The organism is Bacteroides sp. HMSC067B03 (assembly GCF_001811315.1).
GTDB classification, from domain to species: Bacteria; Bacteroidota; Bacteroidia; order Bacteroidales; family Bacteroidaceae; genus Bacteroides; species Bacteroides faecis.
Map to the genome: position 1 here is coordinate 47,876 of NZ_KV804458.1, position 56,037 is coordinate 103,912.

The 56,037-nt window shown below is 42.1% G+C and carries 60 protein-coding genes, 1 tRNA gene and 2 pseudogenes (1 of these 63 running past the window's edge); 41 read left to right on the forward strand and 22 right to left on the reverse strand.

Translation table 11 applies throughout. The features are described 5' to 3' along the window. Positions 1-761, reverse strand: a pseudogene (locus tag HMPREF2794_RS22960) (hypothetical protein); the annotation flags it as partial. Between the two features lie 20 nt (positions 762-781). After that, complete coding sequence (locus tag HMPREF2794_RS22965; RefSeq protein ID WP_055270854.1) at positions 782-1,819, reverse strand: hypothetical protein; 1,038 nt, start codon at positions 1,817-1,819, stop codon at positions 782-784. A gap of 577 nt (positions 1,820-2,396) precedes the next feature. Here HMPREF2794_RS22965 and HMPREF2794_RS22970 point away from each other — a divergent pair. The 3 genes from HMPREF2794_RS22970 to HMPREF2794_RS22980 all read left to right on the forward strand — a co-directional run bounded on the left by HMPREF2794_RS22970 (position 2,397) and on the right by HMPREF2794_RS22980 (position 5,037). Beyond that, complete coding sequence (locus HMPREF2794_RS22970; protein WP_010538843.1) at positions 2,397-2,867, forward strand: hypothetical protein; 471 nt, start codon at positions 2,397-2,399, stop codon at positions 2,865-2,867. A 139-nt stretch (positions 2,868-3,006) separates the two neighbouring features. Beyond that, positions 3,007-3,759 (forward strand): GNAT family N-acetyltransferase, encoded by a 753-nt coding sequence (locus HMPREF2794_RS22975; RefSeq protein WP_010538842.1) that lies wholly within the window; start codon positions 3,007-3,009, stop codon positions 3,757-3,759. 390 nt (positions 3,760-4,149) lie between these two features. Further along, positions 4,150-5,037 (forward strand): DMT family transporter, encoded by an 888-nt coding sequence (locus tag HMPREF2794_RS22980; RefSeq protein ID WP_055270852.1) that lies wholly within the window; start codon positions 4,150-4,152, stop codon positions 5,035-5,037. A 35-nt stretch (positions 5,038-5,072) separates the two neighbouring features. Here HMPREF2794_RS22980 and HMPREF2794_RS22985 read toward each other — a convergent pair. Further along, positions 5,073-5,146, reverse strand: a tRNA-Thr gene (locus HMPREF2794_RS22985). Between the two features lie 102 nt (positions 5,147-5,248). Between HMPREF2794_RS22985 and HMPREF2794_RS22990 the strand changes: the two genes are divergently transcribed. Beyond that, entirely contained in the window at positions 5,249-5,851 is a 603-nt protein-coding gene (locus HMPREF2794_RS22990) for a TlpA family protein disulfide reductase (RefSeq protein WP_055270850.1), read from the forward strand. Positions 5,852-6,012: 161 nt separating this feature from the next. On the opposite strand, the gene HMPREF2794_RS22995 is transcribed toward HMPREF2794_RS22990, so the two are convergent. Continuing rightward, entirely contained in the window at positions 6,013-6,744 is a 732-nt protein-coding gene (locus HMPREF2794_RS22995; RefSeq protein ID WP_010538839.1) for a class I SAM-dependent methyltransferase, read from the reverse strand. 99 nt (positions 6,745-6,843) lie between these two features. Here HMPREF2794_RS22995 and HMPREF2794_RS23000 point away from each other — a divergent pair, with 99 nt between their 5' ends. Continuing rightward, the gene (locus HMPREF2794_RS23000; RefSeq protein WP_010538838.1) at positions 6,844-7,029 is read left to right on the forward strand and encodes a hypothetical protein; all 186 of its coding nucleotides are present in this window, start codon (positions 6,844-6,846) and stop codon (positions 7,027-7,029) included. Beyond that, on the forward strand, positions 7,030-7,497 hold the full coding sequence (locus tag HMPREF2794_RS23005) for a DUF3592 domain-containing protein (protein WP_010538837.1): 468 nt from the start codon (positions 7,030-7,032) through the stop codon (positions 7,495-7,497). A 59-nt stretch (positions 7,498-7,556) separates the two neighbouring features. Here the strand turns inward: HMPREF2794_RS23005 and HMPREF2794_RS23010 are convergent, their stop codons facing one another. The 6 genes from HMPREF2794_RS23010 to HMPREF2794_RS23035 all read right to left on the reverse strand — a co-directional run bounded on the left by HMPREF2794_RS23010 (position 7,557) and on the right by HMPREF2794_RS23035 (position 12,363). Continuing rightward, positions 7,557-7,937 carry a VOC family protein gene (locus HMPREF2794_RS23010; protein ID WP_070752816.1) on the reverse strand — a complete coding sequence of 127 codons (381 nt, stop codon included), beginning with the start codon at positions 7,935-7,937 and terminating at the stop codon, positions 7,557-7,559. 13 nt (positions 7,938-7,950) lie between these two features. After that, the gene (locus HMPREF2794_RS23015) at positions 7,951-9,084 is read right to left on the reverse strand and encodes a DUF4468 domain-containing protein (protein WP_010538835.1); all 1,134 of its coding nucleotides are present in this window, start codon (positions 9,082-9,084) and stop codon (positions 7,951-7,953) included. Positions 9,085-9,098: 14 nt separating this feature from the next. Then, positions 9,099-9,830, reverse strand: a complete 732-nt coding sequence (locus HMPREF2794_RS23020; protein ID WP_070752818.1) for an MBL fold metallo-hydrolase — start codon at positions 9,828-9,830, stop codon at positions 9,099-9,101. Positions 9,831-9,901: 71 nt separating this feature from the next. After that, positions 9,902-10,549: a pyridoxamine 5'-phosphate oxidase gene (pdxH, locus tag HMPREF2794_RS23025; protein WP_029425638.1), complete on the reverse strand. Its 648-nt coding sequence runs from the start codon at positions 10,547-10,549 to the stop codon at positions 9,902-9,904. 47 nt (positions 10,550-10,596) lie between these two features. Further along, positions 10,597-11,301, reverse strand: a complete 705-nt coding sequence (locus HMPREF2794_RS23030; RefSeq protein ID WP_070752820.1) for a pirin family protein — start codon at positions 11,299-11,301, stop codon at positions 10,597-10,599. Between the two features lie 60 nt (positions 11,302-11,361). Beyond that, entirely contained in the window at positions 11,362-12,363 is a 1,002-nt protein-coding gene (locus HMPREF2794_RS23035; RefSeq protein WP_010538831.1) for a 2-hydroxyacid dehydrogenase, read from the reverse strand. Between the two features lie 210 nt (positions 12,364-12,573). On the opposite strand from HMPREF2794_RS23035, the gene HMPREF2794_RS23040 reads away from it, so the two are divergent. Then, positions 12,574-13,899, forward strand: a complete 1,326-nt coding sequence (locus HMPREF2794_RS23040) for an OmpP1/FadL family transporter (RefSeq protein WP_055270840.1) — start codon at positions 12,574-12,576, stop codon at positions 13,897-13,899. A gap of 87 nt (positions 13,900-13,986) precedes the next feature. On the opposite strand, the gene HMPREF2794_RS23045 is transcribed toward HMPREF2794_RS23040, so the two are convergent. Further along, positions 13,987-15,276, reverse strand: a complete 1,290-nt coding sequence (locus HMPREF2794_RS23045; protein ID WP_070752822.1) for a DcaP family trimeric outer membrane transporter — start codon at positions 15,274-15,276, stop codon at positions 13,987-13,989. A 163-nt stretch (positions 15,277-15,439) separates the two neighbouring features. Here HMPREF2794_RS23045 and HMPREF2794_RS23050 point away from each other — a divergent pair, with 163 nt between their 5' ends. The 8 genes from HMPREF2794_RS23050 to queF all read left to right on the forward strand — a co-directional run bounded on the left by HMPREF2794_RS23050 (position 15,440) and on the right by queF (position 22,255). After that, positions 15,440-15,943: an RNA polymerase sigma factor gene (locus HMPREF2794_RS23050; RefSeq protein ID WP_022301923.1), complete on the forward strand. Its 504-nt coding sequence runs from the start codon at positions 15,440-15,442 to the stop codon at positions 15,941-15,943. A 246-nt stretch (positions 15,944-16,189) separates the two neighbouring features. Beyond that, a complete protein-coding gene (locus tag HMPREF2794_RS23055) occupies positions 16,190-16,564 on the forward strand; it encodes a DUF2141 domain-containing protein (protein ID WP_055270838.1) in 375 nt (124 codons plus the stop codon). Between the two features lie 4 nt (positions 16,565-16,568). Next, positions 16,569-18,746: an outer membrane beta-barrel protein gene (locus HMPREF2794_RS23060; RefSeq protein ID WP_070752845.1), complete on the forward strand. Its 2,178-nt coding sequence runs from the start codon at positions 16,569-16,571 to the stop codon at positions 18,744-18,746. Positions 18,747-18,805: 59 nt separating this feature from the next. After that, complete coding sequence (locus tag HMPREF2794_RS23065) at positions 18,806-19,396, forward strand: hypothetical protein (RefSeq protein ID WP_010538825.1); 591 nt, start codon at positions 18,806-18,808, stop codon at positions 19,394-19,396. Then, positions 19,381-19,668 carry a winged helix-turn-helix domain-containing protein gene (locus HMPREF2794_RS23070; RefSeq protein ID WP_010538824.1) on the forward strand — a complete coding sequence of 96 codons (288 nt, stop codon included), beginning with the start codon at positions 19,381-19,383 and terminating at the stop codon, positions 19,666-19,668. Before HMPREF2794_RS23065 ends, HMPREF2794_RS23070 begins: the two co-directional genes overlap by 16 nt. A 147-nt stretch (positions 19,669-19,815) precedes the next feature. Further along, positions 19,816-20,496 (forward strand): queuosine precursor transporter, encoded by a 681-nt coding sequence (locus HMPREF2794_RS23075; RefSeq protein WP_010538823.1) that lies wholly within the window; start codon positions 19,816-19,818, stop codon positions 20,494-20,496. 56 nt (positions 20,497-20,552) lie between these two features. Next, positions 20,553-21,212: a 7-cyano-7-deazaguanine synthase QueC gene (gene queC, locus HMPREF2794_RS23080; RefSeq protein ID WP_010538822.1), complete on the forward strand. Its 660-nt coding sequence runs from the start codon at positions 20,553-20,555 to the stop codon at positions 21,210-21,212. Positions 21,213-21,799: 587 nt separating this feature from the next. After that, complete coding sequence (gene queF / locus HMPREF2794_RS23085) at positions 21,800-22,255, forward strand: preQ(1) synthase (protein ID WP_008767949.1); 456 nt, start codon at positions 21,800-21,802, stop codon at positions 22,253-22,255. Between the two features lie 13 nt (positions 22,256-22,268). On the opposite strand, the gene HMPREF2794_RS23090 is transcribed toward queF, so the two are convergent. Further along, positions 22,269-22,670 carry a type II toxin-antitoxin system VapC family toxin gene (locus HMPREF2794_RS23090; protein WP_010538821.1) on the reverse strand — a complete coding sequence of 134 codons (402 nt, stop codon included), beginning with the start codon at positions 22,668-22,670 and terminating at the stop codon, positions 22,269-22,271. Then, positions 22,671-22,922: a hypothetical protein gene (locus tag HMPREF2794_RS23095; RefSeq protein ID WP_010538820.1), complete on the reverse strand. Its 252-nt coding sequence runs from the start codon at positions 22,920-22,922 to the stop codon at positions 22,671-22,673. 117 nt (positions 22,923-23,039) lie between these two features. On the opposite strand from HMPREF2794_RS23095, the gene HMPREF2794_RS23100 reads away from it, so the two are divergent. The 3 genes from HMPREF2794_RS23100 (at position 23,040) to HMPREF2794_RS23110 (ending at position 25,542) form a co-directional block, all read left to right on the forward strand. Further along, the gene (locus HMPREF2794_RS23100) at positions 23,040-23,687 is read left to right on the forward strand and encodes an HD domain-containing protein (RefSeq protein WP_010538819.1); all 648 of its coding nucleotides are present in this window, start codon (positions 23,040-23,042) and stop codon (positions 23,685-23,687) included. A gap of 531 nt (positions 23,688-24,218) precedes the next feature. Further along, positions 24,219-24,527 carry an NVEALA domain-containing protein gene (locus HMPREF2794_RS23105; RefSeq protein WP_070752824.1) on the forward strand — a complete coding sequence of 103 codons (309 nt, stop codon included), beginning with the start codon at positions 24,219-24,221 and terminating at the stop codon, positions 24,525-24,527. Positions 24,528-24,555: 28 nt separating this feature from the next. Beyond that, the gene (locus HMPREF2794_RS23110) at positions 24,556-25,542 is read left to right on the forward strand and encodes a TolB-like 6-bladed beta-propeller domain-containing protein (protein WP_022301926.1); all 987 of its coding nucleotides are present in this window, start codon (positions 24,556-24,558) and stop codon (positions 25,540-25,542) included. Between the two features lie 309 nt (positions 25,543-25,851). On the opposite strand, the gene HMPREF2794_RS23115 is transcribed toward HMPREF2794_RS23110, so the two are convergent. Next, complete coding sequence (locus HMPREF2794_RS23115) at positions 25,852-26,163, reverse strand: DUF6922 domain-containing protein (protein ID WP_010538816.1); 312 nt, start codon at positions 26,161-26,163, stop codon at positions 25,852-25,854. A gap of 97 nt (positions 26,164-26,260) precedes the next feature. Next, positions 26,261-26,734, reverse strand: coding sequence for a 23S rRNA (pseudouridine(1915)-N(3))-methyltransferase RlmH (rlmH, locus tag HMPREF2794_RS23120; RefSeq protein ID WP_010538815.1), 474 nt, complete (start codon positions 26,732-26,734; stop codon positions 26,261-26,263). Positions 26,735-26,861: 127 nt separating this feature from the next. On the opposite strand from rlmH, the gene HMPREF2794_RS23125 reads away from it, so the two are divergent. The 7 genes from HMPREF2794_RS23125 to HMPREF2794_RS23155 all read left to right on the forward strand — a co-directional run bounded on the left by HMPREF2794_RS23125 (position 26,862) and on the right by HMPREF2794_RS23155 (position 32,324). Next, positions 26,862-27,254, forward strand: a complete 393-nt coding sequence (locus tag HMPREF2794_RS23125; protein ID WP_070752826.1) for a DUF4783 domain-containing protein — start codon at positions 26,862-26,864, stop codon at positions 27,252-27,254. Further along, on the forward strand, positions 27,247-28,095 hold the full coding sequence (gene nadC / locus HMPREF2794_RS23130; protein ID WP_010538813.1) for a carboxylating nicotinate-nucleotide diphosphorylase: 849 nt from the start codon (positions 27,247-27,249) through the stop codon (positions 28,093-28,095). Before HMPREF2794_RS23125 ends, nadC begins: the two co-directional genes overlap by 8 nt. A gap of 197 nt (positions 28,096-28,292) precedes the next feature. Continuing rightward, complete coding sequence (locus HMPREF2794_RS23135) at positions 28,293-28,844, forward strand: RNA polymerase sigma factor (protein ID WP_022301930.1); 552 nt, start codon at positions 28,293-28,295, stop codon at positions 28,842-28,844. Then, positions 28,828-29,880: a porin family protein gene (locus tag HMPREF2794_RS23140; protein WP_010538811.1), complete on the forward strand. Its 1,053-nt coding sequence runs from the start codon at positions 28,828-28,830 to the stop codon at positions 29,878-29,880. The genes HMPREF2794_RS23135 and HMPREF2794_RS23140 overlap by 17 nt, the downstream gene beginning before the upstream one ends. A gap of 11 nt (positions 29,881-29,891) precedes the next feature. Further along, entirely contained in the window at positions 29,892-30,419 is a 528-nt protein-coding gene (locus HMPREF2794_RS23145; protein WP_022301931.1) for a DUF4943 family protein, read from the forward strand. A 167-nt stretch (positions 30,420-30,586) separates the two neighbouring features. After that, positions 30,587-31,315: a DUF4858 domain-containing protein gene (locus HMPREF2794_RS23150; protein WP_010538809.1), complete on the forward strand. Its 729-nt coding sequence runs from the start codon at positions 30,587-30,589 to the stop codon at positions 31,313-31,315. A gap of 73 nt (positions 31,316-31,388) precedes the next feature. Then, positions 31,389-32,324: an NAD(P)H-dependent flavin oxidoreductase gene (locus tag HMPREF2794_RS23155; protein WP_010538808.1), complete on the forward strand. Its 936-nt coding sequence runs from the start codon at positions 31,389-31,391 to the stop codon at positions 32,322-32,324. An 81-nt stretch (positions 32,325-32,405) separates the two neighbouring features. Here HMPREF2794_RS23155 and ald read toward each other — a convergent pair whose 3' ends face one another. After that, entirely contained in the window at positions 32,406-33,509 is a 1,104-nt protein-coding gene (gene ald, locus HMPREF2794_RS23160; protein WP_010538807.1) for an alanine dehydrogenase, read from the reverse strand. Between the two features lie 187 nt (positions 33,510-33,696). Here ald and HMPREF2794_RS23165 point away from each other — a divergent pair, with 187 nt between their 5' ends. The 16 genes from HMPREF2794_RS23165 to HMPREF2794_RS23240 all read left to right on the forward strand — a co-directional run bounded on the left by HMPREF2794_RS23165 (position 33,697) and on the right by HMPREF2794_RS23240 (position 50,281). Beyond that, complete coding sequence (locus HMPREF2794_RS23165) at positions 33,697-35,349, forward strand: M23 family metallopeptidase (RefSeq protein WP_070752827.1); 1,653 nt, start codon at positions 33,697-33,699, stop codon at positions 35,347-35,349. A 20-nt stretch (positions 35,350-35,369) separates the two neighbouring features. Further along, positions 35,370-37,004, forward strand: a complete 1,635-nt coding sequence (locus tag HMPREF2794_RS23170; protein WP_070752829.1) for a C69 family dipeptidase — start codon at positions 35,370-35,372, stop codon at positions 37,002-37,004. A 196-nt stretch (positions 37,005-37,200) separates the two neighbouring features. Continuing rightward, the gene (locus HMPREF2794_RS23175) at positions 37,201-38,946 is read left to right on the forward strand and encodes a phospho-sugar mutase (RefSeq protein ID WP_070752831.1); all 1,746 of its coding nucleotides are present in this window, start codon (positions 37,201-37,203) and stop codon (positions 38,944-38,946) included. A 1,038-nt stretch (positions 38,947-39,984) separates the two neighbouring features. After that, the gene (locus HMPREF2794_RS23180) at positions 39,985-42,639 is read left to right on the forward strand and encodes a hybrid sensor histidine kinase/response regulator transcription factor (protein WP_240053008.1); all 2,655 of its coding nucleotides are present in this window, start codon (positions 39,985-39,987) and stop codon (positions 42,637-42,639) included. Between the two features lie 278 nt (positions 42,640-42,917). Further along, positions 42,918-43,151 carry a hypothetical protein gene (locus HMPREF2794_RS23185; RefSeq protein ID WP_010538802.1) on the forward strand — a complete coding sequence of 78 codons (234 nt, stop codon included), beginning with the start codon at positions 42,918-42,920 and terminating at the stop codon, positions 43,149-43,151. 16 nt (positions 43,152-43,167) lie between these two features. Continuing rightward, positions 43,168-43,659, forward strand: a complete 492-nt coding sequence (locus HMPREF2794_RS23190) for a helix-turn-helix domain-containing protein (RefSeq protein WP_010538801.1) — start codon at positions 43,168-43,170, stop codon at positions 43,657-43,659. A gap of 34 nt (positions 43,660-43,693) precedes the next feature. Next, on the forward strand, positions 43,694-45,010 hold the full coding sequence (locus HMPREF2794_RS23195; RefSeq protein ID WP_055270868.1) for an OmpA family protein: 1,317 nt from the start codon (positions 43,694-43,696) through the stop codon (positions 45,008-45,010). A gap of 151 nt (positions 45,011-45,161) precedes the next feature. Beyond that, a complete protein-coding gene (locus HMPREF2794_RS23200; protein ID WP_010538799.1) occupies positions 45,162-45,482 on the forward strand; it encodes a type II toxin-antitoxin system RelE/ParE family toxin in 321 nt (106 codons plus the stop codon). Positions 45,483-45,486: 4 nt separating this feature from the next. Then, positions 45,487-45,831, forward strand: coding sequence for a HigA family addiction module antitoxin (locus tag HMPREF2794_RS23205; protein WP_010538798.1), 345 nt, complete (start codon positions 45,487-45,489; stop codon positions 45,829-45,831). 119 nt (positions 45,832-45,950) lie between these two features. Then, positions 45,951-46,532 carry a L,D-transpeptidase gene (locus HMPREF2794_RS23210; RefSeq protein ID WP_022301936.1) on the forward strand — a complete coding sequence of 194 codons (582 nt, stop codon included), beginning with the start codon at positions 45,951-45,953 and terminating at the stop codon, positions 46,530-46,532. Positions 46,533-46,721: 189 nt separating this feature from the next. Then, positions 46,722-47,210 (forward strand): HU family DNA-binding protein, encoded by a 489-nt coding sequence (locus HMPREF2794_RS23215; RefSeq protein WP_010538796.1) that lies wholly within the window; start codon positions 46,722-46,724, stop codon positions 47,208-47,210. A gap of 85 nt (positions 47,211-47,295) precedes the next feature. Next, positions 47,296-47,727, forward strand: a complete 432-nt coding sequence (locus HMPREF2794_RS23220; RefSeq protein WP_010538795.1) for a hypothetical protein — start codon at positions 47,296-47,298, stop codon at positions 47,725-47,727. Between the two features lie 97 nt (positions 47,728-47,824). Continuing rightward, a complete protein-coding gene (locus HMPREF2794_RS23225; protein ID WP_022301937.1) occupies positions 47,825-48,340 on the forward strand; it encodes a porin family protein in 516 nt (171 codons plus the stop codon). A gap of 348 nt (positions 48,341-48,688) precedes the next feature. Next, positions 48,689-49,180: a hypothetical protein gene (locus HMPREF2794_RS23230; protein WP_022301938.1), complete on the forward strand. Its 492-nt coding sequence runs from the start codon at positions 48,689-48,691 to the stop codon at positions 49,178-49,180. An 89-nt stretch (positions 49,181-49,269) separates the two neighbouring features. Continuing rightward, the gene (locus HMPREF2794_RS23235) at positions 49,270-49,731 is read left to right on the forward strand and encodes a zinc-ribbon domain-containing protein (RefSeq protein ID WP_010538792.1); all 462 of its coding nucleotides are present in this window, start codon (positions 49,270-49,272) and stop codon (positions 49,729-49,731) included. 85 nt (positions 49,732-49,816) lie between these two features. Next, positions 49,817-50,281 carry a DUF4870 domain-containing protein gene (locus HMPREF2794_RS23240; protein ID WP_010538791.1) on the forward strand — a complete coding sequence of 155 codons (465 nt, stop codon included), beginning with the start codon at positions 49,817-49,819 and terminating at the stop codon, positions 50,279-50,281. A gap of 169 nt (positions 50,282-50,450) precedes the next feature. Here the strand turns inward: HMPREF2794_RS23240 and HMPREF2794_RS23245 are convergent, their stop codons facing one another. The 6 genes and pseudogenes from HMPREF2794_RS23245 to HMPREF2794_RS23265 all read right to left on the reverse strand — a co-directional run. Next, positions 50,451-51,626, reverse strand: a complete 1,176-nt coding sequence (locus HMPREF2794_RS23245) for a DUF418 domain-containing protein (RefSeq protein WP_010538790.1) — start codon at positions 51,624-51,626, stop codon at positions 50,451-50,453. Beyond that, a pseudogene (locus tag HMPREF2794_RS29710) lies at positions 51,595-51,759 on the reverse strand (acyltransferase); the annotation flags it as partial. The gene HMPREF2794_RS23245 and the pseudogene HMPREF2794_RS29710, both read right to left, overlap by 32 nt. A gap of 6 nt (positions 51,760-51,765) precedes the next feature. Then, complete coding sequence (gene nudC, locus HMPREF2794_RS23250; RefSeq protein WP_255324031.1) at positions 51,766-52,659, reverse strand: NAD(+) diphosphatase; 894 nt, start codon at positions 52,657-52,659, stop codon at positions 51,766-51,768. Then, positions 52,604-54,244, reverse strand: coding sequence for an ABC-F family ATP-binding cassette domain-containing protein (locus tag HMPREF2794_RS23255; protein WP_010538787.1), 1,641 nt, complete (start codon positions 54,242-54,244; stop codon positions 52,604-52,606). The genes nudC and HMPREF2794_RS23255 overlap by 56 nt, the downstream gene beginning before the upstream one ends. Before the next feature lie 295 nt (positions 54,245-54,539). Then, positions 54,540-55,913 (reverse strand): FAD-dependent oxidoreductase, encoded by a 1,374-nt coding sequence (locus HMPREF2794_RS23260; protein ID WP_070752834.1) that lies wholly within the window; start codon positions 55,911-55,913, stop codon positions 54,540-54,542. 101 nt (positions 55,914-56,014) lie between these two features. Next, positions 56,015-56,037, reverse strand: partial view of a DUF417 family protein gene (locus HMPREF2794_RS23265; RefSeq protein ID WP_010538785.1) — the end only. 559 nt of this gene lie beyond the right edge of the window; 23 of the gene's 582 nt are visible here — the last part of the coding sequence; its start codon lies beyond the right edge, outside the window; the stop codon is at positions 56,015-56,017.

Below are 56,037 nucleotides of genomic sequence, written 5' to 3' on the forward strand. Positions count from 1 at the left end.
TTATAAACAACTTTTGCTACTGCCGGTTTTTCTTCGGGTGTATAAGCGAATATTCCCATTCCATCATGTAGGGTTTTAATTTCCGTCAGCTTTTCCCCGTCTTTCGTATAAATGGCACCTTCAAGAATAACATTACCTTCTTCTCTACTTTCAGCTTTAAATGCCACACGAGAAGAGATGCCTTTCACGAGTGTTCCTCCTTCAGGAAAGAACTGGATAGCAAGTTTATCTGTCACATTTTTCGGTCGCTGTTTCATGGAAGGATTCAGATTATAGGTAGAAATCTTCCGTTCAGGTCTTTCTCCTTGTGCAGACTGATAGATGGGGAATGTACGTGAGAAGTAAGAAGGCTCGCTGAATGCAAGCATCCAGCGAGTGTAAGCTCTGATTTCATAATAGCCGGACATGGTACTTTCATTCAGGATTATCTGTCCATGTCCTTCACCGCTATTCAATTCAATGATTTGGCGTTGGGTGATATGCCCTGTCTGGTCGAGCATCTCTACATAAAGAGGTTTGCTGATGGTGCTTGGCATATTGTTCTCAGCATATACCGTGTAGGCTTTAAACCATATAGTATCTCCTACATAATAACTACTATTATCAAAATGCAAGTATACCTTCTCACGTGGGTATGCGTCAGCAAAAGCAACGGCATTATCGAAGAACTGTTTGAAGATGATGTCGCTGCTAGCGTTCTGTGAACGGAGAAACAAAATGCTATGTAGACTGCAAAATAGAATTAAAAGTATTCGTTTCATTATTGTGATATGTAAGGTTGTTAATCATAGCTAAACTCACTGCAACTAAACATAATATGAATTTCTTTGCTTGTATATTCTTGGTAGATGCCATGTCGCACTGCAGTTTTAAATCCTTCCGAAACATTACCTGCGTATTCAGCTGTTATGAGATATTCTCCAATCTTCCTAAATTTTGGAACAGTAACTTCATATCTTCCGCCTACTAATTGGGGGAAAACTAAATATCCGTCAACAAGCACTCTTACAGAAAAAAATGAGCCACACTTAGGATCATTGATTATGAATTTTAGTGATTCCATATTGTTGAAATCCTGTGAATTATAACCATAAGGGTTATTATAAGTTGGCTGATTGTAATCTTTATAATACCATCCAGTTGCAAGGTTTTTATCGTACCATTTTTCTTTATCATCAATACTCTTATCTGCTTTCCCTGGGAAATCTTTATGCAACAATCTATATCTAAGTTGAACGCTAGTAGGCAAATGTGTAGCATTTAAATCCATAGGATCTTGAAATCCATTGACTTTTACTATTCCAAAATTATAATTTCCCGGACCACTTTCACCTAAATAATGCCAAGGAAATGCAGTAGTACCACTTATTAGCCTATGTTGTACTTGCATATATTGATAATCCATCCAATTAGCTTCTGTAATAGGAGGATAGCAAGTCCAAATAATGGTCATATAATATACGCAAGTATCAGGACCATGTCCAGAAGGAAAATCACGACAGGATACCTGATATTCGTATAGAGCAGGTAGCGCACCTTCTCTATCTTTCCACCAATCCATTCCCTCTTCATATTCTTGTTTAGTGAAGAATGCATTAGTAGCAGACGTTGAGTTGGATATTGTGTTGCCTTTACCAAGCATAGTACTATCTGTTACTACATCTGAACTCATTAAAGCATTACTTTCGTTTAAGGAAGTTTGTTCTATTCCTTTTATTTCAGTGACAGAAATAGTTTGCAGATCATCATTACATGCAACAAATAATGCATAAAATAATAATACTGACAATGAGCCGGAAAAATAATTAATTGTTTTCATAACTACTGGATTTTAAGTAATGTCACTATTTTTAGACTTTAAGGCGTTGTGTAAAATATGTTTTTGTTATTTGCTTGGCTCTCTTTAAAGTATTTAAAATTGTTAGCTTATTCTCTGACCTTTAATATAGATAAAAAAAGTGACGTAAAAAAACAATCCTGTATTATTTATATATGTTTAATATATTCTTGAAGTTTTATACTGATAACTTACTGTTGGATTATATTCTTTTCAATTTTTACATAAGGATGGATAAACATGCAGAATGGAGCTAACCAACGTGTCGGAAAACTCTATTCAATATACTGTAATGTACCATTCTCATATCCCCGTATGCTTGAATCCCTGCACATGAACTTTCATTTCTCCTTCAATCGCTCTTACTGTATCCATATCTATTCCTCATGACATTACTATAATGGGGTGTATCTTTAAAATTGACCATATATATCCTGCCAGTTTCAGATCATAATCTTTGTTTTCCATATTGGATTGCATTTAAGTTATAATATTCAGTTCTCCGGTAATCATTCTGAAATATATTTTGTATTTTTGCTACATATGAATTATTAGAAATATGAAGATTAAAGATAAAATAGTTCAGACTCTTGCAAGTATGACTGCTGAATTGTTAGAAATAGGTCCTGATTTCTATATCATAGGTGCATCTGCTATGATTTTGTCAGATATAGAGATTGGGGAAACTTCAGATATTGATATTTTGACAACTGAAATGAATTCGCTCAAACTACAGTGTTCATTAAAAGCATATATGGAAATTGCTCCGGAAACAAAAGAGGATGGTTTATTTTCTTCTAATTTTGCCAGATTCAATCTTCCTTTAATGGACGTAGAGGTCATGGGGAATCTTCAAATCAAGAAAAACAATGTTTGGCAGTTTGTTTATGTGCAAGAATATAGAGAGATTTTCATCGGGGATTTGATTATCAGAATACCGACAATGGAAGAACAGAAAAGAATTTTATCTCTTTTTGGCAGAGAGAAAGATTTAAAGAGAATTCTAGTGCTAAATCAGTATCTTTCATGAAACAGTTCTTTCATAAATAACAAGAAATATGATTATACCATATAAGAATTATCAAATATTTGCCTATCACAATGGGAGTACAGCGATATTATTAAAGTCAATGGATTGATAATATCTAATTTAATGCGAGGATACATATATGAATGCAGATTTTGTGAACTTAACAACCGAGAACCTTAATGATGAGCATTTATGCTGCATTATTCGTAGTAAAAAGCCTCATGCGGGTATTGACGCTAAGCGGCGATGGCTTTCCGACAGACTCAATGAAGGCCATGTTTTTAGAAAGCTCAATGCAAAGGCTACGGTTTTTATAGAGTATGCTCCTCTTGAGACAGCCTGGGTTCCTGTCATGGGTGATAACTATTATTATCTTTATTGTTTATGGGTTTTAGGGGGATCCAAAGGGAACGGATATGGAAGAGCTCTGATGGAGTATTGCTTGGCAGATGCCAAAGAAAAAGGTAAATCAGGTGTTTGTATGCTCGGATCAAAAAAACAAAAGAACTGGCTTTCCGACCAATCGTTTGCAAAGAAATTTGGTTTTGAAGTTGTTGATACAACCGATAATGGATATGATCTGCTTGCGCTTTCTTTTGATGGAACAATACCAAAGTTTGCGCAAAATGCTAAGAAGATGAAAGTTGAAAGCGAAGAACTGACCATTTATTATGATATGCAATGTCCTTATATCTATCAAAGGATTGAAATGGTAAAACAATATTGTGAAATAAATAACGTTCCTGTATCTTTAATTCAAGTGGATACACTAGAAAAAGCGAAAAACTTACCTTGTGTTTTCAATAACTGGGGTGTTTTTTATAAAGGGAATTTTGAGACAGTGAATTTACTTTTAGATGTCGAACATTTAAAGAGAATACTCAAAAAATAAAAAAGACAGGTGATACGGGAGTAATGCGATAGGATTATTCTCTGCTTTTCATCTCTTTATTTCTTTTGTTTATGAAATAAGAAGCGGGCCAATAACCAGATAATTAAGAGGAAAATTGCGGTAGCTGTGAAGACCGTCATAATATTGTTCTCTTTTGTTATCTTTTTGTTTGTGTTTATTCCGGTTGTGTCTTTGACTGTGAACTTAACTTCTTTTATTTGGTAGGGAGTTCCTCCGAAAGACAGAGATAGCCCGTAACTTTAAGAAGAAAGGGGTATCGGATGATGTGATAGCTGAATGTACAGGGTTGCCGGTTGCTGTGATCACTGAGTTGTGAAATAATGTTTGATACTTTGATAACTTTTAGTCGGATTTTAGTTGGATATATTCATGAGTCGTATAAAAGGTATACTTTATGCAGCGGTTTCCTCTTCCACTTTTGGACTGGCTCCGTTTTTCTCTATCACTTTGTTGCTGATTGGTTTTTCAGCTTTTGAGGTACTTTCTTACCGTTGGGGGATAGCTTCGGTCGTATTAATTATATTCGGATTATTTTCCGGTTGTGACTTTCGATTGAAAAGAAAGGATTTTGCGGTAGTTTTTGCCTTGAGTCTATTGAGGGCGATCACCTCTTTCAGTTTAATCATTGCATATCAGAACATTGCCAGTGGGGTAGCGTCTACGATTCATTTCATGTATCCGCTGGCTGTTGCATTGGTTATGATGTTTGTTTTCCGGGAGAAAAGGTCGGTGTGGGTGATTGTTGCCGTGTTGATGTCCTTGTCCGGAGCATCTGTACTTTCATTGGGAGGAGCAGACGTGAAGGATGGAAATGTGTCGATTGGATTGGTGTCAGCTTGTGTTTCTGTTTTTTCATATGCTGCCTATATTATAGGAGTGCGTAATACAAGAGTTGTGAAGATTAACTCTACGGTGCTTACTTGTTATGTCATGAGTTTGGGAGCACTTTCTTATATAGCAGGAGCTTGTTGCACATCTGGGCTTCGTATGGTGACAGATAGTTATGTCTGGCTGATTATTTTAGGGTTAGCCTTACCGGCTACCGCTATTTCTAATATAACTCTGGTACAGGCAATAAAGAATGCAGGGCCTACTCTCACTTCTATTTTGGGGGCGATGGAGCCGCTGACAGCAGTTGTGATCGGTGTCTTTGTTTTTAATGAACTTTTTACGCTGAATACATTTATCGGAATATTATTGATTCTGGTAGCCGTGAGTATCGTTGTGTATCGTGAAAACCGAAAAGAAAGGGTATAAAAAAATGCCGCATATAGCGGCATTTTATTTGAGTGAGCCTCTTGTCGGATTCGAACCAACGACCCCGAGATTACAAATCACGTGCTCTGGCCAACTGAGCTAAAGAGGCGTTTTCTGTTTTGCGGGTGCAAAGGTATGAATTTATTTTAAAAATGCAAATACGTCGTGTACTTTTTTTATATTTGCAGTCTCACTAATGGTTATAAAGAAGATGAAAAAGAAAATTATGAATGTATGTGGTGTGGTTTTTTTAGCCATAAGCTTATTGGCTTGTTCGGGTCAGAAAAAAGGAGCGGAAGTTACTGAGGGTACTTCTGATACGGTGAAGGTTACGGATGATGTGATGGCAGTGCAGGCCGATAGTACAGGATATATCGTCAGAGTAGGAGAGATGGCTCCTGATTTTACGATAACATTGACAGATGGCAAGCAAGTAACTTTGTCGTCGCTTCGTGGAAAAGTTGTCATGTTACAGTTTACGGCGAGTTGGTGTGGAGTATGCCGCAAGGAGATGCCTTTTATAGAAAAAGACATTTGGCTGAAGCATAAGGATAATGCAGATTTTGCGTTGATAGGTATCGACCGTGATGAACCACTTGATAAAGTACTTGCCTTTGCTAAGTCCACCGGAGTGACTTATCCGCTGGGGCTGGACCCGGGAGCAGATATTTTCGCAAAATATGCGTTGCGCGATGCCGGAATCACACGGAATGTGCTGATAGACCGCGATGGGAAAATTGTCAAACTGACTCGTCTGTATAACGAAGAGGAATTTTCTTCTCTTGTTCAGCAGATCAATGAAATGCTGAAATAAGTGCACGTAGCAGGTCTCTGAACCGTATTTGGAGGCAATTCATATAGTGTCACTATCACGTTGGGATAGTGACGCTATATGGTTCATATGGTTACACTATCCCGATAGGATACCGTCACTATCCTAAATAGAGTTTTTTTTCGACTTGAAATAATACTTTGTTATGCAAGACTCAGTTTTGCCAGATAGTCATAATGCTTTCCTTCCTTAATTAATTCCGCTTTGAATCCATATTCGGAAGCATATAGGCTAAGTGTCTGGAAATCTATGTATAGCCAATCAAATGTATCTCCTTTTATATCCTTGTATTGCATTTGGAAATCAACTTCTCCATAGTAATCTCCTGCCAGATCGATCAGCATGCTGCCGTCCTCTTCTTCGAAAAGATAGCGTAGGTCGCTGGAATCCATCAAAATATACCCTTCGGGGCGGAGTATGCGTTTCATTCGCTGGAAGAAGACGGGCATATTATCCAAGGTTCCTATGATTCCGGAACCATTCATTAGCATCAGAATCGTATCGAATGTTTCAGTGAATGTTTCATCAAACAGATTGATGAGGCGGGAGTCTTTCACTCCACGTTGTTTCATAACCTCGTTGGAGAGTGGAGAGATATCAATGGCGCAAACTTCTTTTCCCATTTCTTGTAGTGCCAGTGCGTGGCAACCACTTCCGGCGCCTACATCCAATATTTTTCCTGTAGCTATTTGCAGTGCGGTACGTTCCAGTACAGGCATCGTTTGAAAGCTCCGGAATAATTCCTTGACGGGAATTTCATCTTCTTCAAACTGAGAAGAGAATACTCGTAAGCGGTCAGCTCTGTGATGATTGAAATAATCGGAGATTGCAGCTCCCATCGGGTCTTTTTCTGCAGGAAGAATTGTTGTTGCCATTTTGAGGGTTTCGTATTGTTTTTAGTTGACAAAGATAAGCAATTCCATAGAAAAGCCTTATCTTTGTAGTCAGAAATGTGAATACTAACAAAATGATATATGAGTATAGAAGATGCAATAATGGGTGGAATCGTCTTTAAAGGTAAGAAAGATAAGCCCCGGGAAGAGGAAAAAGTAAAAACAAAAGCAAAAAAGGCGACGTATATTCGTGGACAGCATGGTTCCGGAGCTGCGAAGATGAAAGCGGATATTAGAAAAAAAAGAGCTAATAGACATAAAAAATAAATGGGAGTAATCGTTTTCATATTATCACTGCTGCTCTTTTTTCGTGGAGGTGGTATGGTGATGTATTCGTTTGTGATTTCTCTCATGATTTGGAGAATAGAGAAAGAATATCCTAAGAAAATATATGGAAAAGTGGTTGATATCAAGGAGGATGTTGATAGAAAAGGAAGGACTCTGATGCGTCCGACTGTAGAATACCTATGGAAAGGGAAAGATAAAACGTGTTGTAAATATATTAATCCTAATATAGATGTGAAAGGTCCTGTTCCGGAAGCGGATATCGTATTTTCTCCGGACAATATACATGTAGGCGATAAAGTGACAATCTGGTATAACCCGGATAATGAAACATCTATGTTTGTTCAGCGCAGAATGAAAGTAACACGATTGCTTATGTCTTCATTGGTTCCCGGATCTTTTTTTATATTATCAGGTATTTTAGGAATGTGTTATTTGTTTAGTAACTGATAACCCTTTATATAAAAATAGCCGGTAGGATCATCATCCTGCCGGCTATTTTTATGAAGTTACTTCTTTTGTGGGAGTATCTCGATCCAATAATCATCCGGGTCATTGATAAAATAAAGCCCCATGGCTGTATTTTCAAAACATACACAATTCATTTCTTTGTGATATTGCCGGAAGGCATCATAATCACCGGCTACGCGAAAGCACAGATGGCTTTCGTTTTCACCCAGTTCGTAGGGTGCGGTATGGTCTTTCAGCCAGGTCAGTTCCAGCAGAAAACCTGTTTCGTTGTCCGTCAGGTAGACCAGGATGAAAGAACCGTCGGAAGCTTCCTTCCGACTATGTTCTTTTAAGCCAAGCGCCTTTTCATAAAAAGCAATGCTTCGCTCCAGATTCGTTACATTGATATTAAAGTGATCAAATCTACTTTTAATTTCCATGATTGCTATCTTGTTATTTTTTCATCAGTAGCTTCACGATTTCTCCGACGTATGTACGGGGTTGTCCCGCTTGCGGAGCCGTTTGTGAAGGCAGTTTCTTACATTCGATAACAGCTGAAGGAGCCGTTTGGTTCGGAGCATATAGTTTCAGCGTATAAGTATCAGCTTTTTCTATAGCTTCGTAAGGCTGATCGGCAGACAGTGTGCAGTAAGCCACAGCTTTACCGTTCTGATAGCCCAGTGCGCCACCTGCATTGGCCGTCATATTGGTCATGTTGAATTCATCCTTGCCGATAGAAATTACCAGTTTGCCATTGCCCATCAGTGCATATACATCACCCGGAATCTGTTTCAGGTCGATTTCTGTATATCCCGGCATATCAGCCGAAGCCTTGCCGACAGGAGTTGCAGGAGTGAGAGTTGCAGCAGGAACAGTGGCTTGAGCCGGTTCTGTTGTGGTCACTTTACCACCTTGCCCGATCACCACCGGACCGGCAGCAGCAACGATTGATGGTTTCTGTGCTTCTTCTTCTTTTTTCTTCTTCTCAGATTTCGGACGAGTGTCGGGAGCACCGAAGGCTACAGCTACATCCATAAAGATATCGTCGGCAAAGTCTACCGTTTTTCTACGCCATTTAGCCAGGCCGCGTACCAGTTTGGTTTTTGACTTGTTCAACGCGTATTCGTCTGTGATCCATTCTTCTGCTTTATATTTTTCTGTTTCGCGATAGGTAAAACGGATTTTCTCCAGTTCTACCAGACAGCTGCCCGGTTTGCAGGTAACGGTAATTTGATAATTAACCCAAGTGCGGTCTAATGATAATGCACTGGAGTAAAATGTGATCCATTCTTCACCTACACCGGCGATTGTTCCTTGTGCTTCATCGCTGAAAACGACGCGGCTGTCCGGATTGTTATTCTCTTTCAGACGTTTGTTCATCCACTTCATTACAGTGTCGTAGATTTGCTTCTGACTCATTCCCGGAATTTGGAATTCCTTGGAAAATACTACTTTACCATCCACTACCGGAACAGCTCCCGCAAGGTATCTGGTATCATCTCTTTTTTCTTTGTGCGAATCAGCTCTCATAGCCATTGGCAGGCATGTGAGAAGCATGGTAAGAAACAGGATTGTTAACTTATTCATAATTATTATTGTGTTTATTTGGTTATTTCAAAACTTTCGCCCCGATGGGTGATGCTGATAAACCGGCATCCTGCATTTTCGGCAAAATCACGGAGGGCATTTCCGCCTTCGTAGTCTTCACTGAAGTGCATGGGTACAAATATAGTAGTTTTTATTTGTTCGATGAACTGTTTTGCACCTTTCATATAATCTTTTCCCATCCTGCGGTCCACTGGGAATAGCGCTAAATCAATCTCAGGCGCTTTTTCTTTTAGATATTTAACTTCTGCCAGGAAGTCTCCGTTGGCTTTTCGTATCTCTGCTTCGGTTGATTCTTCACTCCAGTGCCAGTTGTTCAAGTCTCCTGCATGGAAGATACTCCAATCTTGCAGATGAATAAGGAATGAGCTGCCGACATCAGTCGAACCGAATGCTTCGATGCGGATGGCGTCGTCTTCGTAGATTTCTCCCTTTTTTATATAAATGGCATCTTCGGGCTTTGCCCGGTGACTTTTCAGAATATCTTTGGAGAAAATATACCGGATGTCAGGACGTTCCTCTTTCCAAGTCAATATTTCACGGTTGAAGTGATCGGGATGGAAGTGGGTAGCTAATACATAGAGTTTACCCGGTCTTTGCAGGAGGTAGTCATGTACGATTCCCCGGTTATGTTCAGTTTCCGAAGAGTCTTTGTAATAATCGATGATGACGGTCACGCTTTCTGTTTCAATGGCGAAACCGCTGTGATAAATATAATCCAGTGTCATAGTAGGCTGATTATTTTTACAGTTGCAATATTACGTATTCTAGTTGGAGTTGGCAAGAAAAATCAGTGAAATCAAGGAGAAAGTCGATTGATTTCCCATTTTCCGTCCGTCTTTAGTGTATACAGGAAGCGATCATGTAACCGATTGGGGCGTCCTTGCCAAAATTCCATTCGGGTGGGGGTGACGGCATATCCTCCCCAATTATCAGGCCTTTCCACTTCCTTTCCAATCCATCGGGCAGCTTCTCTGACGAAGGCGCGTATCAGTTGCATCCGGCTCGCTATCGGTTGGCTTTGCGGTGAAATGCGTGCACCGATTCTGCTTTTATAAGGACGTTTTCGGAAGTATTCGTCCGATTCTTCGGAAGGAACTTTCGTGGCGACTCCTTCTATATGTACTTGTCTTTCGAGTTCATGCCAGACAAAGGAAAGGGATATGTATGGATTCTGTGCCAGGTGTTTTCCTTTGCGGCTTTCGTAGTTGGTGTAGAAAATAAACTTTCCGTCATGCAGCCCTTTCAGCAATACGGTGCGGGTAGAGGGTCTGCCTTCGGGAGATACGGTGCCTACGATGACGGCGGTCGGCTCTTCTACATTTGCGTCAATGGCTTCCTGCAGCCAGCGACTGAAAAGCGAAAGCGGGTCGCCGGGAAGTTCGCTTTCCCTCAACCCGCTTTTACTGTATTCTTGCCGGATATCAGCAATATTTGTTTTTACCATATACGTATCAAGCAATATCTAATTCTTATTTTTAAATTTTAAAGAGTTTACATCGGTACTTCTATCAGTAAGATATGTGAGTCCTTCAATGTCTCCAGTTCGAAACTTTTCGTATCATAGACACCCATTCCGTCACGACGTTTCAGTACTTCTCCGTCTACTGCGATTTCTCCTTCAATCAAAAAGATGTATACACCTCCGTAACTCTGATGCATGTGATAGCCGAGTTTCTTTCCGGCTTCTACCTTTCCGATAGAGAACCAGGTATCTTGTAAAAGTGAAGCGGGCGTACTGCCGTCGGGTGATACGATTACTGCCAGTTCGTTGGGACGTTCCAGCTCTTTGATGCTGAAGTCTTTGTAGACGGGGTGCGTGTTCCGTTCTTTCGGCATAATCCAAATTTGCAGGATTTCTACCGGTTCTACAGGACTGGCATTCATTTCGCTATGAAAGATTCCGGTTCCGGCACTCATTGTCTGAATCTCTCCGACAGTGATAATCCGGCTATTCTTTTTGCTGTCACCGTGTTGCAGATGTCCTTTCAATGTGATGGTAATAATTTCCATATTTTTATGCGGATGCGTCTGGAAACCTTCTCCGGGAGCAATCTTATCGTCGTTCAATACGCGAAGGGCACCGAAGTTGATACGGTCAGAATCAAAGTACTCGTCAAAGCTGAAAGTATGATAACTATCCAGCCAGTCATGTTGGGAATGTCCTCTTGTATCTGCTTTATGTATTACTTTCTTCATAATTTTCTCCTTTTCTAATTGTTTATATACTTCTGTAACAAGGGAAGTTACGTAAAAGTTCTATCTCTTCACTTCATTTAGCAGAGGCTTGTGGTTGATGAAGTCTTTGATGTTTTGCAGGGTTGTTACTGCAATATTTCCCATTGCTTCCCGCGTGAAAAAGGCCTGGTGCGAAGTGACAATCACATTATTGAATGAGAGCAGACGTGCAAGTACATCATCATCAATGATGCGGTCGGACTGGTCTTCATAGAAGTATTCGCTTTCTTCTTCGTATACATCCAATCCGGCAGAGCCGATTTTCTTGTTTTTTAAACCTTCGATCAGGGCATTGGTATGGATCAACTGTCCGCGACCGGTATTGATAATCATGACTCCGTCTTTCATTTTACTGATAGAATAGTCATTGATCAGATATTTAGTGGCTTCGGTAAGCGGGCAATGCAAGGAAATGATATCGGAGCTATGGTACAGTTCATCCAGAGAAGTATAGACTATCTGTTCTTCGCGTGCGAAGTTGTAGTCAGGATACAGGTCATAAGCCAGTACGTTCATTCCGAATCCCTTTAATATATGAATCAGTATTTTGGCGATTTTTCCTGTGCCGATGATACCAACTGTCTTACCGTGCATATCAAATCCCATCAGACCATGAAGAGAAAAGTTGCCGTCTTTCGTACGCCACGAAGCACGTGGAATTTTCCGGTTGAGAGAGAGCATGAGGGCTACGGTATATTCGGCCACGGCATAAGGCGAATAGGCAGGAACGCGCACAACGGTGATTCCGGCATTGGCAGCTGCATTCAGGTCTACGTTGTTGAATCCGGCACATCGGAGTGCCAGAAGTTTTACTCCGTTGGCTGCCATAGCGTTGATTACTTCAGCATCGGCTGTATCATTGACAAAAATGCAGACAGCGTCTACACCTTGTGTTAATAACACATTATTCTTATTCAGATGTCCTTTATAATAACGGAATTCAAATCCGAACTCTTTGTTCTTATCATTGAAGGACGCTTCGTCATAGGGCTTTGTCCCGAAAAATGCAATTGTATAGGCCATAATCTTTTTCAGTTTTTATTCTTATTAATAAACGTAAAAGTGAAGTGATTTGTTTATCCTTTGTCTTGTCTTAAATATAGATTGTTTCATTAGAAACAGTTTTAATTTTCAATTAAAATGGAGGGGTAAGCGAAAATAAATGCACAAATATATATTGCGTGTGCAGGAATATTGTATCTTTGCGCCCGAAATAATTTAAAAAAGATTTAGATGAGAAAAATTTCCTTGATTGGATTTGTAATGTTAATCGTTTCAATTCCAACTTTTGCCGGAGGTCTTCTGACAAATACTAATCAACACGTATCTTTCCTTAGAATGTTGGCACGTGGCGCTTCCATTGATATTGACGGTGTTTACTCTAATCCAGCCGGTTTGGCTTTCTTGCCGGGTGACGGTCTTTATCTTTCTTTGAATGGACAAAGCGCCTATCAAACGCGTAATATAAGCACTACATTTCCACTTTTCCCAGAAGAAGGAAACAGACGTTATTATAAGGGTACAGCTTCTGCTCCTTTTATACCTAGTTTCCAAGGTGCATATAAAAAAGGTGACTGGACTATTTCCGGTAGTTTCGCTGTTGTAGGTGGCGGTGGAAAAGCGTCTTTTGATGATGGCTTAGGTATGTTCGATTCAATGATTATGGGAAATATTAGCCAAGCTTCAGGTGGACAAATAACTCCCAGTATGTATTCGATTAATAGCGCAATGGATGGCAGCCAGTTTATTTATGGTGTACAATTGGGTTTGTCATATAAAATAAACGATTGGTTGAGCGTTTTTGCAGGTGGGCGTATGAACTATTTCAGCGGTGGTTATGAAGGATTTCTGACTGCAACTGTAAACAGTAATATACCGAACTTAGGTGGTACTGAATTGGCTGCCATCGAACTAGACTGTGATCAGACAGGTTGGGGAATCACTCCTATTCTAGGTGCTGACGTGAAACTTGGTAAATGGAATATTGGTTTGAAGTATGAGTTTCTGACAAATTTGAATCTCGAAAATAAGACTAGGAAGGCGGAAGTACGTGCTAGTGGAGTTGCAATGCCGGATGACGAACTTAATCCATTAGCTAGTTTTAAAGACGGTGTAAACACTCCAAGTGATATTCCTGCATTGCTGACTGCTGCTGTTGGTTATGAAATCCTTCCTACTCTTCGTGCATCTGTTGAATATCACCATTTCTTTGATAAAGCTGCTGGTATGGCAGGTGGTAAAGAGAAAGCTTTGAAGCATGGTACACATGAATTTTTGCTAGGTGCAGAATGGGATGTAACAAAACAACTGACTCTTAGTGGCGGTTTCCAACGTACTGATTATGGCTTGGCTGATGATTTCCAAAGTGATATTAGCTTCTCGTGTGATTCTTATTCACTTGGTTTCGGTGCCGCAATCAAGATGACAAAGCATTTGACGATGAATGTTGCTTATTTTTGGACAAACTATAGTGACTATGATAAAATAACCGCAACTGGATCAACTACATATAGTCGTACAAATAAAGTGTTCGGCTTGGGCGTTGACTACAAATTCTGATCTTAAAATCCGTTACGATTTTATATAAAAAGAAGCCGTCTCAAACATTGTTTTGAGGCGGCTTCTCATATTATATATTATATTAGGTTAGAAAGAATATTGTACCAGCATATTCAATCGGTTTGCATGACGGGTGGAAGAACTGAAGTCTGTGCGCCAGCCTCTCAAATATTCAACGCCCACTTGCATATTACTAGTTACATTCCAAAAGGCATTTGCAACAAAGTACTGACCTTTCCGATAAGCTTCTGGGTTAGTACTCGGATAGTTGTTTTCAGAGTAAAGTCTGGACAGGCTATATGTTCCGGATACAAAGACATTCGGGCAAATATTATACTGTAAGCCCGCATACCATCCCAGCATCGGGAGGACCTGCATCTTTCCTTCATTGTCTGGGTCGGGAACAATGTCTACATTCAGATTACTTAAATCATTCAGGTAAGAACCGATTCCCTTTCCATAATTAAGCTGTCCGAACACTTGCCACTTCTTGGTGACATTAAATGTAGTAGAGGCTTGCAGACCAAATCCTGTAGTAGAAAATGCCTTATCGTGTACATTGCTTGAATAAGTCATGCTGCGTACGATTGCTCCCAGTTTAATATGACTGTTACTATTCCAGTTATATTGTGCAGAAGCTGCAAAATCCGGCATTCGCTGAGTGCTGATAGATACATCACTATTTGTGGTACCATCTACTGAAGGCATTTCCATAGCAACGCCGAATTTCCAGTTCTTCAGTTTATCGCACATGTAACTCAGCTGGGTAGTACGATAGAAGGCGGAACCATTGGGGCCGGCGAAGTCGATAGTAGCCGGCAGAGCCGAAAGGTCCATGAATGAACCATAGCTGTATCCGATGGTGAAACCTAAAAATTGTGCATACGCATTCTGTAGTTCAAAAGTCTTCCCGTCGCCACGGAAGTTACCGGCGGTATAAACTACAAAGTCTCCCAGATGTTTAGTTCGGCCTACCAATTTAAGGAATAGGGTAGAAGTGGTGATGTCCATCTGAAATTGATTCTTGGCAAAATTGCCACTACCACGTTGTGGAATCAATGCCGGATAGAAATCTACATCATCTACAATACCACCGAAGTCATATTCTGCCGTAGCACGTACATAGCCTCCGATACCCAGGGCGAATTTCCCTTTCTGGTCAGTCAGCAAGAAGCGGGGAGCATTCGGATCATGGAAACGCATTTGCGAACGGTCGTTCATAATCCGGATGATTTCATCACCGGCTTTGTCCCGTGAGACAAACATGATGGAATTGGGTTCCTCATCTTCGATGACTACTTTCTTTTGTGCATGGGCACAAACGGGGAAAATTCCAATCCCCAGTAGCATAGCTACCATTTTAAAGCTTGTTTTCATTATCAGTTAAGTTTTAGGTGAATGCCCAATGAACAACTAAAAAAAGAAATGGTTGAGAGGGGCTAAGGAAAAATTGCCAAACTTATCGGAAGAATTGCTATTTATAATCGTTCTAAAAAAGCAGATCTTTGTACCGTACTAATTAGATAAATAAAATACGAGAATGGAAAAAGTAGATTTTACTCAAGGAATATTGGCGATGGAGCCAGACCTGCATCGTTTCGCATATAAGTTGACTTCAGACCGTGAATCAGCCAACGATTTAGTCCAGGATTGTGTATTGCAGGCATTAGACAATCATGAGAAGTTTACGCATGCCAAGAATCTGAAAGGATGGATGTTTACCATCATGCGCAATATCTTTGTCAACAACTACCGTCGCACTGTTCGTGAGATGAATCTTATTGATGATACCTACTCTATCAATCAGCAGAGTATGATAGAAGATGAAGATGGCGACCGTTTTGAGTTTGCTTATGATATGAAGCAGTTGTATCGAGTGATACATTCCATCCCCGAAGATATGAAAGTTCCTTTCCAGATGTTTGTCGCTGGATTTAAATACAGGGAAATTGCCGAAAAATTAGGATTGCCGATGGGGACGGTAAAGAGCCGTTTGTTCTTTATCCGTAAGCGTCTGAAAGAAGAACTGAAAGACTTCTCCTGATGCACTTTCTAATTGAGTGATGTGTTTTAAGGTCAAAGTAGAGCCTTCCTGTCAAACTACGACGAATGACAGGAAGGCTTGTTTTTTTGAAATATTCTTCCGAAATATTTGGTTTATAAAATAAACCTATTTATGTTTGCATCGAGTAAGAGAGATGCGCAGCTCCTTACTTTTTTTAATCCATATATGGTTTATAAAATAAACTAATTAAATTGTATCAACTAATTGATCGGGAGGAAGAAAAAGATGAAACGCTTGTTACTCATTGCTTTAGGGATTGTTTGTTACCACGTTGTTACTTTTGCACAAGAAGTAAAAGTAGAAGTTCGGGGTATTCGTAGCGCAAAAGGTGCCATTATGGTCATGGCTCAACAGGATTCGGAATCAAAGCCGGTATATGCGATGGCAACTGCTGTTAAAGATACAGTGACTGTTGTTTTGAAAGATGTGCCGTGGGAAAAGTTTTTGATCTCTCTTTTCCATGATGAGAACGGAAACTGGGAACTCGATAAGAATGAGCAGGGGATACCGGTAGAAGGATATGCCAGAGAAAAATGCAAGAAAGAGCCGGAAGCTTCGGCCACCGTTAAGGTGAAAATGTATTATCCGGTAAATGACTGACAGCATGAGACGCCTGATATTTTCGATACTGACCGGCTTTGCCGGAATTGCTGCTTGGGGACAGACTCCAGTGGCTGCTCATCCGACGGCTGCCAATGATACTTTGACAGAAGATTCCACTTATGCGTTGCAGGAAGTAGTAGTACGTACAAGTCCCGTGAAGCGGAAGGCGGACCGCTTTATCCTGTCCGTTCCTCCTGCACAGAACAAAGACGGAGTGGAACTCCTTCAGCAAGCACCCGGAGTATGGTTGTCCGACGAGCGGATTTCCATTAATGGTTCTTCCGGCACGAAGGTGTATGTAGATAATCGGGAGATAAAACTTACCGGAGAAATGCTGATAGGCTATCTCCGTTCTTTGAAGTCGGACGATATTGCCCGTGTTGAAGTGCTTCCGATGGCGGGAGCCGATAAGGATGCCGATGCTCAGGGAGGTGCTATACATATTATAATGAGACGTCATACAGATAAAGGATTTCAGGGAAATCTTTCAATGAATGCTTCTTTTGCTTCTTCCTTGCAATCTTATCAGCCTAGTGGAAGCTTGAATTATCACAGTGGGAAGTGGGATACGTATGGATTTGCTTCCGGCACGTTGATTCCGCAGAATAAAGGAGATTTATACGTTACTCGTGATTATGCAGCGGGAGACAAAGGTTTTTCCAGTCTGACCCGTATGAAGCAGCCTTCCCGTTACGGGACGATTCGGATGGGAACAGTCTATACGATGGATTCTTCCAATAGTTTGGGAGTAGAACTGGAGTATGTTCGTCGCGGATATATCTGGCCGTCTCAGAGTTACTCTACTCTGTCTGTCGGACCGCTGGGGATGGAAAGTCAGGGTGTGTATCGTCAGAAAGAGACTTATAATATGTATACGGCTACTGCCAACTACATACATAAACTGGATAAGGACGGTTCTGTGCTGAAACTTGTCACCGATTATATTTCTAAGGATCTGCATGGCAGAAATCAATATCAGATTTTTCAGGAGATAGGTACTTTAAATAAAGATACCGTTTATCGCTCCCGCTCTAATGCCACTTATCAGATTGCGACTGCCGATCTGTCGTGGAAACAACAACTGCATAAGAAATCGTTTTTTCAGGTAGGAATGAAATATACCTATACGGGAATGAAGGATGATGCCTGTTACGAAGGGCTGGAACCTGACGAAAGTTGGAAACCCAATGCTGCTTATGGATATGAGCTCGATTACCATGAGAATATCGGTGCTTTGTACGGCACTTATTCTTTGGATATGAAAAGAGGAGCTGTCCATATTGGGCTTCGGGGAGAATATACGCAGACCTCCAATGAAACGGAACGTCAGACGAGAAGATACTGGGACTGGTTTCCGCATATCGACGGAAGTTTCTATTTTGATGAAATCCATAAGTGGATGCTTATTGGGCAATATGGGCGATATATAGAGCGTCCGACTTTCTCGGCTCTCAATCCGAACCGGATTCAGACTTCCGAATACAGTTATCTGGTCGGTAACCCGATGTTGCGCCCTACCTATATTAATAAGTTTAGTATCACACTGGTCTATAACTTCCGGTATACGTTGACTATTGGCGGTAATTTACATCATGACCTGATTCGTCAGTTTGGTAAAGAAGATGCGGAAAATTCGGATATATCGTACGTTATCAACGAGAATCACAATCGTGAGAACCATTGGTTCGTAGCTGTTACTGCTCCCTGGCAGCCGCTCAACTGGCTGAATCTGAATGCCAGCTTTATTGGAGTAAGACAAGATATCCGCATGTATCGGGAGGGCGATTACTTTGGGCACTTCCTTTATTTTGCCAATGCCAATGCTACAGTCCTTTTACCGTCGGACTATTCGTTGGAAGCACAATATAACGGAGTTAGCCGGTTGTATTCCGGCAATAGCGGGATCGATCCTCGTCATACATTCAACCTGCATCTGCGCAAGAAATGGAAAGACGGGCGTTGCGTAGCCACTTTGGGAGTAGACAATATCTTCAACCGGTATAATTCTTATTTCAGCAATGTACCGAGTTATTCATCGCAGAACCGTTTTGAGCTGGCTTCGAGCGGAAGGCTGATGAAACTCACATTCACCTGGAATTTCAATCATGGAAAGAAATCGGGTGCAGTGACTGTAGAAAAGAAATCGGCAAGCGAAAGAAGCCGTATCGAAGGAAAATAAACAGGTATTTTTGGTTTATTACGTAAACAATATTATTTTTGAAACAAAATTGATAGAACATGGAAGACAAGAGAATTTCCGAGAAAGAGAGTTTGGAACTGATTGCCCGTATGATTCGGGAGACACAGGACAATGCAGCCCGTTATGCAGCCTATCCGTTGTTGATATGGGGGTATACTACTGTTATCGTATCGCTTGTGGTATGGTATTTTTATTTGCAGACGGGAATGTGGCAGATCAATTATCTCTGGTTTGCTTTGCCTGCCATTGCCGGACCGCTGACAATCTTCTTTAATAGGAAGGACAAGAATAAAGGAGCGAAGAATTATATAGACCGGGTGACCGCCCAGATATGGACTGTGTTTGGAGTAGTGGGTTTCTGCCTGTCCTGCATGGCATTTGTTGTCCGTATTGATATCCTGTTTGTCGTTTCCTTACTGATGGGGATGGGAGCTACTCTCACTGGTTTGGTATGTAAGTACAAGCCACTTAGCATAGCAGGAATCATTGGTATCGCCCTTTCTTTTTCCATGCTTTTTATTCATGGAAGCGGAGTATATCTGGTGTTTGCCGCTATCTTTATAGTGATGATGATAATCCCGGGGCATATAATGAATAAACAGATGAAGAAACAATGTTTAAAGAACTGAATCCAATATTGCACTCACAGCTTCGTCTAGCTATTATGTCTATTCTTCTCACGGTTGAGGAGGCGGAATTTGTCTATCTGAAAGAGAAAACCCAGTCGACAGCCGGTAACTTGAGTGTACAGTTGGATAAGCTAAGCGAAGCGGGGTATATCGAAGTCGAGAAAAGTTTTGTGGGCAAAAGGCCGCGAACCGCTTGCCGGATTACTAAGGACGGGCGGAAAGCGATGGAGGAGTATGTGGAGACGCTGAAAGAGTATCTTTCGGGGCTATAAAAGATAGTAAGCCTATACTTTAGCTACGTTTCTTTTTGCCTTTTCACTTTTTTCCTCTACCTTTGCACCCCGAAAGAATAAAAAAAGACGTATGATGCCGTGAATAGCGGTCGTGTATTCTAGAACACCACGTAAAAAACAGGAGTTATGAAAGAAAAAGTATCAGTACCTTTTATGTTGCTGGGCATTCTTTTTAATGTATGCCTCATTGCAGCCAATCTTCTCGAGACGAAAGTCATCCAGATCGGTAGTTTGACCGTGACAGCCGGATTATTGGTTTTTCCTATTTCCTATATTATCAACGATTGTATCGCCGAAGTCTGGGGATTCAAGAAAGCGCGCCTTATTATATGGAGCGGTTTTGCCATGAACTTCTTTGTGGTAGGACTTGGTTTGATAGCCGTTGCGATACCTGCCGCTCCTTTTTGGGAAGGTGAAGAGCATTTCGATTTTGTATTCGGCATGGCTCCCCGCATCGTGGCAGCCAGTTTGATGGCTTTCCTTGTCGGTTCATTCCTCAATGCATATGTGATGAGCAAGATGAAGATAGCCAGTCAGGGCCGGAACTTTTCTGCCCGCGCTATTTTGTCGACGCTTGTCGGCGAGACTGCTGATTCACTGATCTTCTTCCCGGTAGCTTTCGGAGGCATCATTGCCTGGAAAGAACTATTAATCATGATGGGACTTCAGATAGTTCTGAAATCTATGTACGAAGTTATCATTCTTCCGGTGACGATCCGTGTGGTAAAAGTCATCAAGAAGATAGACGGCAGCGATGTATATGATACCGACATTTCTTATAACGTGCTGAAAGTAAAAGATATCTAATATAACAACTTCTTCAAGCCTGTTTCGAAGGCTGAGAGTATAAAGAGTATTTTATGATGAACAGAGAGGCTGCATTGGTTGTGTTCAGTGGCGGACAAGATTCCACTACTTGCCTGTTTTGGGCGAAACGCAACTTTAAGAAAGTATATGCTTTAAGTTTCCTTTATGGTCAGAAGCATCAGAAGGAAGTGGAACTTGCCAGAGAAATAGCCCGAAAGGCGGAAGTCGAATTTGAGGTCATGGATGTGTCTTTCATTGGGACATTGGGGCATAATTCATTGACTGATACTGCCATGGTGATGGATCAGGAAAAACCGGCAGGCAGCGTACCCAACACATTTGTCCCGGGACGTAACCTGTTTTTTCTGAGTATTGCAGCAGTGTATGCCCGCGAACGTGGTATCAGTCATTTGGTCACGGGAGTTTCGCAGACCGACTTTAGCGGATATCCCGATTGCCGGGACGCATTTATCAAGTCTTTGAATGTGACGTTGAATCTGGCAATGGATGAACAATTTGTGATCCATACCCCTCTGATGTGGATTGATAAAGCGGAAACATGGGCATTGGCAGATGAACTGGGAGTGCTGGATTTGATTCGTAACGAGACTTTGACATGCTATAATGGCATTCAGGGGGATGGCTGCGGGCATTGTCCTGCCTGTACGTTACGCCGTGAGGGGCTGGAAAAGTATTTGAAAAATAAGAATCAATAATATCTCTACATAGAGACTAAAAACGTGTTTTTTTATTGTCACTTGTCACTTTTGAGGGGTAACTGATTGATTACAAATGAATAATCGGTGATAATAGATGGTGATAATAGGGTGATAATAACTAATGAATGCTTTTTTATTGTCACCTTCATTGTGACTGACAGATGCTTGCCATTGTATTATTGGCGTTCATTTCATTTCAAGATGTACAAGGGTAAAGAGTCATTGCCGGTTGTTTCAAGAAGTTTCAAGCGGTTGAAACTTTGGTTTCATACGCTTGAAACTCTAGTTTCTATTACTTGAAACCATAGTTTCATACGCTAGAAACTTTTAGTTTCAAGGCTTTGAAACTAGAGTTTCATCCTAGTGAAACACTTCATTCCTTTATAGGAAATGACTAAAAGCAACGGTCGTTTTGATAATATGAGTACCGGATGGTGAAAGATGAAAGATCGGTGATAGATTGCAATAATCAATCTTTCATCACTGAACTATCGATGGATAAGCCGTTTCAGTGAATATGGTGACAGGTGAAAGATGTTTTGCGTTTTTTTCTGTGTGTAGAGAGTTTAAAACTACATTAAACAATGGCTGAATTAAAAGACCAACTTTCCTTATTAGGAAGAAAAACGGAGTATAAACAAGACTATGCTCCTGAAGTATTGGAGGCTTTCGATAATAAGCATCCGGAAAATGATTACTGGGTACGTTTCAACTGTCCCGAATTTACGAGCCTGTGTCCCATAACCGGGCAACCGGACTTTGCAGAAATACGTATCAGCTATATCCCCGACATCAAAATGGTGGAAAGCAAGAGTTTGAAACTCTATCTGTTCAGCTTCCGTAGTCATGGTGCATTTCATGAAGACTGTGTGAACATCATCATGAAGGATCTGATAAAATTGATGAATCCCAAATATATCGAGGTTACGGGTATCTTTACTCCACGTGGCGGTATTTCGATTTATCCGTATGCCAATTATGGCCGTCCGGGAACGAAGTTCGAACAGATGGCGGAACATCGGCTGATGAATCGGGAGTGATACTTTACAGCCCTTATTTTTTTATCCAGTTTTCGATGTTAATATTGGGGATGCGGGCGAGGTGCTTTACATTTTCTGTAACCATTATTAAATTACAAGTCACTGCGGTTGCTCCGATAAGTAAATCAAAGTCATCAATCAGTTTGCCTTGTTTCTTTAGTACAGCTTTGCAATCCCCATAACATTCTAATGCTTTTTGTATAGGTATTACTGTAAAATATTTCTCTATGGCTTTTACTCCTTTTATCTTATGTTCTTTTTGTCCGCTATTTGAAGCACCAAAATATAATTCGGCTAGTGTGATGTCTGAGATAAAACAATTTTTGTTGCCTACAGCTTTAATGTGTTCGGCAACTCCGTATTGATTTTTGAGAAAATAAATACAGATATTAGTATCTAATAAATATTGCTTCATTTATAGATTAATTATATTACGGGTCGTATCTTGTCGGCGAGCCGTTTGTAATTCTTTGATTTCTTCTTCGGCAGTCAGACCGTCGTCTGCCCATGAACCACAAATTTCTTCAAATAGACGATCGTCATCCTGTTTGCTATCTGAAAAAGTCAGGGAAGCTGCTAATAGTTCGATTAAACGCCTTTTTGCTTCATTTCCTAAATTGGCTAATTTATCATTGAAGATTTCGTCAGCCGACCATGTTGTATCCATATAAATATCTCCTTTCTTTTAAAATGAAGAACATTGCAAATATAAGAAAAGTTTCTTGTGCTTCCAATAATTTGATATCTTTGCGTATAAAATAAGAAAGTGAAAAGCGATTTTAAAATGAATATTTCTATAAAGTTATGCGAGCATATCCGCGAAAGGATTATCCCACAATATGTCAACTTTGATAAGGCGCACCGGATAGATCATGTCGAAAAAGTAATCGAAGAAAGTATGAAGCTGGCTCTTCATTATGAAGTCAATTCAGCAATGGTTTATACGATTGCCGCTTACCATGATTTGGGTTTATGTGAGGGACGTGAGTTTCATCATATCGTTTCGGGGAAAATTCTGTTTGCGGATGAAACTTTGTGGCAGTGGTTTACCGATGATCAAATGTTGCAGATGAAGGAAGCGATAGAAGATCATCGTGCCTCCAATAAACAAGCTCCGCGAAGTATCTACGGGAAAATTGTTGCTGAGGCAGACCGGATTATTGATCCGGAAATAACACTGCGCCGTACCGTACAATATGGTTTGTCTCATTATCCGGAGATGGATAAAGAGCATCAGTATGAACGTTTCCGGAAACATCTTGCCGATAAATATGCAGAAGGAGGGTATCTGAAGTTGTGGATACCCCAATCTGATAATGCCGGACGGTTGGCGGAGCTGCGTCAGTTGATTACCAATGAGGAAAGAATAAGAAGGGTGTTTGATCAATTATATGAGGAAGAAAGTATATTGCCTAAAATCCGCAATCTTTAGTATGTTTTCTTTTTATTGATTCTAGTTTGGCTGCTTCTCCTGATTTTTGTCTTTTTGAGCCCCTTTTCGATATAACTATCTTACATGCTGGCAAAATTTCCCCTTTCCCCATTGTTTAAAGGTTACTCTGCGCATCTTTTCGTTTTTGCCTTTGTATGATTAAGTGGTAGTGCTCTTCTTCCAGAAAGGAAGTAAAGGGAATGGAAGTGACTTGATAAGATTTGCAAAATTCTTCATTTTCACTCCATTGCGAATTATAGGCATAAAAGTGATATTCCCATTCAGGAGAAAGAATAGCATCTAAAACTGAAATCGCTTTGTAGCACCTTGCAAAACGATAAAATTCGTGTGTGTGGCTAATGGAAAAATGTAAACAACAATGCTGATTATCAGGAAAACAGAAGTGGGTGGGGTGCAATGTGGGTTACGACTACATAATCTGCTGCATAACATATAGCAGATTTTCCGTTTATATTTTTTAAATACTATCTTTGTAAAAAGCACATAAAACAACAATCAAAAATTATCAAAATGAAAAAAATAAAATTTGTTACACTTGCTGTCCTAGTTTTGGCAGCGGCTTATTATGCCACATATACAACGTATAATACTAAACATCAATTAACGGATTTGGTGCTTCTCAATATAGAAGCCTTGGCAGTAGATGAATCAGATTATGCTGACCCTATAAGATTCAAACAGTGTTACACATTTACTAGTACAACTTTATTACCTGATTACCCCGCAGAGTATGTTACAACATGTTATGGATGTTATACAGTGAAGTCTACCACACATATTAATTCTCTGTATTGTGCAGGGTCACAAATAATCTATTAAATAAACTGATTGTAAAAATAATCTTATAATGGGAAAAAGCATTTATTTATTACTGGCTTATGCCTTGTTTAGTGCATGTACAGTACAAGTTACTGCACAAAAGCAAGTATCAGAGGAAAAAATAGAGCCATTTCCTGTAGAAAAATCCCTTCAAGCAGAGAAAATAAAAGTAAATGAAGTATTTTTCCTTGATGGTATAAAGGTAAAAAAGGGAAGTATCTTTGCTCTAGATTCAAAAAGTACTGACACTTTGTTGTATCAATATTCACTCCCAAAATTTCAATGTATTTACAAAGGAGGGAGAAAAGGAGGGGCAGAAGATGAATTCCAAATTTCTCCTACATTATGCAAGACTGTTTCTGATAAAGTCTATATTTTTGGATACACTCCATTCCTCATTAAAAGTTTTACATTGGACAGCAACAACCATCTGTCACTTGAGAAAAAATTGGAATTACCTGTTTATGACGAAATACCCAACCACATGAATGTGGTCAATGATTCTTTATTGATATACAGTACAGTTCCCAATAAGCTTGATATAGAAAAAGTCAATTTAAACACCCGGCAGATAACAGGGCGAATTTTAATTGAACAAGAAAACCACAAAGAAAATTTCTTCGATAAGAACAGAGGACATCTTGCAGCTAACGATTCTCTGATAATCTATGCTTATACCTATAAAAAACAAATAGATTTTTATAGAATAAATGACATGATACTCTGCAAAAGGCTTGTTGACGATACCGTAATCCCTCATATAGTAATGGGAAATTTCAAAGAAACAATATTTCATCAGCGTGAGTTGGTTGCGGGTAAACACTATTTCTATATAAGGTGCTTCAAAAAGGGAGGAGGGTGTTTTATAGAAGTATATGACTATTCGGGACATTCTATTGCCAGATACGAATTAGACATCCTATTATATACCTTTGACGTGGATGAAGCAAACAGAACTATATATGGTTATAATGGAGCCGTATTTGAGGATGGTTTTTTGATGTATAATTATTAGGGATATTCACTAATGATTTTCTTTCGATTTATTACAGTTCCTGCAAAATGGATAAAGTCAGGAAGACAATGGGTACTCAATATTTATTCCGACAAACCATACAAGTTACTTCGGAGTTCATAAAAATAATTGTTTGTGGGATTACTTACGCTTTTACCTGGCAGGGGAAAGGGGGGAGGTGCGACCAACTGTGTAGAAAATAAGGAAAAAGAGAGAAGATAAGTAGCTAAAAGAGACCTTAAGTGGCTAAAAAACTATTTGAATTGTTTCTAAATTAGTTGCGGATTTAAGGTATTGATATTTTGATTATTATTCAGTGTTCCATATTGTAGGATTCCGCAAACTTTCATGATAGCATCGATATTCTTCTTTAGAGGTGTTTGAGATACAGCAGATGTAAGCTAAGGCTTTTGGATCAAGGGTGCGTAATGACTTGCATATTGATACGATTTTGTCCAATCCATAATAGGAACGAATTAATTGCCAATCTTCCCATTGTCCATATTCTAATACACGTTGTATGATTTGTGCCGGACAGGTATCCATATCTGCTTTTGTTATGTCTATATCCCAAAATAAATAGAGAGATAGTTTTGATATATATTCTTCCTGTTGCGACATTATTTTATTAAAATTCTGCTTTATTCCTCTACAAAGGAAGGGTTTTATTTTAGATTTGCCAAATAGCTAAACTCTTTTAACAGGATAACAATATTCTTTATTCGTGATGATACGGCCCTCCATTCAATATTGTCATCGCCCGATAAATCTGTTCTACAAAGATCAGCCGTATCATTTGATGAGAGAAAGTCATCTTCGACATTGAGATCTTTTCGTTAGCCACCTGATACACTTTTTCCGAAAATCCGTAAGGTCCGCCGATGATAAACACCAGCCGTTTATTCACCGTATTCATTTTCCGCTTCATATATTCGGCAAATTCGAGCGAACGCATCTCTTTTCCATGTTCATCGAGCAGTACGATCACATCTCCCGGCTGCAACGCTTTCAGTATCAGTTCCCCCTCTTTTTCCTTTTGCAGGTCCATCGAAAGACTCTTTGTATTCTTCAGTTCGGGAATCACTTCCATATCAAAAGTGATAAAGCGTTTTGTACGCTGAATATAGTCATTAATCGCTGTAATATAGTGCTGTTCTACGGTTCGTCCAACGACGAGCAAAGTTGTTTTCATGCGTCTACCATTCTGATTCGTGCACAAAAATAGGCATTTTTTATGTTATTCTGCAATTAATGCTTACCTTTGCCTATCATTAGTTGAAAGTTTAATCCTTTAAACTTCAACCCAAAAGCTTGGATTTATGAAGAAACGAGTGCTTTTAGGAATGGCCGCTTTGCTTCTTTCTGTCTCATTGCTGATGGCGCAGGAGATACCGGCAGGAGTGATTACGGCCTTTAAAAGAGGAAGCTCGCAAGAGCTGAGTAAGTACATGGGAGACAAGGTAAACCTCGTTCTCCAAGGCAACTCGACGAACGTTGACAAGAAGAAAGCTACAGCTATGATGCAGGAGTTTTTCACAGAAAACAAGGTCAATGGTTTTGACGTGAATCACCAGGGAAAACGGGATGAATCCAGTTTTGTCATAGGTACGCTGACAACTACCAAAGGAAAATTCCGTGTGAACTGCTTCCTGAAGAAAGTGCAGATTCAATGTTTAATACATCAAATAAGAATTGACAAGATCAATGAATAAGGAAAAAGAACTGATCGACAAACTAATCGATCTTGCTTTCGCAGAAGATATAGGTGATGGTGACCATACCACCCTTTCTTGCATCCCAGCCACTGCGATGGGAAAATCAAAACTACTGATTAAGGAAGCCGGAGTACTGGCCGGTATCGAAGTAGCCAAAGAAATCTTCAACCGTTTCGACCCCACCATGAAAGTGGAAGTATTCATCAACGACGGAACCGAGGTGAAACCGGGAGACGTAGCAATGGTGGTAGAAGGAAAAGTGCAGTCACTGCTCCAGACCGAACGCCTGATGCTGAACGTGATGCAGCGCATGAGCGGTATCGCAACCATGACCCGCAAATATGCCAAACAGCTGGAAGGCACTCACACCCGTGTGCTGGATACCCGCAAGACAACACCGGGGATGCGTATCCTCGAAAAGATGGCTGTCAAAATCGGTGGCGGAGTCAACCATCGTATCGGCTTGTTCGATATGATCCTGCTGAAAGATAATCATGTAGACTTTGCCGGAGGTATCGATAAGGCAATCAACCGCGCCAAGGAATACTGCAAAGAAAAAGGCAAAGACCTGAAGATAGAAATTGAAGTCCGCAACTTTGATGAACTGCAGCAAGTACTCGACCTGGGTGGTGTAGACCGTATCATGTTTGATAACTTCACACCCGAAATGACGAAGAAAGCCGTTGACATGGTAGCCGGTAAATATGAAACCGAGTCTTCCGGAGGCATTACCTTCGATACACTGCGCGATTATGCCGAATGTGGTGTAGACTTTATTTCTGTAGGAGCTTTGACTCATTCGGTGAAAGGACTGGATATGAGTTTCAAGGCATGCTGATCGCACAAACGATGAATGATTAAAAATAAGCGGTGAACAGTACTGTTGCTATCGTGCTGCAGGTGTTCACCGTTTCTTTTTTGTGAATCATCGTTTCTTTAACTTCTTTTAGCAATATTCATTGCAGCATTCCTCACATTCTTGCGTCTAAAGGACAAACGGCGCAGACATACGTTCGATTAAAAAGACAATTGACATTGGAAAACGAGATAGAACTGATAAAGGGCTGTCGGGCAGGAAAGGATTCGGCCCGAAAGGAACTTTATACCCTCTATTCCAAACAAATGTTGGCGGTTTGCTTCCGCTATACGGGCGATATGGATGCGGCGCACGATGTACTGCATGACGGTTTCATCAAGATTTTTACCAACTTTTCGTTCCGGGGAGAATCCTCGCTTTGTACGTGGATTACGCGGGTGATGGTGACACAGTCACTCGACTATCTGAGACGGGAGAAACGAGTCAGTCAGTTGGTAGTGCATGAAGAGCAGCTTCCCGACATACCGGATATTTCCTCGTCGGGAGGAGGAGTAGGGATCTCCGAAGAACAATTAATGGCGTTTGTCGCCGAATTGCCGGATGGGTGCCGAACCGTTTTCAACCTTTATGTGTTTGAAGAGAAACCGCACAAGGAGATAGCCAAGATGCTTCATATTAAAGAGCACTCGTCTACTTCGCAGTTGCACCGGGCCAAGTATTTATTAGCAAAAAGAATTAAAGAGTATAGAAATCATGAAGAAAGAAAATGATGAAATAACCGATCTGTTTCGCACACGTCTCGCTGATGCCGGGATGGCTGTTCGGGACGGCTTTTGGGAAGAGCTTTCGCAGGACATCCCTGTGGCTTGCCAACATCGCCGTCGGTTGATATTCTTCCGTGTGGCAGCGGCAGCATCTGTGTTGCTGGTATTGGCTGCATCCTCGGCTACTTTCTGGTATTTCTCTCCAAAGGAGGAGATGGAGGAGGCATTTACCAAAATCGTGGTGGCAAACAGCGGAAGAATGGATGGAGATGGGGTACGTGCCAATCAATTGCCGACGGCAATGGAACCTGTATTGCCGAAACCGGCACCTAAATCATTCGGATTGTTAGCACAGTATCCGGAAGAAGGGGATTCAGTTTCCATTTCATTCTCCATGTCATTCTCCTTCTCGGCAACGACTACTACCGGGAATGGTAACCGATACGGTAACCAGGGCCACAACGGTTACTGGCAGGCGAATAATGGTAACACAGAACCAGCTGACGCGCAAGGAGAAAAATATACGGCCGATATGTCTGCTCCGGTGAAAAACGTAAAGAAACATCGCTGGGCTCTGAAAGCACAGATGGGGACCGCACTTCCGGCTGAGGACGGTACTTACAAGATGCCTGTTTCCGCGGGAGTGACTGTAGAGCGGAAACTGAACGACTATCTGGGAATAGAAACCGGATTGCTCTATTCAAACCTGCGTTCAGCCGGACAACATCTGCACTATCTGGGCATTCCGCTAAAAGCCAACGTCACTTTGATGGACACGAAGAAAGTCGATCTCTACGCTACAGTAGGCGGTGTGGCAGATAAATGCATAGCCGGTGCGCCGGACAACAGTTTTAAAGAGGAGCCTATCCAGCTGGCAGTGACTGCCGGCATCGGAATCACTTATAAGATTAATGACCGACTGGCAGTTTTTGCCGAGCCAGGTGTTTCCCATCATTTCAAGACAGATTCGAAACTGGCTACGGTACGCACGAAACGGCCAACTAACTTTAATTTACTTTGCGGACTTCGTATGACGTATTAATCCTTATGAAAATGAAAAAAACACTTATAATGCTATGGATGGCTGTTAGCCTGATGGTAGTATCCTTTGCAGGATGCACCAGCGAAGAAATGGATTATGAAAATCCCAATGTGAGCCTCTTTGTGAAACAGTTGAAGGCAGGCACATATAATATGAAGAATGAAAAAGGAGTGGTGGAAGTTCCTCACTTTACAGAAGAGGACATTCCCGAACTATTGAAATATGCGGAAGATCTGACTATTATTCCTTCTTTCCCCTCAGTCTATAATACCAATAACGGTAAAATCCGTTTAGGCGAATGTATGCTTTGGGTAATAGAGTCTATCCGTCAGGGGACAGCCCCGTCATTGGGTTGCAGAATGGTACTGGCAAATGCCGACAATTACGAAGCAATCTTTTTTCTGACCGATGACGAAGTGCTGGACGCAGCAGCCTGCTATCGCCGATGGTGGGAAGGCCGGAAATATCCGAAGACATCCTGGACAATCGATCCGTGCTATGACGAACCGCTCTGTGGCACTGGATACCGATGGTGGTAAAAAAAGAAAAAAACTTCGGGGCATAGAAACTAAAAAACATGAGGCAACGTTTATTGGTATCAGTAGTCTTCGGACTACTGACAGGGGGCGTGCCATGTCCAAAAAGAAGCGAATGCGTGCACGCACAGCAAGTGTACGTGAGGAATATAGAAAACAGAGGTGAAAAGATGAGTGAATTGATAAAACGTTTTATTACAGCTACCGTACTGTGTCTGACAGCTTTGCTGGCATATGCGCAGGAATGGACAAAGGAAGATTCCTTGCGTCTGAGGAAGTTGCTGGACAGTGACCGGGAGCTGCATTTGAATCAGGATGTGGTCAAGCAGATTGATTTTGGCAGTGCCGTAGGTACGCCCCGCATGTCGGTGGAGAAAAAATGGATGCTGCCCGACGAATCTCTTCCCGAAGCATTGCCCAAACCGAAAGTCGTGCTGAGCCTGATGCCTTATAAAGCGAACACTCCTTATAATTGGGACCCTGTTTTTCAGAAGAAAATAAGAATGGATAAGAATACATGGCGTGGAGATCCTCACTACGAAATGCGTCACCAGAGATCATACAGTAACTGGGCGCGTAACCCGATGGCAGGTGGTGTCCGTAAGTCATTGGAAGAGATACGGGCGAGTGGGGTGCGTTTCCGCCAGTTGACCGAACGGGCAAACGGAATGATGGTTAATTCGGTGGTGATGGATAGTCCGATTCCTTTGTTTGGAGGCAGCGGCGTATATATAAATGGAGGAACAATAGGCGGACTTGACCTGATGGCGGTTTTCACCAAAAACTTCTGGGATAAAAAAGGAAAAGAGCGTCGGGAACGTACGCTGGAAGTGTTGAGAGCTTATGGAGATTCGACAACTGTATTGATAAACCGTCCCATTGAACAGATTGCCCGTTGAAATTGTTTTATTAAATGTGGACATGTGTCATGTTCCATATTAGCGAATTAACACATTGAAAAACGATTCATTTATGAACAGAATTACTTCTCTTTTCGGTATTCAGTATCCTATTATTCAAGGTGGTATGGTGTGGTGCAGCGGTTGGCGTCTGGCTTCCGCGGTAAGTAATGCGGGAGGATTGGGACTGCTTGGCGCAGGATCTATGCATCCGGAAACTCTTCGCGAACATATTCGTAAGTGTCGTGCGGCTACAGACCGTCCTTTTGGCGTAAACATTCCTTTGATGTATCCCCAGATAGAAGAGATTATGGCGATTGTGGCGGAAGAAGGCGTCAAGATCGTTTTTACTTCTGCCGGAAACCCTAAGGCATGGACCGGATGGTTGCACGAACGTGGAATTATCGTGGCTCATGTCGTTTCCTCTTCCCGTTTTGCGGTGAAGTGTGAAGAGGCAGGAGTGGATGCGGTAGTTGCTGAAGGTTTCGAAGCCGGCGGACATAACGGACGTGAAGAAACGACCACTTTCTGTCTGATTCCTGCGGTACGCAATGCGACCACTTTGCCTTTGATCGCTGCGGGAGGCGTCGGTACGGGAGAAGGTATATTAGCTGCAATGGTGCTGGGAGCGGAAGGAGTACAAATCGGTACTCGTTTTGCACTGACAGACGAGAGTTCTGCAAGTCCGGTCTTTAAAGAATACTGTCTGAGCCTGGGAGAAGGAGATACTAAATTATTACTGAAGAAACTGGCTCCGACACGTCTCGTAAGGAATAATTTCCGGGATGCTGTGGAGAAAGCTGAAGATAGTGGGGCTTCTGCCGAAGAGTTGCGGACTTTGCTTGGGAGAGGCCGTGCGAAGAAAGGAATATTTGAAGGGGATCTGGAAGAAGGTGAACTGGAGATAGGGCAGGTGTCGGCTATTGTTTCCCGTCAGCAATCAGTAGCGGAAGTCATGAATGAATTGGTGGAGGCTATGCAGCGGGCAGCGGAAAAGAAATATGTATAGAAAAAGAAGTTCTGAAGCAGTCGGGTTTGGAAAAACTTAACTACTTCAGAACTAAACTACTTCAGAAAGTTGGCTGCTTAATCAGTTTATAGGTTCATATTTTAGATCGAATACATCCGCTACTGCTTTATATACCACTTTTCCTTCCACTACATTCAGTCCGAGTGCTAGTGCCGGGTCGTCTTTACAAGCTTTTTTCCATCCTTTATTTGCTAAAGCAATGACATAAGGGAGAGTAGCATTGGTCAAAGCCAGTGTAGAAGTATAAGGTACCGCTCCCGGAATATTGGCTACGGCGTAATGAACGATACCGTCTATCACATAAGTAGGCGCACTGTGAGTCGTAGGATGAGACGTTTCGAAACATCCTCCCTGATCTATTGCTACATCCACGAGTACCGTACCGGGCTGCATCATCGCAAGCATCTTTCTGGTTATCAGATGAGGTGCTTTATCCCCCGGAATCAGCACGGAACCGATGACCAGATCAACATCCGGCAATTCCTTCTTTATCCTTAATTCGGATGCGTACAGTGTCTTGACATTTTTCGGTAATGTCTCGCTGAGATAGCGGAGGCGTGACAGATTAATATCTGCAACTGTAACATCCGCACCCATCCCCGCAGCCATCTGCGCTGCATTACTTCCGACAATACCACCTCCGAGAATCAATACTTTGGCAGGCTTCACACCGGGGACTCCTCCCAGAAGGATACCTTTTCCTCCTTGCGGCTTTTCCAAAAAGCGTGCTCCTTCCTGAATGGACATGCGTCCGGCTACCTCACTCATAGGGATAAGCAGAGGTAATGAATGGTCCGCTTTTTCTACAGTCTCATATGCAAGGCAGATGGACTTGTTGGCAATCATGGCCAGCGTCAGTTCCTTATCGGATGCAAAGTGGAAATAAGTGAACAATAACTGCCCCTTTCTGATCAGATTGTATTCGGGGGCGATAGGTTCTTTTACCTTTACAATCATATCTGCCGTGGCATAGACATCTTCTATTGTCGGAAGCACTTGTGCACCGGCAGACAGATACGCTTCATCCGGAAAACCACTATTGATACCCGCGGTATGCTGGATATATACTTGGTGACCTTGCTTCACCACCTCGGCAACTCCGGAAGGCGTCATACCTACCCGATTCTCGTTGTTCTTGATTTCTTTGGGTACTCCGATGATCATATTGCTATATATTAAGAGTTTAACATGGTCCAATGTACGAATAATCCCTTTAGGTTGTTATTCATCAACAGATGTTTTAGAGCAGAATGTCGTTTGAAAACATTTCTTAGCTTATCATTTCTCCCGGATATTTCGTAATCTAGTTGGAATAATGTACATTTGCGGAAGTAAAAAAGTGAAGAAGATAATGAAAAGATATATTGCTGCTTTCTTGTTGGCTTGTTGCGTGGAGGGGTATGCACAGGAAACAAAGCAGACTGCTTTTGTGCCACCTTTTGACTTTCCCCTTACATTGAGTGGAAACTTCGGAGAAATTCGTTCCAATCACTTTCATGGCGGATTAGATTTTAAGACGGGAGGAACGATCGGCAAACCGGTTCGGGCGCTTGCTGACGGGTATATTTCTCGTGTACGTGTCACCAACGGTTCGGGCTATGTGCTTGATGTTTGCTACGACAACGGCTATTCTACTATCAATCGCCATCTGAGCGCTTTTCTTTCTCCCATTGCCGAAAGGGTAGAGAAACTTCAATATGAAAATGAGAACTGGGAGGTGGAGATTATTCCCGAACCCGGTGAATATCCGGTGAAGGCGGGACAGAAGATTGCCTTAAGTGGAAATACCGGATATTCATTCGGTCCGCATCTCCATCTGGATGTGTTCGAAACAGAGACGGGAGATTATATCGATCCGATGCCTTTCTTTAAAAAGAATCTCAAAGATACCCGTGCGCCGAAAGCGGATGGCATCATGCTTTTTCCTCAACCGGGGAAAGGAGTGGTCGGCGGAAGTCAGGAGAATAAAACAATTCTTCCAAATACTGAACGGCCCGTGGAAGCGTGGGGAATCATCGGTGCGGGCATCAAGGCGTATGACTATATGGACGGGGTAAGCAATCATTATGGAGTATATTCTGTAGTGCTTGAGGTGGATGGAACCGAAGTATTCCGAAGTACGGTAGACCGTTTTTCGCAGGAAGAAAACCGAATGATAAACTCTTGGACGCATGGCCAGTACATGAAATCGTTTATCGACCCGGGAAATACGTTGCGGCTGTTGAAGGCGTCGAACAATAATCGGGGCCTGATTACGATTGATGAAGAACGGGATTATCAGTTTCAGTATACTTTGAAGGATGCCTTTGGCAATACTTCCCGCTATCACTTTACGGTACGTGGCAAGAAACAGCCGGTTGAACCGTTAAATCATCGGGAGAAGTATTACTTTGCCTGGGATAAGACAAATTATCTGCAGGAACCGGGATTGAGTCTCGTTGTTCCGAAAGGAATGCTATATGACAATGTGCCTCTTCAATATCAGGTGAAAGCAGATAGTGGGGCTGTCGCATTTACTTATCAGCTGAATGATAAGCCGGTTTCACTGCACGCAGGCTGTGAATTGCGAATCGGACTGCGGCGTAAGCCAGTGGCGGATACTACGAAATATTATGTGGCACGCGTGACTCCGAAAGGGACTAAATACAGTGTAGAAGGAACATACGAAGATGGATTTATGAAAGCATCTATTCGTGAACTGGGAACTTATACGGTGGCTGTAGATACGGTTCCTCCGGAAATCATACCTGTTAATAAGAATCTGTGGGGGCGAAACGGGAAGATCGTCTATCGACTGAAAGATGAAGGAACGGGGATTGCTTCCTATCATGGAACGATTGACGGTGAATATGCACTTTTCGGACGTCCTAATATTGTTAAGTCCTATTGGGAATGTGTACTCGACCCGAAGCATGTGAAGAAAGGCGGTAAGCATATCGTAGAAATGACCGTTACGGATGCTTGTGGAAATCAGACCGTTTCGAAAGAGACTTTTGTTTGGTAAACTAATAAAATGTATCATATATGAAGAAAATCATTCTATCTGCTGTCCTCTCCTTGGCGGCTCTTGCGAATTCTTTCGCTTGTACGAACCTGATTGTCGGCAAAAATGCCTCTACCGACGGTTCGACTATTGTTTCTTATTCAGCCGACTCGTATGGGCTGTTCGGTGAGCTTTATCATTATCCGGCTGCTACTTATCCCAAAGGGACCATGCTGAAAGTCTATGAATGGGATACAGGTAAGTATCTGGGAGAAATCGAGCAGGCACGCCAGACTTATAATGTGACGGGCAATATGAATGAATTTCAGGTAACCATTGGCGAAACAACCTTCGGCGGACGTCCGGAACTGGCGGATTCTACCGGAATCATCGATTATGGAAGTCTGATCTATATAGGATTGCAGCGCTCACGCTCTGCACGTGAGGCAATCCGCATCATGACCGACTTGGTGCAGCAATATGGCTATTATAGCGAAGGTGAATCCTTTACGATTGCCGACCCGAATGAAATCTGGATTATGGAAATGATCGGTAAGGGACCGGGCATCCGCGGGGCTGTCTGGGTGGCTGTACGTGTGCCGGATGACTGTATCTCGGCTCATGCCAATCAGTCGCGTATCCACCAGTTTGACATGAACGACAAGGAAAACTGTATCACTTCTCCGGATGTGATTTCCTTTGCCCGTGAGAAAGGATACTTCAATGGCGTGAATAAGGATTTCAGCTTTGCGGAGGCTTATGCACCGCTTGATTTCGGTGCACGCCGTTTCTGCGAAGCACGTGTGTGGAGCTATTTCAATAAATTTACTGATCATGGCAATGACTATCTTCCTTATATTGAAGGAAAGACGGACACTCCGATGCCTCTTTTCGTGAAGCCGAACCGCAAACTTTCCGTACAGGATGTGAAAGATATGATGCGTGACCATTATGAAGGAACACCGCTTGATATTTCCAATGACTTCGGTGCCGGTCCTTATAAAACTCCGTATCGCCTTTCTCCGCTGAATTTTAAAGTAGGAGACAAGGAATATTTCAACGAGCGCCCGATTTCGACTCAACAAAGTGGCTTTGTATTTGTTGCACAAATGCGTGCCAACAAGCCGGACCCTATAGGCGGTGTTCTTTGGTTTGGAGTGGATGATGCGAATATGGCGGTATTTACTCCTGTATATTGCTGTGCCACGAAAGCTCCGGTGTGCTATACGCGAGTGGACGGAGCAGATTATATCACTTTCTCCTGGAATTCCGCTTTCTGGATTTTCAACTGGGTGTCTAATATGGTCTATCCGCGTTATGATCTGATGATTGGTGACGTGCGTGCAGCTCAGAAAGAGATGGAGACAACCTTTAACAATGCGCAGGAAGGCATTGAAGAAATGGCTGCCAAGTTGCTGGCAAAAGATAAGAATGCTGCAATCGCTTTCCTGACTAACTATACCAATATGACTGCTCAAAGTACCTTCGATACCTGGAAGCAGCTGGGTACTTTCCTGATTGTGAAATACAATGATGGAGTAGTGAAACGTATGAAGGACGGACAGTTTGAACGGAATTCTATCGGGCAGCCTGTCGGAGTCATTCGTCCCGGATACCCGAAAGAATTTCTGGAGGAATATGTGAAGCAGACCGGAGACAGGTACTTGGTGAAATGATGAATGAAGAATGAAGAATTGGCTGGCGCAGTATATCTCAAAAACATTAATTCTTCATTCTTCATTCTTAATTCTTCATTAAATAACTAGGATTTATAAACTTATTATTTTACATTTGTGTGCTCAAGACTTGGCATATAATCAAGGATTGACAGAGAACAAGGAAATAATCATTAACCAATAAACAATAATCGAAATGGAAAATCAGGAACTCATTAAGCAGGTCACTGAGAAAGCCGAAAAATGGCTGACCCCGGCGTATGATGCCGAAACTCAGGCTGAAGTGAAACGGATGTTGGAGAACGAAGATAAAACTGAACTGATCGAAGCATTCTATAAGGATCTTGAATTTGGAACCGGTGGTCTGCGTGGTATTATGGGAGTAGGTAGCAACCGTATGAACATCTACACAGTAGGTGCGGCTACACAAGGTCTTTCCAACTATCTGAAGAAGAACTTCAAAGATCTGCCGCAGATTTCTGTGGTGGTAGGGCATGACTGCCGTAACAACAGTCGTCTGTTTGCAGAAACTTCTGCCAACATCTTCTCTGCTAATGGCATTAAGGTATATCTGTTTGATGATATGCGTCCGACTCCGGAAATGTCTTTCGCTATCCGCCACCTTGGCTGTCAGAGCGGTATTATCCTGACTGCTTCTCACAATCCGAAAGAATACAATGGTTACAAAGCATACTGGGATGATGGTGCACAAGTATTGGCACCGCATGATGCAGGTATCATTGATGAAGTGAATAATATTGCTTCTGCTGCTGATATCAAGTTCCAGGGCAACCCGGATCTGATTCAGATCATCGGTGAAGATATCGATAAGATTTACCTCGATATGGTGAAGACTGTCTCTATCGATCCCGAAGCTATCGCCCGTCATAAAGATATGAAGATCGTTTATACTCCGATTCACGGCACAGGTATGATGCTGATTCCGCGTGCATTGAAGATGTGGGGATTTGAAAACGTATTTACTGTTCCCGAACAGATGATCAAGGATGGTAACTTCCCGACTGTAGTATCTCCAAACCCTGAAAATGCGGAAGCACTTTCTATGGCCGTGAATCTGGCTAAGGAAATTGATGCTGAACTTGTTATGGCTTCCGATCCGGATGCTGACCGTGTAGGTATCGCTTGTAAGGATGACAAGGGCGAATGGGTACTGATTAACGGTAACCAGACTTGTATGATGTACCTTTACTATATTCTGACTCAATACAAGCAACTGGGTAAGATTCAGGGTAATGAGTTCTGTGTGAAGACTATCGTTACTACCGAACTTATCAAGAAGATTGCTGATAAGAACAACATTGAGATGCTTGACTGCTATACCGGATTCAAGTGGATCGCACGTGAAATCCGTCTGCGTGAAGGCAAAAAGAAATATATCGGTGGCGGTGAAGAGAGCTACGGATTCCTGGCTGAAGATTTCGTACGTGATAAAGATGCCGTATCGGCTTGCTGTCTGATTGCAGAAGTAGCTGCATGGGCAAAAGATAACGGTAAGTCGTTGTATCAGTTGCTGCTGGATATCTATGTAGAATATGGATTCTCAAAAGAATTCACAGTGAACGTAGTGAAACCGGGTAAGAGCGGTGCTGAGGAGATCAAGGCTATGATGGAAAACTTCCGTGCTAATCCTCCGAAAGAACTGGGTGGTTCCAGAGTGATTCTGAGCAAAGACTACAAGACACTGAAGCAGACAGATGCTGAAGGTAAGGTGACTGCTCTTGATATGCCGGAAACATCTAATGTACTCCAGTATTTCACAGAAGACGGAAGCAAAGTTTCCGTTCGTCCGTCAGGAACAGAACCGAAGATCAAGTTCTATATGGAAGTACAGGGAGAAATGGGCTGCCGCAACTGTTTCGCATCTGCTGATGCTGCCGCAATGGAAAAGATTGAAGCAGTGAAGAAATCATTGGGTATCTGATCCTCTGTCGCATTACTGATATTTCAGAATAAAACAGATCATCAATAAATAACGCCTCCATAGTCTTATGTGAAGATTATGGAGGCGTTTCTTTTTATGGATATTCTGTAGATTGTTTCTTTCTTTTTCGATTGTCTGTATCCGGCTTCTCATCGGTCTTTCATTTCCTTTGCATTCTTTAAGTTCCCTTTCTAATCCTTCTTACAGAAATCTTGTTCTATGTAAATCATCTCAATTTAAACATGCAGGCTGCGGAGATACACGATTTTGTTGATGCTTTAGAGTGATACGTAACGTTTCATTTTCATAAGTTGTTCGTTTGTAGTTTGTGTGTACTTCGTGGCCTGCTTTCTTTACAGATAACATCGCCTATAGTAGGACTTTTAGTCTTAAATCCGTGCATCTGAATTTATATGTATCTCAAAAGTTAGGAAGTTTCGTTATTTTGCGCTTCTTTTGCTGCGAAAAGAATTCGTTATAGAAGTTCTATTTGTTTTGGTTGACAAAAAAGGAGCAACAGCCCTAAAAAGAGTGCAAACACACATTGTAAGTCTGAAAAACTTGCTATATTTGCAACGCTATCGTTTATATAGCAGACATTTTAAACACATGGAAAGTGTTTAGCTTTGTTCTCAGAGATAAAATCTGGTAAATTTTTCGCAGGAGAATAAGCTGTACTCTTCACGTCATTGTTATATGCAATAAGTATATAGTCAAAGGCGTGGGCTGTTGCTTATTTTACTGCATGGGTTTACCAGAGCCTATCTCTTAAAATCAGCTGATAGTCCCACGCTTTCTTTTTTATACACATACATGACAATAGTGATGGATAACTTTATTATTACCTATAGAAATGTCTTCTTCCTGCTACTTATACTCATAGGTAGTTTTTGGATGCTTGCCTGTCATCAGGTAACTTCGGAAAGAAGATCCGTTATACAACGGGAGACTATCGATAGTCTTATAAAAACTTCTCCATCCATGGACTCCTTGATTATATGGCTTGAGCATTATCAATATATAAAAAACAAATCGGGAATGATTCTCACATGTAAAGAACTGGGGAAGCGTTACAGGGAGACTGCCCATTTTGATAAGGCGATTGATTATCATCGCAAAGGATTGATGTATGCTATGCAGCTGCAAGATACAGTTGAAATAATTCAGGCTTTGAATAATTTAGGCACTAATTTCCGCCGGCTGGGTATCATGGACGAGGCGTCTTCTTACCATTATCAGGCATTGATGCTTTGTGAACGATCTTCTAATAAGACTACTTTCATAGCCAAGAAGAATCGTGTGATGTCTTTGAGCGGCATTGGTAATGTTTACCTGACATTGGATAATTTGGATGCTGCCGACAGTATTTTTCGTGTGACACTTGCCGGGGAACAGGAATTGCACAGCGATTTAGGTCAAGCTATGAATTATGCAAATTTAGGATCGGTATTCGAGACACGGGGAATGATTGATTCGGCATTGGTGTATTATCAACTTTCTATGGAACATAATCGTAAAGCCCATTCCGATTTGGGTATTTCGTTATGTCATAATCACTTTGGAAGATTGTTTGCGCTAGAAGGGAAATGGAACGATGCTCTTCGGGAGTATCGGAATGCTTATGATCTGATGGAAAAAACAGGAGATGACTGGCACTGGCTCGAAGCGTGTCTTTCATTGGTTCGTGTTAATATCTCGAAAGGGAATATTCGCGTTGCAAAAGTTTACTTGGATAAGGCTCAACGAACTGCTGATGCCATTCATGCTTGGGAACATCTCAGCGAGGTGTATCGCTTGAGGTATCTTTGTTATGAAAAGGCAGGTGATTGTAGGCAAGCACTCGACTCTTATATACGAAGTCGCGCTTATGCCGATAGCGTAAAGAATGTGGATAATGTGAATCATATTCAGAACCTGAGGGTCAATTATGAAAGGGAAAGGAGTCTGCGCGAGATGACTTTATTGCGTGGCACCTATGAGATGCAACAACGCACTAAAAATATATATCTGTTAGTCAGCCTGTTTGCGCTGTTACTTGTAGGAGCGGCGGCAGGACTTTTGTGGTATGTATCGCGGATGAAGTCTCGTCATAACCGTGCCATGAAACAGATGGAGAAGGTGAGAAGTAACTTTTTTACGAATGTAACACATGAGTTTCGTACACCGCTGACGGTGATATTGGGACTGTTGGAACAATTACAGAAGGGTGGTATGAACAGGGAAGAACTGCAAAAGAGTATTGAAACGATCAGCCGGCAAGGACAGAGTCTGTTGGATCTGGTCAATCAGTTGCTGGAAGTCTCAAAAGTCAGATCGGAGGTCGGAGAGCCGGAGTGGCGCACAGGGGATGTAGTTGCCTATATTCGAATGCTCATAGAGAACTACCAGGTATATGCGCAGCAAAAACGGGTAGACCTTCGTTTTATTCCGGAAGAGATGAGCATCATGATGGACTTTGTACCCGAATACCTTTGCAAGATTATTCGTAATTTATTGTCAAATGCTCTTAAATTTACTCCTAAGGAAGGACGAGTATCACTGTTGATGTCACGAAATAAAGATAAACTGATGATTTACGTCGTAGATACGGGAGTAGGTATAGATGCGGGAGATCTGCCTCACATATTTGATACCTTTTATCAGGGAGAGAATAATGGTGGTTCCGATACCGGGTCAGGCATCGGATTATCATTGGTAAAGCAAATGACGGAGTGTATGTATGGTCATATAAAAGTGGAGAGTCGATTGGGAGAAGGAACCAAATTTATGATCACTTTGCCATTGCAGCATGGAAATTCTTTGTGGGAGAAATACTTGCCTGACGAAAAGTCTGACTTTTTCCAGCCCTTATCGGTCAACGGTGGAGGAGTGATGCTTGCTGAGGATTATGATGTAGAGAGAGCCGGTGAAAACAGAGAAATAAATGACTCCATGCACTCTTCTATATTAATAGTAGAAGACAATGAAGACGTGTCTTATTATATTGATCAATTATTGAAGAAAGACTATCATTTACTGTATGCCCGCAATGGTAATGAAGGATTGGAGAAAGCAAAAGAGTATATGCCCGATTTGATTCTTACGGATTTGATGATGCTTGAGATGGACGGTTATGAGCTTTGCCGTGAGATTCGCCATTCGGATATATTGAACCATATACCTATTATCATCATAACGGCGAAGAGTGAGGAAGAAGATCGGGTGCGTGGATTGGATACGGGTGCTGATGCTTTCCTGCAAAAACCTTTCAATGCCGACGAATTGAAAGTTCGCATAGTCAAACTGTTGGAGCAACGGCGTCTGCTGCGCGAGAAATATTCTCATGCTTTGCATGAAGGTACCGATCAGGCTGTCGAGCTGTCGGTAGCTGACCAAGAGTTTTTAACTCGTCTGAATGACTTGATTTACTCTTTGATGGGACATCATAATCTGAATTCGGACCTCTTGGCGAACAAAATGTGTATGAGCCTGTCGCAATTGAATCGCAAGGTGAAAGCGATTACCGGTTTCAGCAGTTCCGGTTATATCCTCCAGATGCGGATGGATAAAGCGAAGCGCCTGCTTGCTTCTACCAATACTCCGGTGGGTGATATTGCAATGAAATGTGGCTTTCCTGAAATCTCCTATTTCTCACGGATGTTTAAGCAGACTTTTCAGATGACACCTTCGCAATATCGTAAGAAAATTCTGTAATCTTTCCGTTCATTTTAGATCCTATGCCCCGGTTTTATACCTTCCGACCGGTTTTACTTGATATAATATTGTAAATAGTTTTTGTTTGTCCGATTTGTGGCTGAAATCTGTTTATAATCAGTGCTTTACATTCGGATGATGCGCATATAAGTCAAATTCTGATAGTTAAAAGTGGGTGAATTATATAAAATAAATGCGCAAATAGTACAAACGGGTAATGTGCGATAAGCTTAATTTTGTGAGCATAGAAATCAATGATTCATTAAATTGTATAGAACATGGATGAAGATAAAGACACGAGACCATTGCTTTCGTATGAAGAGGTAATAGAAATCATTGACGAATGTATTTCACGCGATGAACCGATTGCTCGCGACGAGCGCATAGCGCGTATGGAGAAAGCGGCTGCGCGAATGGAAGCTGATCGCAGAAAGGAAAAAGGTATGAGAGGCATGTTCCGGTCTTTTAAGAGATTCTGGGCAGAGTTGTATTGGCGTATTCGGACGCGTTAAGGTAAATAGGGATGAAATGAACGGAAATAAAGATGGAAGAATAATGGCAAATAAGGATATACAGAAAGAGATCCGGTCTTTGGATGATACGGCGCAATTTACGCTTTCTACAAGGCAAATGGCGGAATACTGTCAACGGATTGTCGCTTATTTGGAAACAGAAAAGCGCTATCGGGAACCGGGATATTCGCTGTGGGAGTTATCGAGAGATACAGGTATTTCGACCAAGATTATATCTAAATCAATCAATGGGTATATGGGGCGCAATTTCTATGATTTGATCAACCGGATGCGGATAGAAGAGGCAAAAAAGATGTTGCGGGAGATGGCTGTAACAAACAGTCGGTTGATGATTGAAGAAGTAGGAGTACAGTGTGGCTTTCGTTCACGTTCCGTCTTTTTTACTCGTTTCAATGGATACGAAAAGATGACTCCCCGCAAGTATATGAGCATGTTTGAAAAGAAGCGGGAGGGAGATGCGGAAAGGATAAAGAGACGGAATGGATAAAAAATGTATTGTTAATCTAAAAAATAAAGGAAAGATGAAAAGACTACTATTTGTTTTTACCGTATTGCTACTTGCAGGAACAACGGAAGTTTATTCGCAGGGTTGGCTGGAAAAGGTAGCCAAAAAGACTGCGAAGCGGGTGGAAGAGAGGTCTAAGAAGAAAGTCGAGGACAAAGTGAACGAAGCTGCGGACAAGACCGTGGATAAGGCATTCGGTAAGGCGGAAGATGCCGTGACGGGAAAAGGGAATACGGGAAGTGATAATACCACAGGCGGTGAGACGGAAGATACGAACGAGAATGCAGAAGAAGGTGGAAAACAAGCAAAGAAATCTTCAACGATGAATTGGAACAAATTCGACTTTGTCGCAGGCGATGAGGTGATGTTTGACGATCAACTTGCTGGTGAGAAGTTGGGAGAGTTTCCTTCACAGTGGGATTTGAAGAGTGGTTATGCTGAGGTTGCACAGATAGACGGAAAGAATGCTATCTATATGACCGAAGCAACAAAGATCATGCCTCTCATGAAAGAGAAGAACTACTTGCCTGATGTATTTACCATCGAATTTGAAGTTTATGTGCCTACCGGTCGTAAAGGTGATGGGAATAATGCACAAACCGGCAACTACGCAGGCGGCAATAGCCGTTATAATATTGATTTAATAGGGGCGAATGGAAAGAATGTATTCCAAATTTATTGGTATAATCCGTGGTCCTTCGAACTTGGGGATAAAACTACCAGCGTAAATTGGGAATGGTATTCAGGCGGAGAAAGAAGCACAGGAGAGATGCAGTATATTTTCAAGTACAGAGATTTCAATCGTGTATCTATTTCTTTCAATAAACGTGCGATGAAAGTATATCTGAATGAAACTCGGGTGGTGAATATTCCTCGTTGTGATGCCCCTACAAGTTTTAATATTTATGCTTATCAGGGGGAAAAAGAGAATCGCTTTATTAAGAACGTCCGCATCGCCAAAGGCGCTGTCCCCCTCTATGACCGCATGATGTCCGACGGCAAATTCATCACCTATGGCATCACCTTCGATGTAGGTAAATCAGTAATCAAACCTGAATCAATGGGGGAAATTAACCGTATCGTCAAGTTAATGACCGAAAATCCTGATCTGAAATTCTCCGTAGAAGGACATACTGATAGTACAGGCAACGCAGCCAACAATCAGACGTTGAGCGAAGCCCGAAGTAAAGCGATTGTAGATAAACTGGTAGAAATGGGCATCGCTGCCGATCGCCTCGCTTCAGCAGGCAAGGGTCAGGCAAATCCCATCGCAGATAATGCGACAGACGAAGGACGGGCAAAGAACCGTCGGGTAGAGTTCGTGAAAATATAATTTTGTACGACTATATATATTGTATAGAAAAAGAGCTCTTTGACGTATTGGTTTACACGCTTTAAAATGAAGGAAAGCCCCTTAAAACGTGTTCACTTATTTGTGAATATCGGCAAAAGAGATTATCTTTGCAACATAATACGAGAATAATATGTTCATTACATTTGAAGAGACATACTTGCAGGACCTTTACGAGAAAGGGAAGACGGGTGACAAGAAGCACCGTTATCAGCCCGACATCGTAAGACGCTATCAAAAATGTATTCAGTTAATGAAAAAAGTGCCGGACATCGAATCGCTGGCAAAATATAATTCGTTGAACTACGAAGTGCTGAAAGGCGATAAAAATGGTATTTCATCCATCAGGGTGAATGATAAATACCGGGTTGAGTTCACCGTGAGGGAAACGATGGAAGAACCGATTATTATCGTATGCAACATAATAGATTTGTCGAACCATTATAAACAATAGCGTTATGATTAAAATAGAAGGTGTTGACCCGAAGATGATTGCCAACAATCTGACTCCATCCGAACCGATACATCCGGGTGAGATTTTGAAAGATGAAATCGAATACCGCGGCATATCGCAAAGAAAACTCGCTGCGCAGATGGGAATTTCTCCCACGTTACTCAATGAGATACTGAACGGCAAACGTGCTGTTTCTGCAGAATACGCTCTGCTGTTTGAGGCCGCACTCGGTATTGATGCCGAGCCGTTGATTAAATTGCAAGTCGATTATAACATTCAAGTAGCCAAGTCAGATAAATCCTTTCTCGAAAGGCTTGCCAATATCCGAAAGATTGCGGCAGTATTATAGAGTAAGCCGAGCGGACATCAATAGAATTTTAAAGCGTGTAGACCAATCATTAAAGGTTTGCACGCTTTTTTTGTGCACCCATATGAGAGGAAGCAGTAACCATAAAATAAAAAAACAATATGATTGTGTTCTTCTATGACAATAACCAGATTGTATGCATATTGCTCCTGTGGATGCTCCTTGGCGGAATTGGGGTACCGATGGCGACAGTATCGGCGCAGGACGTGAGTACGGACAGCACTGGACGGGCAGTGAAACTTAACCAAGTGGTGATATCCAAACGGGATATGCGAATGATCGTTCTTCGTCCGACAGGCGATACGCTTGCTGTTTTTCGTATCGCATGCGGGCGAAACTATGGTCACAAACAGCGCGAATGGGACTGCCGAACCCCAGAAGGACGGTTTGTCATAGCATCTGTGGAAGACCCCTCGGTCTGGCAGAAAGATATGGCAAAGACAGAGAGTCCGGGCGAGGTATATGGTCCCCGGTTCTTCCGGCTGAAAACACCCGGCTTCACGGGCATCGGGATACACGGAACATCCAAGCCTGAATTGATACCCGGACGAATTACAATGGGGTGCATACGTCTTTCGAACAAAGACCTGTATGTTTTCTCCAAGTTGGTGGGCGTAGATACTGAGGTAAGTATCTTGCCCGACAAAAACGATACGATCAATGATTTATTGACAAATTATTAACTATCAAAGGTGCATGAAACGACGGTCGTTCCACAAGCGCTCCAGAGCAGGAAAAGTTTACCCCTGGGCTCAACCCGGTACACCCTTGGCTTCAACTAGGTTCACCCCTAGGTTGAACTTTGTTCAGTTTCGGACTCATCAGGGAGCAACATAGTCAAGAAATGCATTAATGACAAAAAACAAAATGATATGGCATTCTTTAAGAAACAACAAAAGAAGATTAACGGCAAGTGGTATCCGCAAGTTGTTACCGTGGGCAAACCTGTCACCACGGACGAAGTGGCGGACCGCCTTTCTAAGATTTCTACCGTCAGCCGTGCCGACACGTACGCTGTGCTGAAAGATCTGGCGGATGTATTGAGCGATTACATGGCGCAGGGGCGTACCGTCAAACTCGAAGGACTGGGAACGTTTTACTATACCGCCGCAGCCAACGGACAGGGGGTAGACTCTCCCGAAAAGGTGACAGCGGCGCAAATTACGGGTGTCCGTATCCGTTTTATCCCCGAGTCTACCCGTACAAACGGAAACCGTACTGTCACCCGCTCTCTTGTTAGTGATAAAATCTTTTGGGAAGAATGGGGAGGAAAGGGTTCCGATGGCTCTTCTTCCGGAGGAGGTAGCGAAGGCGGGGGCGAAAGTGGAGGTGAAGAAGAAGCACCCGATCCGACAGTATAGGATATCAAAGGTTTGTTAGAAGGAAAAACACAAGCGAAACCCGAAAAGCTTATAGAGTAGGGAAAAAAATTAAATAGTGATAATTATGAAAACATTTGGTCTTTGGTTGAAAATGGCAGGACTCTGCCTGATGTTTGCTTTGGCATTCCCCGCATGCAGTGACGATGATGAAGAGAAAGAGGAACCGGGTGGGGTAGAAAACGTAAAAACAGGATGGAGTGAAGATGGGAACACGGCTACGTTTAAATACAGCTACACGGTTCCGGGAACGAAGTACACGGTCGCTTATGTGTATACGTTCAAGTTCAACGGCAATTCATGTACCGGTGCTTCTTGTTCCGTGACGTGCCCGACTGAGCAAATAGCACAGATGGTATACGAAAATTTGGACGCTGAAGATAAAGTCTTGTTTAAACTTTCAGGAAAAACGCTGACTTGCAACAAACTGGACTATTATATCGATCTGAACAAAGACGACATCAAAAGGGCGATGCAGGCCATGGGAGGTATGGGTTGATGGAACGGGAGACTTTGCACATCGACCTTTAAAGGAGGAACACATAGCGAAACCGAAAAGCTTATAGAGTAGGAAACATTTTTAAATTTAAGTAATTATGAGAAGAATTTTATTATTGATGGTAGCCGTGCTCTGCATTACAGTAGCAAGTGCTCAGGAGAAAGGTGAAACGGCAGTGGGTGCTCAAGTGGTATACGGATCGGGTGACGGGTTGTCCAACATCGGTATCGGGGCGAAATTCCAGTGGAACGTGATTAACCGATTGCGTCTTGAACCATCGTTCACTTACTTCCTGAAAAAAGATAATATCAATATGTGGAATGCGGGTGTAAACGTACACTACCTATTCCCGGTTGCCGATGCCATCACATTGTATCCTGTGGCAGGAGCAGGTATTTGGGGAATCAAAGTAAGCGTTCCTGAGATGGATCTGGGTGAATACGGAAACTATGGTGGAGGCAGCGCATCCAATTCGGAGTTCGGATTTAACATCGGTGCCGGTGCGGACTTCAATCTTTCCGAAAAGTTTGTTATCAATGCCGAGCTGAAGTACAAGGTTGGTGGTGATTGGAGTCGCCTGCTTATTTCGGCAGGAGTGGCCTACAAGTTCTGATGCGATAAACACGCTGTTTCTCTTGTCCCCTCTTTCCCTTTTTTCTCTCAGAAGATGTTCTTTCTTCCGATGTCTTCGCCACAGGGAGAGAGGCGGACGACGAGATAGCACCGTGTGTGGAGACAAAATAAGAAAAAACAGGCGCAAGTGAAACTTGTCCGCTTGCCCGAGGTGGAGAAAGGTGATACTCTGCTTTGTGGTATACCGACGTGAAGTGCTTCGGTGCGATGGGAGAAGGACGAATCTTCTTCGATGCGTATGGGGAGATAATGGAACGTCAACGAATATAAACAAACGGCTATGAATAAGGGATTCTATGATATATTAATACTTTAAAAACTGATGGATATGAGAAATTTTTTTGTAGTTCTGGCATGTATGACAAGCATTCTGTTAATTGTGGCTTGCGCGAAGTCTCCGGTAGACAAAGCAATGGAAAAAATTGATAAATCTATCGAAAAGGTCGAGAAGAACAAAGACAAGATGACAAAAAAGGACTTTGAAGCTCTAGACAAAGAGATGGAAGAACCTCTGAAAGTACTGAACGACGCATTGGAAAACGATGAAGTGGGTGCGCTTGATAAACTTAAAATCGTAGGTAAAGTGACGAAATGGGCTGCCGTATTGGTAAGTGCCGGGTTTAAGGTGGTTGGCGACGAATTGGGAAAAGAACTGAAAGAAAGCGGAGTAACCGGCGAGGATGTGAAGAAAGCGCTTGAAGGAGTGGAAACGACGACCGGTGACGATGTGAAGAAGGTCCTTGAAGAAGTTAAATCGACCGGCGACGAGGTGAAGAAAACCCTTGAAGAACTCCAATCGGCGAGTGATGAAGAAAAATAAAATCGAAACGAACAGTAAATGACGATAGGGGAAGCGATAGAATATAAGACAACAACAATATTTATTTAATTGTTAAGGAGAAATAAATTATGGCTATTTGTACCAATTGTGGAAATAAGGTGCCCGACGATATTAAGTTTTGTGTTTCATGCGGAGCAGCATTGGCGGCGGAAGGAACTGAGCAACTTGCACCGCAACTGCAACCAGTGTCGCAACCGCAGTCTGTCCAACAGCCACCGATATATATGGTTCAGGCCCAACAGCCTCCTGTTCAACAACCTGCGGCTGTCTACACGGAAGAGCCTATCACGACAGGCGGTTATATTGGCATTTTTTTGTTGCTGATGCTCCCGCTCATCAATATGATATGTCTTATTATCTGGGCATGCGGAGGTTGTCATAAAGTAAGTAAACGGAATATGGCGCGTGCCATGCTTGTCTGGATGATAATCGGGACGGTACTTTCGGGAATAATCGTCTTGGTCGTTATCCTGTTTTTCGGTAGTGAACTGGATTCACTGAAAAATCTGGCAACCGGTCTTGGCGAATAGCCGGAACAAAAGACATATCGATCTCACAATGATGGTATACACTTTCTAATCTAAAAAATAACTAATTAATAGGAGGAAACAAATTATGGCATTCTGTGGAAAATGTGGTCAAAAAATTGAAGAAGGAATCAAATTCTGTCCGGCTTGCGGAGCACCTGTAGAAGTAAATGCGACTCAATCTGCTCAATCACAGCAACCTGCCGGCGGGTACAATCAGGCGGACATCGAGCAAAACAAAGTGATGGCGGTGCTGGCTTATTTCGGTATACTGGTACTGATACCGATTTTTGCAGCTAAGGAGTCTAAGTTCGCTCGCTTCCATTCCAACCAAGGATTGGTGCTGTGTATTGCCGCTGTCTTATACGGAGTTGCGTATAGTATCTTGAGTGCTGTCGTTTTAGCTATTTCGTGGAGGCTTTATTTTGTTGTCAGCCTTCTCGGTCTTGTCAGCATTGTCTTTGCTGTGCTTGCCGTTATCGGCATCATTAATGCGGCAAATGGGAAAGCGAAAGAACTTCCTGTTATCGGCAAATTCAAAATATTGAAATAACGGGAGAAACGAGGGAGGCGAATTGCAGGCACAAGCGCAATCTGTCACGCACCGTTTTTTATATGCAGACTACTGAGTTGCACAATTGTGTGGTACTTTCAATGAACGTGTATAGTTGATATAGTCGTATGCGTGTACTTCGTAGTCTGCATTCTTTCATTTCTGTATTTTACTTTTTAGTTCCCAGCCAAGTCCATTTGTGCCAGATTGTTTCCAGCGGACCTTGTTTGTGTCTGGCCAGCCACCATTTGCAGAATTGTACCTGTAACAGAAGAAGGACAATACCGATGATCAGACTGAGGGTATATCCACAATAAGGAGCCAGATAGAAGCCGAACGGGAAATAGATGATAGCTCCCAGTATAGATTGGCTGATATAGTTTGTTAGACTCATCTTACCGTAGAATCGGAGGTTGGACACGGCTTTCTTGAATCTTTCTTTTTGATAAAGCAGAATAAAGGAAGAAACCAGTACGATGGTGAATGCAAACTTCTGCCACATATCCAAAGCCGTACCTACTGTCTGTTTGATCAGACTGCTGTCACTTTGCATGATTTGTTCTTTCAGAGAATAAAGTGGGGCAAAACAGATGGCTGCTATGATAAGTGCCTTTATCCAGAATTTCAGATGAGATTCGGTAGTGACGAATAGCTGTTTTCGTCCGATATACAGACCAAAAAGGAAAAGTCCTGCTGTCTGTAAAAAACGTCCGGCGCCAATAGCCCAGAACAAACTGGCTTTTTGTCCCAGTGTGACGTTGCCTGTCAGGAATTCCCAGAAATTCCCGCCTTTAGTATAGGCTGCTACTTCATCGTACATTGCTCCGACATTCAGGTCAGGTAGGGTATAGCCCGGATTGAAAAGGCTCATCACATAGTGATACCATTCAATAGGCTGTAGCAGGAATATGATAGAAGTAATCAGAATTGCTTTATCGCTCCATTTGCGTACAATAAATAATATAAGGCTCACTACTGCAAACAAGAGCAGTACATCCCCTGCCGGAAAGAAAGCGGCGTTGAGAGTGGCAAAACCTACAAGTAATATCATTCTCCATAGGAAACGATAACCGAAATCTTTTCCTTTTAGCAGCTGATTATGTGATTGGATATAAAAGGTAAATCCGAAAAGCAGAGCGAATATCGCATAAGATTTTCCGGCAAACAAAGAGAATATTACATTGAGTACGCCATTGTCCAGAATAGTCAGCCATTCGGGGGAACTTTCCGGATAAACAGGAAAAATAAAATGTTCCAGGTTATGTACCAGGAGGATAGCCATGACGGCAAAGCCTCTGAGGGCGTCTACTACCTCAATTCGTGATGTTTTTGTTGATAATTCCATGGGGTTGATTTATGATTGTTTTTTTAGTGAATATTCGTTTTACCCATTTGTTAGCGGGCTTCTCAAAATAGTAATAAGAGAATAAACTAAGTGCAATGGTAATGCAAAAGATAATAGGGATACTTATCATCCATTTTGGCTATTTATTGGAACAGTCCAGCCACCAGTCGATCATTTTCCGTGCCAGACTCAGTTTACGGGGTAGTTCCGGTAAATGATCCCGGGTATAGAAATCACCGGAACTGAGTTCCTCATCCTGTAATGTGATTTCACCTCCGGCATAATCTGCAATAAAACCGACCATTAATCCGCTGGGATAAGGCCAGGGCTGATTGCCGAAATAAGTGATGTTCTTCACATCCAGTCCCGTTTCTTCTTTTACTTCGCGGGCTACACATTCTTCCAGTGTTTCTCCTGTTTCCAGAAACCCGGCAACGAGGCTGTTGAATCTGCCTTTAAAATTGCGGGCATGAACCAGTAGGATAGAATCACCTTTTCTCACTAATACAAGAATAGCGGTAGAGATAGCCGGATAAACCTCCCGACCGCAGTTAGGGCACTTTTTCATGATGGATTCCTTTTGCTCCATCGGTGTGCCACAGGCAGAACAGAACCGGCTGTTTCTATCCCAATGTAATATTTCGTGTGCTTTCCCTGCTGCCTGGTAATGGGCTACGGGCAGGCATTCATAAGAAGCCCTAAGCCCGACTAATACATACTTGGCCGATTCTTCAATAGGACGGGCCAGGGAGAAGGCTTTGCAATTACTTCCTTCTAAAGTCGTTACATCATGTACGGTAGTCTTTTCTATCATAAAGACGGGAGGTATCTCTCCATAAGGGAGGGCAAATGTGCCGTTCTCTTTCTTTTCAAGCAGTAGTTCGTCTTTGTAGAAGACGAACCACCAGGATTGTGCTGTTTGACTCATTTTTTTCTTTCTGTATTCTTCGAACTGCGAAGTTATGAAAACTGTTTTATTAATGCAATAAAATAGGCTGGTCAATGTCAATCTCTTTGATAAAGTAGTCGTCATGTGAGATGGCTATGACAGTGCCCGTGTAGTTTTTGATGGTAGCAGTAATAATTTCAATGCTTTGTATATCCAGATTGTTGGTCGGTTCGTCCAGTATAAACATATCGGGTGTATTATTGCTGATCATCAGGCAGCAGAAAGCCAGTCGCATTTTTTCTCCCCCACTGAGTTTCCGGCAGGATTTGTCCCATTCGGCAGCGGGAAATAAAAAACGGTTTAGGATGATCTTTATTTCATGTTCCGGCAGGTTACGACTATTGAAAGCGTAAGCTTGCTCTAAAACACTGCTCCGGTCATCAATGATAGAATACTCCTGATTTAGGTAGACGTAAGTGAAATCTGCTCTTGTCAGTGTCCCTGTCTGAGTCTGGAGTTGTCCTGTGATTAATTTCAGCAGAGTTGTTTTTCCACTGCCGTTCAGCCCTTTTACACAGAGACGGTCTCCGCTTTTTATCAGGAAGCTGAGAGGGGTCTTCCAGAGAAATTGTTCCGGGTTGTCGGTGCCTGAAGTATTTTGACTCTCTTTATTATCCATCTGATGATAGCTGAAATTAATCTTTTCTGCCGTAACAAGTATTTTTCCCGAATGGAGAGAGGAACTGTTGAAATCGGTTTTTAATACTGCTGTTGAAGGAAGCGAACTTTTGAGTTGATTTCGTTCATCTGTCAGTTTCCCGGCTTTTTCCTGATGGGCGTTGTTGAGTTTTGCAGTACTCTTTTCCGATTTGCTCTGCAATGAATTTAATACGATGCGTGGAACACCTTTTTTCATGTTCGCTTTCTCGCCACGTACATTCTGTTTCTCTCTGCGTTCAGCTGTTTCGCGGGCTACTTTGCGGGCGAGTCGGAGCGCTTTGTCCTTTTCTTCGATTCGTTCTAACAAGGCTTGCTGCATGATGTTTTTCTGTTCCTTGTAGAACTCATAATTGCCACCATAATACGTAAGCTGATGTTTCTCTAACTCACAGATTTCCGGAAGGAGGTTGAGGATTGTACGGTCGTGGCTTACTATCAGCAGTGTAGAACGCCATTTTTGTACCCAATCATATAAACGTTGCCGGCCCGATGAGTCGAGATGATTGGTTGGTTCGTCCATAAGGATAACGGATGGATTATGAATGTCCATACCTGCCAGAAATACACGTGTCTTTTCTCCTCCGCTAAGCAGATTCATTGGATAGGATAACGTGAACTGTCCTAATCCCCAGGAATCAAGAGCGGCCATGGAACGTTCTTCTATGTTCCAGTCATCGTTCAGAATTGTGAAATTTTCGGTTGAGGCATCCCCTGCGAGGATAGCGTGCAAAGCTTCTTGTTTATGGTCTGTCTGCAAAGCTTGTGCAATGGTCAGCGAATCATATTGTCCGAAATGCTGTGGAATATAATACAGGTCGTCCGGACGGACAATGACACCGGAAGATGGTGATCGTTGTCCGGCAATGATTTGTAGCAACGTGGATTTGCCACAGCCGTTATTACCGACTAATCCTAATTTTTGTCCTTTGCTGATGGCAAAGTTAAGGTCACTGAATAATACTTCTTTATCCGGATGGATATAGCTGATTTGTTGAATACTAATAGGCATGATGGTCTATTGGGTTTGAGGTTGAAAACTGGGTGAAGATAATCACGGGGTAAGGGAACGACAAACACAATACTGGCTAAACAACACGAATTTCGTGATGCTTAACGGTTATGAAAAAGCATAGATGAAAAGTGATGTTTACTAGAAGTGTTGTCTTACTTAGAAATTCTCATTGTGGTAAGTATATAGTTTAACTTGGTCGCAAAGATAATACTTTCTTATAAATATCGCTCTATTTCAGTTAAAAAGATATTTTAGAGCCTCCGTTTATGTGGTTTAGAGGCTCTATTCAATTTTATACGTCGAATAATTGGTTCAATCCTTCACTCATGCTGGGATGCGTAAAGATGAAGTCGCGCAGGAATGTATAGTGTTGCCCGGTCTTCATAGCCATCGTGACGATATTAATCAGTTCCGGAGCATCCGTACAGAATAGGGTACAACCCATTATTTTCCCGCTATGGCTGTTGATGATAGCTTTCAACATGCCATCAGTTTGTTGCAAAGTACGTGAACGGACAACGGAAGTTGCCGGTAATCGGGAAACTTTAAAAGAATACCCCCTTTTTAGTGCTTCTTCTTCCGTAATTCCGATATGTGCCAGCGGCGGGTCGATGAATACGGCATAGGGCAACGGATTCCGGTCGTTGATATCCCGCTTTTTATCTCCGAAAAGTTGGTCCCGGATAATACGATAATCATCCAGTGAGACATACGTGAATTGTGCGCCTCCTTTTACATCCCCCATTGCCCATATATGGGGCGTATTGGTACGTAACTGGTCATTGACAACAATAGCGCCATGGGCATCAACTTCTATTCCGGCTGCTTGCAGGTTCAGTCCTTCAATCATCGGCTTACGACCTGTTGCTACCAGAATAGCATCTCCATCTACAAAGTAAGGGGTACCATCGGAAGTATCCGAATAAGTCAGAGTCACCCCGTCATGCGTATCATGAATAGACTGTGTACGCACATTCAAGCGGATCTCAATGCCTTTCTTTTCCATTACCTCCCGGATACTTTTGGCAATATCCGAGTCATTGCGGGGCATAAATCTGTTTCCTATTTCGAGGATAGTGACTTTGCTTCCGAATCCGGCATACATGGACGCAAATTCCAGGCCAATATAACCGCCACCTATGATAATCAGGTGTTTAGGCAGGATATCCAGATCCAGGAGAGTAGTACTGGTGTACACATTTCTACTTTGCTGAATACCTTCTATATTCGGAATGATGGCTGTGGAGCCGGTATTGATAAAAATCTCCTTTCCCTGCAATTCGATTTCTTCTTCAGAGAGAACCACTTTCACAGTATTGGGCGAAACAAAAGATCCCATTCCCGTGTAAATAGTTACATTAGGACGTTTACTTAATCTTTCGTAGTTATTTTCTCTTAAAAAAGAGGTCAGTTTGTTCTTTCTGGCAATAGCCTGTGTATACATGTTGCTCTGCTTGTCAAAATTGTCATGATAAAGCAGAGTTGATATCTCTGATTCGTGAATCAAACTCTTGGTAGGTATACAAGCCACATTAGGGCAAGCCCCTCCGTACATTTCATTGGACCGCTCGACGATGGCAACCTGCCATCCTCTGTTGGAAAGTTCGGCAGCAAGCGTTTTGCCTGCCTTGCCGAACCCTATAATTATTGCATCATATTGTTTCATAACTTCCTTTCATTAACGATATATATTCAGTAGTATAACAGATAAAAAAGTATATTGTTTGCGTTAGTTCCGGGAAGTCAGGGCATTCTGCATCAGTGGAATCAGTCTTTTTTTAGTGTTTTGA

What these genes read in the sequence shown, in the direction of transcription:
- HMPREF2794_RS23175 (WP_070752831.1), top strand. Translation starts at nt 37,201, where the DNA reads ATGGAAAATCAGGAACTCATTAAGCAGGTCACTGAGAAAGCCGAAAAA.
- HMPREF2794_RS23015 (WP_010538835.1), bottom strand. Translation starts at nt 9,084, where the DNA reads ATGAATAAGTTAACAATCCTGTTTCTTACCATGCTTCTCACATGCCTG.
- HMPREF2794_RS23090 (WP_010538821.1), bottom strand. Translation starts at nt 22,670, where the DNA reads ATGAAGCAATATTTATTAGATACTAATATCTGTATTTATTTTCTCAAA.
- HMPREF2794_RS23210 (WP_022301936.1), top strand. Translation starts at nt 45,951, where the DNA reads ATGATTGTGTTCTTCTATGACAATAACCAGATTGTATGCATATTGCTC.
- HMPREF2794_RS23240 (WP_010538791.1), top strand. Translation starts at nt 49,817, where the DNA reads ATGGCATTCTGTGGAAAATGTGGTCAAAAAATTGAAGAAGGAATCAAA.
- HMPREF2794_RS23155 (WP_010538808.1), top strand. Translation starts at nt 31,389, where the DNA reads ATGAACAGAATTACTTCTCTTTTCGGTATTCAGTATCCTATTATTCAA.
- HMPREF2794_RS23150 (WP_010538809.1), top strand. Translation starts at nt 30,587, where the DNA reads ATGAGTGAATTGATAAAACGTTTTATTACAGCTACCGTACTGTGTCTG.
- HMPREF2794_RS23170 (WP_070752829.1), top strand. Translation starts at nt 35,370, where the DNA reads ATGAAGAAAATCATTCTATCTGCTGTCCTCTCCTTGGCGGCTCTTGCG.
- HMPREF2794_RS23075 (WP_010538823.1), top strand. Translation starts at nt 19,816, where the DNA reads ATGAAAGAAAAAGTATCAGTACCTTTTATGTTGCTGGGCATTCTTTTT.
- queF (WP_008767949.1), top strand. Translation starts at nt 21,800, where the DNA reads ATGGCTGAATTAAAAGACCAACTTTCCTTATTAGGAAGAAAAACGGAG.
- HMPREF2794_RS23195 (WP_055270868.1), top strand. Translation starts at nt 43,694, where the DNA reads ATGAAAAGACTACTATTTGTTTTTACCGTATTGCTACTTGCAGGAACA.
- HMPREF2794_RS23165 (WP_070752827.1), top strand. Translation starts at nt 33,697, where the DNA reads ATGAAAAGATATATTGCTGCTTTCTTGTTGGCTTGTTGCGTGGAGGGG.
- HMPREF2794_RS23030 (WP_070752820.1), bottom strand. Translation starts at nt 11,301, where the DNA reads ATGAAGAAAGTAATACATAAAGCAGATACAAGAGGACATTCCCAACAT.
- HMPREF2794_RS23110 (WP_022301926.1), top strand. Translation starts at nt 24,556, where the DNA reads ATGGGAAAAAGCATTTATTTATTACTGGCTTATGCCTTGTTTAGTGCA.
- HMPREF2794_RS22970 (WP_010538843.1), top strand. Translation starts at nt 2,397, where the DNA reads ATGAAGATTAAAGATAAAATAGTTCAGACTCTTGCAAGTATGACTGCT.
- HMPREF2794_RS23060 (WP_070752845.1), top strand. Translation starts at nt 16,569, where the DNA reads ATGAGACGCCTGATATTTTCGATACTGACCGGCTTTGCCGGAATTGCT.
- HMPREF2794_RS23260 (WP_070752834.1), bottom strand. Translation starts at nt 55,913, where the DNA reads ATGAAACAATATGATGCAATAATTATAGGGTTCGGCAAGGCAGGCAAA.
- HMPREF2794_RS23235 (WP_010538792.1), top strand. Translation starts at nt 49,270, where the DNA reads ATGGCTATTTGTACCAATTGTGGAAATAAGGTGCCCGACGATATTAAG.
- HMPREF2794_RS22990 (WP_055270850.1), top strand. Translation starts at nt 5,249, where the DNA reads ATGAAAAAGAAAATTATGAATGTATGTGGTGTGGTTTTTTTAGCCATA.
- HMPREF2794_RS23185 (WP_010538802.1), top strand. Translation starts at nt 42,918, where the DNA reads ATGGATGAAGATAAAGACACGAGACCATTGCTTTCGTATGAAGAGGTA.
- HMPREF2794_RS23140 (WP_010538811.1), top strand. Translation starts at nt 28,828, where the DNA reads ATGAAGAAAGAAAATGATGAAATAACCGATCTGTTTCGCACACGTCTC.
- HMPREF2794_RS23010 (WP_070752816.1), bottom strand. Translation starts at nt 7,937, where the DNA reads ATGGAAATTAAAAGTAGATTTGATCACTTTAATATCAATGTAACGAAT.
- HMPREF2794_RS23205 (WP_010538798.1), top strand. Translation starts at nt 45,487, where the DNA reads ATGATTAAAATAGAAGGTGTTGACCCGAAGATGATTGCCAACAATCTG.
- HMPREF2794_RS22980 (WP_055270852.1), top strand. Translation starts at nt 4,150, where the DNA reads ATGAGTCGTATAAAAGGTATACTTTATGCAGCGGTTTCCTCTTCCACT.
- HMPREF2794_RS23145 (WP_022301931.1), top strand. Translation starts at nt 29,892, where the DNA reads ATGAAAAAAACACTTATAATGCTATGGATGGCTGTTAGCCTGATGGTA.
- HMPREF2794_RS23220 (WP_010538795.1), top strand. Translation starts at nt 47,296, where the DNA reads ATGAAAACATTTGGTCTTTGGTTGAAAATGGCAGGACTCTGCCTGATG.
- HMPREF2794_RS23055 (WP_055270838.1), top strand. Translation starts at nt 16,190, where the DNA reads ATGAAACGCTTGTTACTCATTGCTTTAGGGATTGTTTGTTACCACGTT.
- HMPREF2794_RS23095 (WP_010538820.1), bottom strand. Translation starts at nt 22,922, where the DNA reads ATGGATACAACATGGTCGGCTGACGAAATCTTCAATGATAAATTAGCC.
- HMPREF2794_RS23000 (WP_010538838.1), top strand. Translation starts at nt 6,844, where the DNA reads ATGAGTATAGAAGATGCAATAATGGGTGGAATCGTCTTTAAAGGTAAG.
- nudC (WP_255324031.1), bottom strand. Translation starts at nt 52,659, where the DNA reads ATGACGACTACTTTATCAAAGAGATTGACATTGACCAGCCTATTTTAT.
- HMPREF2794_RS22995 (WP_010538839.1), bottom strand. Translation starts at nt 6,744, where the DNA reads ATGGCAACAACAATTCTTCCTGCAGAAAAAGACCCGATGGGAGCTGCA.
- HMPREF2794_RS23005 (WP_010538837.1), top strand. Translation starts at nt 7,030, where the DNA reads ATGGGAGTAATCGTTTTCATATTATCACTGCTGCTCTTTTTTCGTGGA.
- HMPREF2794_RS23105 (WP_070752824.1), top strand. Translation starts at nt 24,219, where the DNA reads ATGAAAAAAATAAAATTTGTTACACTTGCTGTCCTAGTTTTGGCAGCG.
- HMPREF2794_RS23115 (WP_010538816.1), bottom strand. Translation starts at nt 26,163, where the DNA reads ATGTCGCAACAGGAAGAATATATATCAAAACTATCTCTCTATTTATTT.
- HMPREF2794_RS23050 (WP_022301923.1), top strand. Translation starts at nt 15,440, where the DNA reads ATGGAAAAAGTAGATTTTACTCAAGGAATATTGGCGATGGAGCCAGAC.
- HMPREF2794_RS22975 (WP_010538842.1), top strand. Translation starts at nt 3,007, where the DNA reads ATGAATGCAGATTTTGTGAACTTAACAACCGAGAACCTTAATGATGAG.
- HMPREF2794_RS22965 (WP_055270854.1), bottom strand. Translation starts at nt 1,819, where the DNA reads ATGAAAACAATTAATTATTTTTCCGGCTCATTGTCAGTATTATTATTT.
- HMPREF2794_RS23065 (WP_010538825.1), top strand. Translation starts at nt 18,806, where the DNA reads ATGGAAGACAAGAGAATTTCCGAGAAAGAGAGTTTGGAACTGATTGCC.
- HMPREF2794_RS23225 (WP_022301937.1), top strand. Translation starts at nt 47,825, where the DNA reads ATGAGAAGAATTTTATTATTGATGGTAGCCGTGCTCTGCATTACAGTA.
- HMPREF2794_RS23125 (WP_070752826.1), top strand. Translation starts at nt 26,862, where the DNA reads ATGAAGAAACGAGTGCTTTTAGGAATGGCCGCTTTGCTTCTTTCTGTC.
- HMPREF2794_RS23230 (WP_022301938.1), top strand. Translation starts at nt 48,689, where the DNA reads ATGAGAAATTTTTTTGTAGTTCTGGCATGTATGACAAGCATTCTGTTA.
- HMPREF2794_RS23040 (WP_055270840.1), top strand. Translation starts at nt 12,574, where the DNA reads ATGAGAAAAATTTCCTTGATTGGATTTGTAATGTTAATCGTTTCAATT.
- HMPREF2794_RS23070 (WP_010538824.1), top strand. Translation starts at nt 19,381, where the DNA reads ATGTTTAAAGAACTGAATCCAATATTGCACTCACAGCTTCGTCTAGCT.
- HMPREF2794_RS23200 (WP_010538799.1), top strand. Translation starts at nt 45,162, where the DNA reads ATGTTCATTACATTTGAAGAGACATACTTGCAGGACCTTTACGAGAAA.
- HMPREF2794_RS23180 (WP_240053008.1), top strand. Translation starts at nt 39,985, where the DNA reads ATGATTCTCACATGTAAAGAACTGGGGAAGCGTTACAGGGAGACTGCC.
- nadC (WP_010538813.1), top strand. Translation starts at nt 27,247, where the DNA reads ATGAATAAGGAAAAAGAACTGATCGACAAACTAATCGATCTTGCTTTC.
- HMPREF2794_RS23245 (WP_010538790.1), bottom strand. Translation starts at nt 51,626, where the DNA reads ATGGAATTATCAACAAAAACATCACGAATTGAGGTAGTAGACGCCCTC.
- HMPREF2794_RS23255 (WP_010538787.1), bottom strand. Translation starts at nt 54,244, where the DNA reads ATGCCTATTAGTATTCAACAAATCAGCTATATCCATCCGGATAAAGAA.
- HMPREF2794_RS23100 (WP_010538819.1), top strand. Translation starts at nt 23,040, where the DNA reads ATGAATATTTCTATAAAGTTATGCGAGCATATCCGCGAAAGGATTATC.
- HMPREF2794_RS23035 (WP_010538831.1), bottom strand. Translation starts at nt 12,363, where the DNA reads ATGGCCTATACAATTGCATTTTTCGGGACAAAGCCCTATGACGAAGCG.
- ald (WP_010538807.1), bottom strand. Translation starts at nt 33,509, where the DNA reads ATGATCATCGGAGTACCCAAAGAAATCAAGAACAACGAGAATCGGGTA.
- HMPREF2794_RS23045 (WP_070752822.1), bottom strand. Translation starts at nt 15,276, where the DNA reads ATGAAAACAAGCTTTAAAATGGTAGCTATGCTACTGGGGATTGGAATT.
- pdxH (WP_029425638.1), bottom strand. Translation starts at nt 10,549, where the DNA reads ATGGTAAAAACAAATATTGCTGATATCCGGCAAGAATACAGTAAAAGC.
- HMPREF2794_RS23190 (WP_010538801.1), top strand. Translation starts at nt 43,168, where the DNA reads ATGAACGGAAATAAAGATGGAAGAATAATGGCAAATAAGGATATACAG.
- HMPREF2794_RS23215 (WP_010538796.1), top strand. Translation starts at nt 46,722, where the DNA reads ATGGCATTCTTTAAGAAACAACAAAAGAAGATTAACGGCAAGTGGTAT.
- rlmH (WP_010538815.1), bottom strand. Translation starts at nt 26,734, where the DNA reads ATGAAAACAACTTTGCTCGTCGTTGGACGAACCGTAGAACAGCACTAT.
- queC (WP_010538822.1), top strand. Translation starts at nt 20,553, where the DNA reads ATGAACAGAGAGGCTGCATTGGTTGTGTTCAGTGGCGGACAAGATTCC.
- HMPREF2794_RS23020 (WP_070752818.1), bottom strand. Translation starts at nt 9,830, where the DNA reads ATGACACTGGATTATATTTATCACAGCGGTTTCGCCATTGAAACAGAA.